This window comes from Vineibacter terrae (genome assembly GCF_008039615.1).
Classification (GTDB): Bacteria; Pseudomonadota; Alphaproteobacteria; order Reyranellales; family Reyranellaceae; genus Vineibacter; species Vineibacter terrae.
The window spans coordinates 1-57377 of record NZ_VDUZ01000044.1 but is presented as its reverse complement, the minus strand read 5'-3'; the positions used below and the strand labels follow the sequence as shown (position 1 = coordinate 57377).

Sequence of the window (57377 nt, the reverse complement as noted above, 5' to 3'; positions counted from 1 at the left end):
ATCCTGCGCCCGCACCACGGCGGCGGCGGCGCCGTCTCCGAACAAGGCCGTGGCGATGATATTGGCCTTGCGACGATCGCCGCTGCGGAAGGTCAGCGTGCAGAGCTCAACCACCAGGAACAGGATGTTCGTGCCCGGCGTGGCGCGCGCGAGCCTGGCGGCCACGCCCAGCCCGGTGACGCCGCCGGCGCATCCCAACCCGAAGATCGGCAACCTGCCGATGTCGTCGCGCAAGGGCAGCCGCTCCATGAGCAGCGCGTCGAGGCTCGGCGTCGCCACGCCGGTGGAGCACACCGTGACGACCTGGTCGATCTCGCCAAGCGTCAGACCGGCGTCAGCCACCGCCTTTTGCGCGGCTTCTTCCAGCAAGGCCGGCGCATGCCGGAGGAACGCATCATTGCGCGTCTTCCAACCGATCGGCCGTTGATACCAATCGAGCGGCTCGCACAGATGCCGGCGATCAATGCCGGCGTGGAGGAACGCCGGCAGCAGGCGTTCCACGTCGACGCCGTTGGCGCCGAAATAATCGCCGGCGGCCGCCATGAGGTCACGCTGCGAGACGGCATGTGGCGGTGTGGCAGTGGCAAGCGACAGAAGGCGGACGATGGCAGCCATGGGTGCACGCGTTCAACGGACGACTGTACGATGCGAACGACAACGTTCGGATGTCACGTTGTCGGGAACGGGCACGTACCCAACGGGTTTCCCTCGTCCCATGTGGTGAACACCGGCGGGCCTCGATTTCTTCCCTGTCAAGGGAAGTGCGCGGTGTTGGCAGCAGCGGTGTACGCCCGGATAATCGAACGGCCGGAAAGGTGTCGATGATGTTGGGAATCCGACTTCTGGGTGAGATGGAAGTGTTGCGCGGCGCCGAGCGCGTGGAGCTGCCGCGCTCAAAAAAGACACGGGCGCTGCTGGCCTACCTCGCGACGACAGGCCGCGCGCACCGGCGCGAACGGCTATGCGAATTGCTGTGGGATGTGCCCGACGACCCGCGCGGCGCGCTGCGCTGGAGCCTAAGCCGCATCCGCGCGTTGACGCAGGACGGGGAAACGCCGCTCATTCATGCCGATCGCTCGGTCATACAATTCAACGTGAGCAGCGCCACGGTCGATCTCGTATCGCTGCGCGACAGTCTCGACAATATCGAGACCACGCCGATCGACCGGCTCAAGGACGCCGCCGCGGCGTTCCGCGGTGTGTTCCTGGAAGGCCTCGAGTTGCCCGAGTACCATGAGTTCCGCTCATGGTACGTCGCCGAGCGCGAGGATGCGCGTGCCCTGCACGTGCGGATCCTGTCGGCGCTCGTCGAACGCATGTCGGGCGAGGCGGCAATGCCGTATGCTCGCATCCTGGTGCAGATTGACCCACAGGACGAGCAGGCGTGGAGCCGCCTCGTCCGGCTGCTGGCGCAAGCCGGCCGGCAGCAGGAGGCACGCGAGCAGTACGAAACGGCCAACCGGGCGCTAAGACCGGTGGGCGGACCCAAGGGCCCGCTGCTCCAGGCCTGGCGCGAAGCCGGCATGGCGTCGCCCGCGCCGCGTCTCACCGAACCTCCGGGCAGTGAGCCGGCGCCGGCCGCACCGCCTGCTGCGCCGGCACGACCGCCTGCGCGCCAGGAGATTCGTTTCTGCATCGCCGACGACGGAGTGCGCATCGCCTACGCGACGGCGGGCCAGGGCACGCCGCTGGTCAAGCCCGCCAACTGGATGACGCATCTCGAATACGACTGGGAAAGTCCGGTCTGGCAGCACTGGATCCGTGAGCTGGTCCGCAATCACCGCCTGGTCCGCTATGACGAGCGCGCCAACGGCCTCTCCGACTGGGATGCACCGAACCTGACGTTCGATACCTTCGTGCGCGACCTGGAAGCGGTGGTCGATGCCGCCGGCCTGGAGCGCTTCGACATGCTGGGCGTATCGCAGGGATGCGCCATCGCGATCGCCTATGCCGTCAAGCACCCACAACGCGTCAGCCGCCTGGTGCTCTACGGCGGCTACACGCAGGGCTGGGCCTTGCGTGCACCCGAGGAGGCGGCACGCCGACGTGCGCTGGGTGTGCTCATGGAGCTGGGCTGGGGGCAGGACAATCCCGCGTTCCGGCAGGTGTTCACGTCGCTCTTCATCCCGGACGGCAGCAATGAGCAGATCCAGTGGTTCAACGATCTGCAGCGCATGACGATATCGCCGCGCAATGCCGTGCGCCTGAACGAGGTGTTCGGCGGCATCGACATCAGGCCGCTGATGGCGCAGGTCCGTGCGCCAACTTTGGTGCTGCATTGCCGGGACGACAACGTTGCGCCGTTCGCCGAGGGCCGGCTGATGGCGACGACCATTCCCGGCGCACGCTTCGTGCCGCTCGAAAGCCGCAACCACATCCTTCTGGAAGGTGAACCGGCATGGCAACGCTTCGTGACCGAGATGCGCGCCTTCCTGCATGACGAGCAGACATGACGACGACAAGCATGGGAATAGCGGGACACCGTGCGGGTTTGTGAACCGCCGGGTGGCCGTTGCGGCCACCTGGGTTCATCCCTGCCCCCATCGCGCGGAGCATCGCGTTGACCACGCCAGGCCGGCGCAAGGCGCGAAGCGGCGTTGACACGATGACATCGCCCTCGGCAGCGGATCCGCCCCGCACCCCGTTCTCCACCTGGAGCGGCTTCGCGGCCATGTGCCTGGGCATGTTCATGGCGATCCTCGACATCCAGGTCGTCGCCACGTCGTTGCCCAACATCCAGTCGGCGCTCTTGATCGCGCCCGACCGGATGAGCTGGATCCAGACCGCCTATCTCATCGCCGAGGTCATCGCGATCCCGCTCACGGGGTGGCTGACGCGCGTGCTCGGCATGCGCGGCCTGTTCGTGATCGCCGTGTCGGTTTTCACCGTGGCGTCCATCGGCTGTGCGACAAGCGGCGACTTCGCCGTGCTGGTCGCGTGGCGGACCGTGCAGGGCTTCGCGGGCGGCACGCTGATACCAGCCGTTTTCGCGGCCGTTTTCCTGCTTTTTCCGGCGCGCGGCCAGGCGCTGGCGACGACCGTCGCCGGCGTGATAGCCGTGCTGGCGCCGACGCTCGGCCCGATTGTCGGCGGCTGGATCACCGAGACCTATTCCTGGCACTGGCTGTTCCTGATCAACGTGGTGCCCGGTCTGATCGCAGCGCTGCTGGGCGCCGGCATGCTGCCTGCGGAACGCATCGATATCGACCATGTGCGCACGCTCGACGGCCCCTCGCTGCTGATGATGGCCTTGGCGCTGGCGGCGCTGGAGATCGCGCTGAAGGAGGCGCCATCCCGCGGCTGGACATCGCCGTGGGTGCTCGGCCTGCTCCTGCTATGCGCCGCCACGGGCGTGTCATTCGTGCGTCGCACCGTTCGTCGGCAGCGACCCGTCGTTGACCTGCGGGCGCTGGCCGACCGTGACTTCGCGATCGGCTGCTGGCTCAGCTTCGTGCTCGGCATGGGGCTCTACGGCTCGGTCTACCTGATGCCGGTCTTTCTCGGCTTCGTGCGCAACCATGGTCCCCTGGCGATCGGCGAGATCATGCTGGTGACCGGCGTCATGCAGCTGCTGACGGCGCCGCTGGCGGTGGCGCTGGAGCGGCGCGTTGACGCCCGCTGGCTGACGGCGGCGGGCTTCGTGCTGTTCGGGCTCGGGTTGGGGTTGAGCGCGTTCCAGACCTGGGAGTCGGATTTCGACGACATGTTCTGGCCGCAGGTGATCCGCGGCGGCGCCATCATGTTCTGCCTGCTGCCCCCGACCCGGCTGGCATTGGGCCACCTGCCGCCGGCGCGCGTGCCGGATGCCAGCGGCCTGTTCAACCTGATGCGCAACCTGGGCGGCGCCATCGGCCTGGCGCTGATCGACACCGCCATCTACGGCCGCGCCGCCGGGCATGCGCAGCATCTCCTGTCGCGCCTGTCAGCCGGCGATGTCGGCGCCGCCAGCTTCATCGGCGTGCCGGCCGAAGCCCTGGCCGGACGTGCGCCGGGTCCTATCGACGCGGCGAGCGAGGCCCTGCTGCGGCCGCTGATCGAGCGGGCCGGTTTCGTGGCCGCCGTGAACGATGCCTGGGCCATGCTGGCCATCATCACTGCCGCCGGCCTCCTTGTCCTGCCGTTCGCCAAACGGCGTCCTCCTGGCACATAAAATACAATACTATATTGTTATATTAATAAATATATCTCGAAAATTTCGGTGAATTGGATAATTTACAGCCCGACAGATGAAAAAGGGCTTTGCCGTGGCCGACCTCGACCCCAGAACCATCCTGCTGCTCGGCGGCCTCGCCATCGGGCTGGCTTTCGGCGCCATTGCGCGGTGGTCGGCGTTCTGCGTGCGCGGCGCGGCCGAGGACCTGGTCTCGACGCCCGATGCGCCCCGGCTGCGCGGCTATCTTCTCGCCGCGGCCGTGGCCCTGCTGGGGACCCAGGCGCTGATCGGCGCTGGCCTGCTGGATGTGGGCAAGACCCTCTACCTGCCGGCGCTGCTGCCGCTGGGCGGCGTGGTCCTGGGCGGCCTTGCCTTCGGAGTCGGCATGGTGCTGACGGGCGGCTGCGGCGCGCGGCTGCTGGTGCTGGCGGCGGGCGGCAACCTGCGCTCGCTGGTGAGCCTGATGGTGCTGGCCATCGCTGCCTACACCACCTTGCGCGGCCTGCTCGCCTTGCCGCGCCAAGCGTTCAGCGGCGCCACCGGGGTCGACCTCAAGGCCTTCGGCCTGGCCGACCAGAGCCTCACGGGGGTCGCCGCCAAGGTCTGGGGCGTCACGTCGACCTCGGCGCAGGCCCTCGTCGTGGCGGCCCTGGTGCTGCCGGCGCTGGCTTACGTCTTCCGCCGCCGCGTCGCGCCGCGGCACCTGATCGGCGGCGCGCTGATCGGCCTGCTGGTGCCCGCCGGGTTTGCCGTCACCGGCATCCTCGCGGCCGACGAGTTCAACCCGCTGCCGCCGGAAAGCATCACGGTCACCGGACCGCTCGCTCAGACCCTGGTGTACGGCCTCACCTACACCGGCGCGACGATGGATTTCGGCATCGCCTGGGTGCTGGGCATCTCCGTCGGCGCCGCCCTGGTCGCGGTGCTGCGCGGCGAGGCCAAGCTCCAGGGCTTCGAGGGCGCCGGCAACACGGCGCGCTACCTGGTGGGCGGCGTGCTGATGGGCGTCGGCGGCGTGCTGTCGATCGGCTGCACCATCGGCCAGGGGCTGACCGGCGTCTCGACGCTGTCGATCGGCTCGCTGCTGGCCATCACCGCGATCTTCGCCGGCGCGATCCTGGCGCTGAAGCGCCGCCAGATCGCCGCCGCCCTGCGGCAGCGGCTGGCCGGCCAGGCCGCCGACGCCGCCATCGGCGCGGCGTCGCGGTCCTGACGGCTTACGCCCTCAGCGCCAGTGACGGCGGATTCTTCAGGGTCTGATAGATGACGCAGTAGCGCTCGGTGAGCTTGTAGAGCGTCGCCAGCTGCTCCGGCGTGGCATCGGTATCGAGGTCGAACGACAGGCGGATGTCGCGGAAACCCACCGGCGCCGCCTTGTCGACCGCGAGCGTGCCGCGGAAATCGAGATCACCCTCGGCGCGCACCGTGCCCTTGCGGATGGCGACGCCCAGCGACGTGGCCACGGCCTTCAGGGTGACGCCAGCACAGGCCACCAGCGCCTCCAGCAGCATGTCGCCGGAGCATGCCTGCGAGCCGTCGCCGCCGGTCGCGGGATGCAGCCCGGCTTCGACCAGAGCGCGGCCCGTGTCGACCTTGCAGGCGATGGAGTCGGAATCGAGATCGCCGGCCGCCCGCAGCGTGATCACGGCGGCGCCCGGCTCCTGGCGATACTTGTCCTTGAGCGGAGCCTGGATGGAACGCAGTTGTTCGAGGTTCATGGCGCGGGACTCCTGGCTTTCGCGCAGCGGCTGATGGTGTGCAATCGCCGCCAGCATGCCGCCCTTTGCGCTACAGTGGAACCATAAAGGAGGAACCATCGATGACTCTGCTCGACTCGCCGATCGCGGGCATCACGCTCAAGACCACCACCGCCAACGGCATCACCATGCGCTACGCCGAAGCCGGCAGCGGGCCGCTGGTGCTGTTCTGCCATGGCTGGCCTGAGAGCTGGTATTCGTGGCGCCACCAGATCACCGCGCTCAGCGCCGCCGGCTTCCGCTGCGTGGCGCCCGACATGCGCGGCTATGGCGGCACTGACGCGCCGCCCGAGATCGAGCACTACACGCTGCTGCACATCGTGGGCGACATGGTCGAGCTGGTGAAGCAGCTGGGCGAGACCCAGGCCGTGATCGTGGGCCACGACTGGGGCGCGCCGGCGGCATGGAACAGCGCGATGCTGCGGCCCGACGTGTTCCGCGCCGTGGTCGGCATGAGCGTGCCGTGGACGCCGTCGGGCCATGTCGATCTGCTGTCGGCGCTGGCCAAGCTCGGCATCCGCAACTTCTACATCCAGTATTTCCAGAAGCCGGGTGTCGCCGAGGCCGAGCTGGAGCGCGACGTGCGCACGGCGCTGCGCCGCATCTACTTCACCGCCAGCGGCGAGATGAAGGAGCGCGGCAAGGGCTTCGCCCAGCTGCCGGAGGGCGGCGGCCTGCTCGACAACACCGTCGACCCGCCGGCGCTGCCGGCCTGGCTGAGCGAAGCCGACCTCGACTACTACACGGCCCAGTTCACGCGCACCGGCTTCCGCGGCGGGCTCAACTGGTATCGCAACCTGACGCGCAGCTGGTCGCTGTTCGGCCCCTGGCGCGGACTGCCGATCCGCCAGCCCTCGATGTTCATCGCCGGCAGCCGCGACGGCGTGCTGCGCTTCCCGGCGTCGCAGGCGCAGCTGGACGCCTATCCGCAGACGCTGCCGGGCCTGCGCGGCAGCCACATCCTCGACGGCGCCGGCCATTGGATCCAGGGCGAGCGGCCGGACGAGGTGAACCGGCTGCTGCTGGCGTTCCTCAAGGGCCTGTAGGCGTCGCGCGCCGGCGGGCGGTTGAATATTCGCACTCATCCGCAACATCCCGATTGCATTTTTTCCTGCGCGCCGGTCCGGAGTCTGCAAGGATCGACGCGCGGCGAAGCGTGCCGCGGCGATCCAGGGGGACTTCCGATGGGCAAGGACGACACGCAAGAACCGCTGCCGGCAGCGACGCGTCGCGACATCTTCCAGCTCTCGACGGCCGCAGCCGGCGTCGTCGCCGCGGTCGGTGCGGTCGGCGCCGTCGCCACCGCGCCGCGACCCGCCATCGCCCAGACGATCGACCCGTCCAAGAGCAAGCTGCAGGAGGTGCTGAAGCGCGGCAAGCTGATCGTCGGCACCGGCAGCACCAACCCGCCGTGGCACTTCGAAGACCGCAGCGGCAAGCTGGTCGGCATGGACATCGACCTGTCGCGGCTGCTGGCCAAGAACCTGTTCGATGACTACGAGAAGGTCGAGTACGTGATCCAGGGCTCGGACGCGCGCATCCCCAGCCTGGTGACCAACAAGGTCGACATCGTCGTGCAGTGGATGACGATCACGCCCGGCCGCGCGCAGCAGGTCGAGTTCACCCACCCCTACTACCGCGAAGGCGTCGGCCTGATGATGATGGCCGGCGGCAAGTACAAGACCTTCCAGGAGGTGAAGGCCGCCGGCAAGTCGGCCAAGGTCGGCGCCATGCAGAACGTCTTCATCGAGGAATGGGTCCACAAGGCGCTGCCCGAAGCCGGCGTCGACCAGTTCGACAGCCCGGATTCGACGTTGCAGGCGCTCAACGCGCGGCGCGTCGATGCCTACCTCGCCGACCAGTCGGCCATCCGCTGGCTGATGCAGCAGTTCCCCAACCGCTACGTCGAGGGCGGCTACGGCTGGATGCCCAACTCGTACGCCTCGGCGGTGCGGCCGGGCGACCCGATCTGGCTGAACTGGGTCAACACCGTCTACAAGGAAGCCATGATGGGCGTCGACTTCGACTACTTCGCGGCCTCCTACAAGAAGTGGTTCGGCATCGAGCTGACGACGCCCAAGGTGGGCTTCCCGCAGGAATTCGCCTGATCCGCCTCCCCAGCTCCGCTGGGGAGGTGCCCCGAAGGGGTGGAGGGGAGACAACGTGATCTTGGCAACTGAGACCACGTGGCGTCCCCCTCCGGCCTTCGGCCACCTCCCCCAACTTCGTTGGGGGAGACCTGCTTGACCTACCAGTTCAACTTCGACGTCATCTTCCGCAGCTTCGACAAGATGCTGGCCGGGTTGTGGCTGGGCCTGTGGCTGGCGGCGCTGTCGCTGGCCATCGGCACCGTCATCGGCCTGCTCGCCGCTTATGGGCGCCAGTCGCGGCTGGCGCCGCTGCGCGCGGTGGTGTGGACCTATGTCGAGATCATCCGCAACTGCCCGATCCTGCTGCTGATCTTCTTCGTCTATTTCGGGCTGCCGGAGCTCGGCATCTTCTTCCTGGGCAAGATCGAGAGCTTCGTGATCACGCTCTCGATCTATGCCGGCGCCTATCTGTGCGAGGTGTTCCGCGCCGGGCTGGCGTCGATGCCGGCGCGCTACGTCGAGGCGGCCAAGGCGATCGGCCTGCGGCCGGTGCAGCGGCAGGTCCATGTCGTGCTGCCGGTGATGTTCCGCATCACCCTGCCGGCGCTGTCGAACAACCTGATCTCGCTGTTCAAGGACACGTCGCTGGCCGCCGCCATCGCCATCCCCGAGCTGACGTTCGTCACGCGCCAGATCAACGCCAACACCTTCAGGGTCATGGAGTCGTGGCTGACGGCCAGCGCGCTCTACCTCGTGACCTGCTACGCCATCGCCTGGCTGCTGCGCCGGGTCGAGCGGCGCTACGCCGTGATCCGGTGAGCCATGTTCGAGCCAGGGTCCTTCCTCTACGAGGCCTGGGCGGCGCGCTACGGCCTGCTGGCCGGGCTGGCCACCACGGCGCGGCTGTCCGGGATCACCATCGTCATCGGCTCGCTGATCGGCATCCTGGGCGGCGTCGCGCTGAGCTACGGGCCATGGCCGGTGCGCCTGCTGCTGCGCGGCTATGTCGATGCCGTGCGCGGCATCCCGGTGCTGGTGCTGATCCTGTTCAGCTACTATGGGCTCGCCCTGCTGGGCATCCAGATCTCGCCCTTCACCGCCGGCGTGGTGGCGCTGGGCGGCTTCTGCGGCGCGCATATGTCCGAGACCGTGCGCGGCGCCATCGAGTCGATCCCGATCGGGCAGACCGAGGCCGGCAAGGCGATCGGGCTCACCTTCTGGCAGCGCCTGCGCTACGTGCTGCTGCCGCAGGCGATCCGCCGCCTGCTGCCGCCCTGGGTCAACACGGCAGTGGAGATGGTGAAGGGCACGACGCTGCTGTCGATCATCGGCGTCGTCGAGCTGCTGCTGGCGACGCAGCAGACGATCGCGCGCAACTATCTCGTGCTGCAGTTCTACTTCGCCGCTGGCATGCTCTACGTGCTGGTCAACTTCGCCATCTCGCAGCTGGGGGCGCTGATCGAGCGCCGCACCGCCCACTTCCGCTACTGACGGTTCCCCATGGCCCAGCCGCTGCTCCGCGCCATCGACGTCCACAAGCGCTTCGGCGCCACCGAGGTGCTGAAGGGCATCGACCTCGAGGTGCAGCAGGGCGAGGTGGTGGCCATCATCGGCGCCTCGGGGTCGGGCAAGACCACGTTCCTGCGCTGCATCAACCTGCTCGAGGAGTTCCACCAGGGCGAGATCCAGGTCGACGGCGAGCGCATCGGATACACCGAAGGCACGCATCGGCGGCTCGGCGAGACGGCCATCAGCGCCCAGCGCGCCAAGATCGGCATGGTGTTCCAGAGCTACAACCTGTTCCCGCACATGACGGCCGAGCAGAACGTGACCCTGGGCCTGATCAAGGTGCAGAAGCGCCCGAAGGCCGAGGCGGTCGAGACCGCACGGCGCTGGCTCGACCGCGTCGGCCTGTCGGAGCGGCGCGGCCACTACCCCTACCAGCTGTCCGGCGGCCAGCAGCAGCGCGTCGCCATCGCCCGCGCGGTGGCCATGGAGCCCAAGCTGGTGCTGTTCGACGAGGTGACCTCGGCGCTCGACCCCGAGCTGGTGGCCGAGGTGCTGGCCGTGATGCAGGACCTGGCGAAGAGCGGCATGACCATGCTGGTGGTCAGCCACGAGATGCTGTTCGTGCGCGAGGTCGCCACCCGGGTCGTCTTCATGGAGGGCGGCCGCATCGCCGAGCAAGGGCCGCCCGACGCCCTGCTGGTCAATCCCAAGTCGGAACGGCTGGCGACCTTCCTCGGCCGCTTCCACGGCGTGTTCCGCTGACGATCACGCGGCGGCCGTCCGCACCAGCGCCAGCGCCGGTGCCTGCGGCGCCGGCCGCTGCACCTCCTTGCGCGCGCGCCATTCGGTGGCCGGGTCGAGGTCGCCGAAGACCTGGACCTCGCCGCCGGCCAGCATCGCGATCGGCACGCCGGCGCGATAGAGCAACCGGTTGCCGGCCAGCGCCGCCAGCCTGGGGCCGGGCGTCAGGATGCCGGCCAGGTTGAGCGGGTCGGCGCCCGACACCGCGATCCAGTCGTCGGCCGCCGCCTGCCGGCGTATCTCGCGCAGCTTGCCGATGGCGTCGGGCAGCGCGAACTGCTCGCCGGTGAAGCCGGCCACGAAACGGCCGCCGCGGATGTCGCCGCGGCTCTCGAGCCGGCGATAGACGCGCAGCAGGTCGCGCCACGGCGGCAGCCACGCCGCCTCGCGCTCCAGCAGCCGCCAGAACACCACGCCGTAGCGGCGCAGCAGCACCTGGGCCACGTGCTCGACCGCCGCCGCATCGCCGCCCGCCTTGGCGGCCGCCGGCGGCGAGCGGCGCACCAGCGCCCAACGGCCGGCATCGTCCATGGTGGCGGCAGCGGCGCGGCGGTGGCGGCGTCCGCCGGCGCGCCGCTCGCTCGACGGCACCAGGAGCGCGCGCAGGCCGCCGAAGCTGTCGGACGTCACGAGACCCAGCGCCACCAGCTCGGCCAGCGCCTCCTCGACCTGCATGCGCAACAGCCCCGTGCCGTCGACCAGCTCGTCGAGGAACGAGGCGCCGTGCTGCCTGATGCAGTCCAGCACCGCCTGCGCCCGCGAGCCGGATGGTGCGACGTCGCCCAGCGGCGACAGCGCCGTCCACAGTGGCGCATGACGGCGCTCCAGCAGCGTGATCGGGGTCGCGCGCACCGGCACCGCGCGCCCCTCGCCGTTGCGCCCGTTGCGCGGCCGCAGGCGCAGCCAGGTCACCTGGCCGGCCAGGCAGCGCTCGTCGAGCCAGCCCGGCCGATAGTCGGCCACGCGCGCGCGCAGGATGTCGCTCTCCCAGGCGACGGCCGCCGCCTCGAAGCCTTCGAGCTGGGCCACGACCGGATCGAGCGCCTTGGCGCCCTGCATGCGCGCGTCGGGCGCCACGCGCTGCCAGGCGAACAGGAAGCGCAGGAAATCGCGCGCCGCCACCGGCTCGATCTCGGCGCGCAGCCGCTTGATGGTGTAGCGATGGATGCGCGACAGCAGCCGGCGCTCGCACCACTGCTCGGCGTTGACGCCGGGTGTGAAGCGGCCGCGCATGGCGAACCCTTCCGCCTCCAGGGCCAGCAGCGGCGCCGCCACGGCGGCCGGCTCCAGGCCCAGTGGCGATGCCAGCGCCTCCACAGCCACCGGCCCCAGCCCTTCCAGCCGGCCGCGCATGATCTCGACCAGGGCGGCGTCCGACGACAACGGGCCGTCGGCGCTGCGCGCCGGCGCCGCGATCTTCGGTTCCGTCTTCAGGCCGGGCCACAGCGCCTGGAACTGCGCCAGGCGTTCGGCCGCGATCCACAGCACCGAACCTGCGACGTCCAGGCGCGCCACGCGCTTCTGGCCGGCGAGAAGCTGCAGCCAGCCCTGCCAGCCGGGGCCTGCCATCACCTCGGCTTCGGTCAGGAAGCCCAGCCACACCAGCGCGTCGTGCAGCTCGTCGGCGTTGGCCGCCTCGGGCCACGCCTCGCCGCGCACGCGCGCGATCGCGTCCGGATCGAGGCGCCCGAGGCTGGACGCGTCCTCCGGCGACAGCCAGCGGCGCGCCATCACCGCCTGCGTGCGCCGCTCCTCCAGCGGGGCATCGTCGAGGAAGGCATAGGGCCGCGCCGACAGCACCTCCAGCGCCAGCGGCGAGGGATGCGTCAGATCGCATGCCACCACGCGCACGGCGCCTGACTCGATGCTCGCCAGCAGGCGCTCCAGCCCGTCGATATCCATCGCCTCGGTCAGGCAGTCGCCGATCGCCTGCTGCACCAGCGGATGATCGGGGATCTCGCGCTCGCCGGGCAGGTTCTCGGCGCAGGCGATCTGGTCGGGAAAGACCGCGCCCATGAGATCCTCGGCCGCCATGCGCGCCAGCTGCGGCGGCACTTTCTTGCCGCCGCGGAAGCGCGGCAGCGCCAGCGACACGCCGATGACCCAGCGCCAGCGGGTGGCGAACATCGGCGAGTCGAGGAGCGCCTCGGTCAGCACCGTCCTGACCGAGGCCGAATGCAGGTAGCGGGCGACCTCGTCGAGCGCGAAGCTGTGCGCCTCGGTGAGCGAGATCACGATGTTGTCCTCGGTCGCGGCCGCCTGGATCTCGAAATTGAACGTGCGGCAGAAGCGCTTGCGCAGCGCCAGCCCCCAGGCGCGGTTGATGTGGCTGCCGTAGGGCGTGTGCACCACCAGCTGCATGCCGCCGGCTTCGTCGAAGAAGCGTTCCAGCACGATGGTGTCGCGCGTCGGCAGGCAGCCCAGGGCCAGCAGGCCTGCGTTGAGATACTCGACGAGCTGCTCGGCGGCCGCCGTGATCATGACGCAGTCGTTCGTCAGCCAGCGCAGCGCGCCGTCGCCCGTCGGGTCGCGGCGCAGATGGCGGGCGATGTCGGCGCGCAGCCGTGACACCGCCTCGGAAAGCTCGTCGCTGCGGCCCGGCGCCTCGCCGAGCCAGAACGGGATGTTGGGCGCCTGGCCGTGCGCATCCTCGACACGCACGGTGCCGCGCTCGACACGCTGGATGCGGTAGCTCTTGTTGCCGAGCTGGAAGATGTCGCCGGCCATGCTCTCGACGGCGAAATCCTCGTTCACGCTGCCGATGATGTGGCTCTCCGGCTCCAGCAGCACCTGGTAGTCGGCATTGTCGGGAATGGTGCCGCCGGCGGTCAGCGCCGTCAGCCGCGCGCCGCGCCGGCCGCGCAGCAGATGATTGACGGCGTCGTGGTGGATCAGCGCGCCGCGCCGGCCGTTGCGGGTGCTGAAGCCGTCGGCCAGCATGTGCACGGTGGTCGTGAAATCGTCGCGCGCCAGGTCGCGATAGGGCCAGGCTTGGCGCAGCACGGCATAGAGGTCGTCCTCGCCCCAGTCGCGGGCCGCGACCTCGGCCACGATCTGCTGCGCCAGCACGTCCATCGGCCGCTCGGGGATCGTCAGCCGATCGAGCTCGCCGCGGCGCACGGCCTCGAGCAGGGCGGCGCACTCCACCAGCTCGTCGCGCGAGAGCGGGAACAGCCGGCCCTTGGGCGTGCCGTCGATGGCGTGGCCGGAGCGGCCGACGCGCTGCAGGAAGCTGGCGATCGAGCGCGGCGAACCGATCTGGCAGACGAGGTCGACCTCGCCGATATCGATGCCCAGCTCCAGCGAGGCGGTGGCGACCAGCGCCTTCAGCTTGCCGTGCTTGAGCCGCTGCTCGGCATCGAAGCGCTGCTCCTTGGCGAGGCTGCCGTGATGGGCCGTGACATGCGCCTCGCCGATCAGGTCGGACAGGTGGCGCGTCACCCGCTCCGCCAGGCGGCGCGTGTTCACGAAGATCAGCGTCGTGCGATGCTGCCCGATCAGCGCCGCCAGGCGACGGTAGACCTGCTCCCACACCTCCATCGACATCACCGCGTCGAGCGGCGAGTCGGGCACCTCCAGCGCCAGGTCGCGGTCGCGGCGATGGCCCGAATCGATGATCTCGCAGGCGCGGTCCGTGCCGATGCCCATCAGGAAGCGCGCCACCGCCTCGATGGGCTTCTGCGTCGCCGACAGGCCGATGCGCAGCAGCCGGCGGCCGCACAAGGCATTGAGGCGCTCCAGCGACAGCGCCAGGTGGGTGCCGCGCTTGTTGGGCGCCACGGCGTGGATCTCGTCGACGATCACGCTGCGGGTGGTGGCCAGCATCCGTCGGCCGGATTCCGAGCCCAGCAGGATGTAGAGCGACTCGGGCGTGGTCACCACGATGTGCGGCGGGCGGCGGCCCATGCGCTGGCGCTCGCCGGCGGGCGTGTCGCCGGTGCGCACCCAGGTCCGGATCTCGACCTCCGGCAGGCCGCGCACCTGCAGCGCCTGGCGGATGCCGGCCAGCGGCGCTTCCAGGTTGGCGCGGATGTCGTTCGACAACGCCTTGAGCGGCGACACGTAGACGACCTGGGTCGTGTCCGGCAGCCCGCCATCGAGCCCCTGGCGCACCAGGTCGTCGATCGCGGCCATGAAGGCGGCCAGCGTCTTGCCCGAGCCGGTGGGCGCCGCGATCAGCACATCGCGGCCTGATTTGATCGCCGGCCACGCCTGGGCCTGGGCGGCCGTCGGCGCGCTGAAGCGGTCAGCGAACCAGGCAGCGACCGCGGGATGGAACAACGACGTGGCGCTCACGGGATCGACACCAGGACCGAAGGACGAAAGTGAGAGGCTCATGCCCCGAGGGATTACTCCCACGGCCGGGCATTCGCGTCCATTTTCTCGATTTGTTCCATCAAATGGGCCTCCTCGACGCCACGATCAACCTGCCCCTGGGCGCCTCGTGTTCCGGTGCCGCCACGCGAACCGGCCTGCGCGGTTTCTGCAATTGGCTGGGAGAGAAAACGTTCAATTATTACAGTGGCTTAGACATCATAATTTGCGGCGCCGCAAAGTTGCGGAGTTTGCGCTGAAATTCACCGTCCCCGCACCTCGCCGAGACTCCCATCCGTCACGCTGAAGCATATACTGTTCTTACTTAAAGAACAAGGATAATCCGGTAGAGGCACGACTGTCATCCCGAACGCATCGAGGGATCCAGGCGCCATCCCTAGATCCCTCGATGCGCTCGGGATGACAGCTGCATCAGCCCCGCGATTCCGGGTGCTAGCCGCCGATGTGGTTCTTGAAGCTGATCAGCACGCTCTTCCAGATGTTGAAATTGCTCTCGAAGCCCTGCGCCAGGTCGGACCCGTCGGGGTCGACATCCATCTTCAGCCGCACCTCGCCCTTGCCGTCGGTCGATGCGAAGGCCCAGCGCTTCTTGTCGTTCCACTCGTTGATCTTCTCCAAGGGCACCGGCTGCCTGAACGTGAAGGTCGTAAAGAACTGGTAGTCGCGGCAATTGGCCTGGGCGTTCTTGCAGCCGTAGAAATAGATCTCGTAGTTGAGGCCCTCGATCTTGCCCGCGATGCGCGGGTAGCTGGGATCGCTCTTGAGGTCGCCGGGATAGCCCCAGCCCTTGAGCAGGCGAAGCACATCCTGCGGCGAGAACCCTGAATTGTCGACCAGGCCGAGGTTCTGAGCCGCGACGGGGGCTCCCAGCATCGGCACGCAGGCCATGACGCTCATGCCGATCACGGACGCGCGCAACGCGCGCCGCCCCGCTGCCATCACCTCGAAGACGGCCATCTTGCTGTCCTTCATCGCTGCCCCCGGCTGCCACGATCGCGGCCTGATGATGATCCACGGAAGCTGACGTCAATCATTCGGCAGATCGTCGTCGCCCATCTGCCGATGTCTACGCAAGCAGGTGAGCCGGTCCTCGACGCACCGGCCATCCCGAGCACAGCGAGGATGACCGTAGCCGGCACGAGAGCCCTGCGCTCAGTCTTCGACCTCGATCCCGTTATCGGCACACCATTCGCGCAGCGCCCTTTCCTGAGCCTTGGACTCAAAGTCGTGCCAGCGGTCGAGCATCCGCTCACGTGCCAGGAAGTTCTTGAACTGGCCATAGGCGCCGCGCCGGCTGAAGATGCTCCGGACGTGGTCATAGTCGTCGGGCATGAACGCGCGCACGAACTCGAACACCAGCGGCGTGCCCAGATCGAGATCTCTCTTGGTGGGAATGGCGATGTACTTCGTGGTGTCGCCGATATCGTCGGGCAATGCCTCCTCGGGATTGTCCAACTCGGAGTCGCTATAGTGGATTTTGCCTGTCTGGCGGCACAGGAAGGCCTCGCTCCCGCCCATGCTGCCATCAGAGCTGGCGATTTCCAGAGCCATATCCAAGTCGATGAATTTGACTACCATGGATGTTGACCGGGCAGGTCTGCCTGCCCGACTCCCATACCTATCAGCCCGCCCTTGACTTACGCGATGCTCGTCCAGGCAAACTTGTACGCGTCGCCTGACCCTTGAAGTCGGGCGGCAACTCGTCACCAGGCATCGGCGGGTTGTCTACACCAGCACGCGCCAAGATCTTCAGGGCTTTAGCAGTGCTGCCGCGCGACGCCCGCTCACGAAAGAAAGCTGCTGTACGCAGGGCAGCCACCTTTTCGGCGACGGCCACATTGATGAGCTGGTTCAATGCCACGCCTTCCTCGACTGCTGCCCGTCGGGCTTCATCGAGGAGCCCCGGCTGAAGACGCAGGGCAAAATTGCTTCGACGCATGACCTACCTCCAGCTGCCCACTACGTCGCCCGGCCTGCAAATACGGATGCCGAAACGTTCGGCAGGCGCAAAGTGACGGATGTTGAACGTCACCAAGCGATCAGCTCGACCATTGACCGCCGCTTCCAGCACAAGCTCGTCGCCGGCATCAATCAACTGCGGACGCCACCTATACACCACCTCGACCGGCACCACGACGTTAGCGAGACCGTCAAGGATGTCATCGACCTCCGCCACCGACATGCCTACGGCGCGCAAGTGCTGAGGGCGTCTCAGAACCGCCTCGTATTCAAGGAACAAGGCCGTCGTCGCGAGAAGCGTGACGCGTTCGCGCAAAACACCCACAAGCAGTTTTCTCGACGCCCCCAGCTCGCTGCGCACCGCCGCCACAAGCACATCGGTGTCAAGCACAAGCCGCATCACGTATTTTGCGATATTGCGAGCAATATTGCAAGAAGGCCCTCAACCATGGGCGGACATGTTTCGGGGGAATTGCGGAGACGCAACATATGGGCAGTGCCACCGCACCGCCCATATGCCTACGTCGTCAGCCGTCCGCTGGCGCCGCCGGCAGGTAGATCTCGCTGCCGGCCTCGCGGAACTTCGCCGACATGTCGCCCATGCCCTTGGCGGCGTACTCCCGCACTTCCTGCGTGATCTTCATCGAGCAGAATTTCGGGCCGCACATGGAGCAGAAATGCGCCGTCTTGGCGCCTTCGGCCGGCAGGGTCTGGTCGTGGAACTGCTCGGCCGTCGCCGGATCGAGCGACAGGTTGAACTGGTCGCGCCAGCGGAACTCGAAGCGGGCGCGGCTCAGCGCATCGTCGCGGATGCGCGCCGCCGGATGGCCCTTGGCGAGGTCGGCGGCGTGGGCGGCGATCTTGTAGGTGACGACGCCGACCTTCACGTCGTCGCGGTCGGGCAGGCCCAGATGCTCCTTGGGCGTGACGTAGCAGAGCATCGCCGTGCCGAACCAGCCGATCATGGCCGCGCCGATGCCCGACGTGATGTGGTCGTAGCCGGGCGCGATGTCGGTGACCAGCGGGCCCAGCGTGTAGAACGGCGCCTCGCCGCAGGCCTCGAGCTGCTTCTCCATGTTGACCTTGATCTTGTGCATGGGCACGTGGCCCGGGCCCTCGATCATCACCTGCACGTTGTGCCTCCAGGCGATCCGAGTGAGCTCGCCCAGGGTCTCCAGCTCGGCGAACTGCGCGGCATCGTTGGCGTCGGCGGTGGAGCCCGGCCGCAGCCCGTCGCCCAGCGAGAAGCTGACGTCGTAGGCGCGCATGATCTCGCAGATCTCCTCGAAGCGCTCGTAGAGGAAGCTCTCGCGATGATGCGCCAGGCACCACTTGGCCATGATCGAGCCGCCGCGGCTGACGATGCCGGTGACGCGCCGGGCCGTGAGCGGGATGTAGGGCAGCCGCACGCCGGCATGGATGGTGAAGTAGTCGACCCCCTGCTCGGCCTGCTCGATCAAGGTGTCGCGGAAGATCTCCCAGGTGAGATCCTCGGCCTTGCCGTCGACCTTCTCCAGCGCCTGATAGATCGGCACGGTGCCGATCGGCACGGGTGCGTTGCGGATGATCCATTCACGCGTGGTGTGGATGTCGCGGCCGGTCGACAGGTCCATCACCGTGTCGGCGCCCCAGCGGATCGCCCACACCATCTTCTCGACCTCCTCGCCGATCGATGAGGCCACAGCCGAGTTGCCGATATTGGCGTTGATCTTCACCAGGAAGTTGCGGCCGATGATCATCGGCTCCGACTCCGGATGGTTGATGTTGGCCGGGATGATGGCGCGGCCGCGCGCCACCTCGTCGCGCACGAACTCGGGCGTCACGTGCTCGGGGATCGCCGCCCCGAAGCCTTCGCCGTCGGCGACATTGCGCCGCGCCTCCTCGAGCGCCCGCGCCCGGCCGAGATTCTCGCGGATGGCAATGAACTCCATCTCCGGCGTGACGATGCCGCGCCGCGCATACTCGAGCTGCGTCACCGCCTGTCCCGATTTGGCCCGCAGCGGCCGGCGCGCCAACCCGGGGAACGCATCGCGAGACGGCGTCTCGCCGCGGCGCCGGCCGTCATCTTCCGGCTTCCAGGTGCGGCCGTCATATTCCTCGACGTCGCCGCGGGCCAGCACCCAGGGCCGGCGCAACGGCGCCAGCCCAGTGCTGATGTCGATGCGCGCCGCCGGGTCGGTATAGGGGCCGGAGCTGTCGTAGACGCGCACCGGCGGCTCGCCGGCGCCCGGCGTCAGGTCGACCTCGCGCAACGGCACGCGAAGATCGGGATGGTGGACGCCCGCGACATGGATCTTGCGCGACGCGGGCAACGGGCCGGTCGAGACGGTGGTCGTCGATTGAGGGGAAAGCGAGTCGGGCATGCTGGTCTCCTGCACGGCGCCGGTGGTGATCCAGGTCGCGAAGTGCGGGAGACGGGGCGGTGCGCCACGAGATCCATCCCTTCGCCGGCATGATCCGGATCAGGTTCGAAGGGTCACCGCGCTGCATCGCCCTGTGACGGACAATGCCAGCGGTCTCTCAGCCCCTTGTCGGGACTCCCCTTGGAATCGGGCGCACCGTCGTCCGATGAAGCAAAACTGTCAAGGGCTACGGCCATGATGCGCGCGCACCCTGGAGTGGCGGTGGCCCGCGCACCGTGGTACGACTGATCATTCACCTATAATGAAGAATGGCGTAGGCAGCTGCGAAAGGCCACGCGATGACGGGGTGCATGGTGCAGACCAGAGGGGTCCTATTGTTCGGTCCTTTCAGCCTGGTTGTGAGCGAGAGGTTCCTCACCAGGGACGGTATGCTCGTGCCATCGATTGGGTGGGACGACAGTCCTCTCGCCCAGGCTCGGTAGGGCCGACGTGCAGTACAGGTTTGAAGACTACCTGCTCGACCCCGACCGGCGGGAGCTTACCCAAGGTTCCGAGGCGATTGCCGTTGGACCTAAAGTCTTCGACCTGCTGCTCTATCTGGTGCAGCACCGTGACCGCGTCGTCAGCAGGGATGACCTGCTGCAAGCCGTGTGGGATGGGCGGATCGTCTCTGAATCGACCCTGACCAGCCACATCAACGCGCTACGCAGGGCGATCGGTGACAACGGCGAGACCCAGCGCCTGATCCGGACCGCCGCGCGCAAGGGGTTCCGGTTTGTTGGCGACGTTTGGGAAGAGGCCCGGGCAGCGGATCGCGTCAGCTCAGTCGAGACCGGAACCGCCGGACCGGATGAAGCGTCCACGCCGGTTCTGTCTCTTCCCGACAAGCCGTCAATCGCCGTGTTGGCGTTCGAGAACCTGAGTGGCGATCCGCAGCAGGAGTACTTCGCCGACGGCGTGGTGGAGGACATCATCACGGCGCTGTCGCGCATCGGCTGGCTGTTCGTCATCGCCCGCAATTCGAGCTTCACCTACAAAGGCCGGGCGGTCGACGTGAAGCAGGTGGGCCGCGAGCTCGGTGTGCGCTACGTGCTGGAAGGCAGCATGCGCAAGGCAGCCAACCGCGTGCGCATCACGGGGCAGCTCATCGATGCGACGACCGGGGCGCATATCTGGGCGGACCGCTTCGAAAGCGCCCTCGACGACATCTTCGAGGTGCAGGACCGGATGGCCGAGGGAGTCGTTGGCGTCATCGCGCCACAGGTGGAACGGGCGGAGATCGAGCGCGCAATGCGCAAGCCGACCGGAAGCCTCGACGCCTACGATTGCTATCTCCGGGCGCTGCCGCATTTCTACACCCTGACCCGCAAGGGCGTGGATCAAGCGCTCGCGCTCCTCGATCGGGCGATCGCCATCGACCCGCACTTTGCGCTGGCGAAGGCGCTGGCGGCGCGCTGCTACGCGTGGCGGAATCCCCACGGCTGGGCCGCCGCACCGGAAGCCGAAAAGGCGAACGCGGTCCGGCTTGGCCAGGAGGCGCTGCGGGATGGCGCGGACGACCCGACAGTGCTGTGGATGGTGGGCTTTGCGCTGTGGCAGCTTCGTGTCGATCCCGAGCGGGCGCTTGCGCTGTATGAACGGGCGCTTGCCCTGAACCCGAACTGCGCGCAGGCGCTCGCCCTTCACGGCTGGGCGCTGGCAACCGCCGGGAGGCCCGACGAAGCGGTCCCGCCGCTCCTCAAGGCTATCCGACTAAGCCCATATGATTCCGAATCATTCTTTACCATGACCGCGCTGGGGTGCACCTACCTCATGGCCGGACGCTTCGATGAGGCCATCACATGGACGTCCCGCGCGCTCAGGGAGCGGCCCTCCTTTGCGCCGGCGCTTCGCTTCCATGCGGCATGCCTGGCCGAGCTCGGTCGCGTGGCGGAGGCACGCGATACGGTCTCACATCTGCTGCAACAGGAGCCCACATTGACCGTTTCAGCCTTGCGCCAGCGGGCGCCCATTTTTGATGCGAAGCTGATGGATGCTTATCTGGACGGCCTGCGTAAGGCAGGGTTGCCTGAATAAGGCCGGCGAGACTGGTTCATTGCTTGCTGAATCAGCCGCAGCCGTCGTCCTGAGCGCAGCGAAGGACCTTGCGGTGGTTCGCTCAGTCGTCATCCCGAGCGCTTGTGGATTTATCCTTCTCCCGGAGTGCAGCAGGGCATTCGCATATGCCCCTACCGTCATCCCGAGCGTAGCGAGGGATCTCCCGCGAATTGCGCACCGTGCGCCTTGCCGCAGGAGATCCCTCTCCTGAGCCTGTCGAAGGGGGCGCTCGGGATGACAGCGAGGTCATATGCGAATGCCCTGCCGGAGTGCAGGGCCATCGCATATAGGCGGGATCTTCGACTACCTATGAAACAAGGCTCCGAGGTGGTGGGCAAGCATCGTCGCCGCAACGCTTCATGGTGAGCTTGTCGAACCATGAAGCGTCTCGCACCAGCCGCCGTGAGAGGCCTTCATGGTTCGACAAGCTCACCATGAAGGCTTTGGCGCTGAAGCTCTCCTTTTTCCCCGGACGGCCCTGCTGCAGGCGGGGAAGGTACAAGAGACGCAGGAAGGTCATCCTCGTCCTGGACCAGATCAGCGACAGCTGCGCCGGCTGCGGCGATGCCGACCACACCGCCCAGCAGGACTTCGCGACGGAGCAGACCTGACGATGGGCGTGATTGGTCCTTCATTGCTCTGATCCTTTCGCGAGAGTGGTGAGGGGCGTCGGCGTCCTACTGGGCGGTCCAAGCCCCATCGACGGCGATGGAGGTGCCGGTGATCTGATCAGCTGCGGGCGAGCACAGGAACGCCACCGTCCCACCCAGCTGCTCCGGCGTGACGAAGGTCTGCGACGGCTGCTTCTCGCCGAGAAGCTCCATTGTCGCATCGCGGCGGCTGATCTTCTTGCGGGCCGCGATGTCGGCGATCTGCTTCTCGACCAGCGGCGTCAGCACCCAGCCGGGGCAGACGGCGTTGGCCGTGATGCCGGTGCCTGCCGTTTCCAGCCCGACCACCTTGGTCAACCCAACGAGCCCGTGCTTGGCGGCCACATAGGCGGCCTTGTGGACCGAACCGACCAGCCCGTGCGCCGAGGCGATATTGATGATCCGGCCCCAGCCTTGCTTCTTCATCGGCGGCACCGACGCGGCAATGCCGTGGAACGCGGCCGACAGATTGATCGCCAGGATCGCGTCCCACTTGGCGGCCGAGAACTCCTCGACCGGCGCCGTGAACTGGATGCCGGCGTTGTTCACCAGGATGTCGATGCGGCCCAGCTTCTCGACAGTGGCCGCGACCAGGCCCCGCACGGCGTCACCTTTCGACATGTCGGCACCGTCGTGGACGGCACGCACGCCATGCGCGCGCTCGAGGTCGCTGCGGATCGCTTCGATCTCGCCGGCGTCGCCGAAGCCATTCAGGACGATATCGGCGCCCTGGCCTGCCAGCACCCTGGCGATGCCGAGGCCAATGCCGCTCGTGGACCCGGTGACGATCGCAACTTTGCCTTTCAACATGACTGTATTCCCTTGTGATGTGACCTAAACTCATAGAGTCCCTCTTTGCCTTCATGGTGAGCTTGTCGAACCATGAAGGCCCCGCACGGACAGCGGTGCGGCGCTTCATGGTTCGACAAGCTCACCATGAAGCGAATCCACTACGAGACGCGGGTCTCGCGATGCACGTCATGGGTGATCATGCCCTGCTCTGGCGCAGGGCGGTGCAGGCGGCGCGGATCGGACAGGGTGCGGCGGATGTCGTCCAGGCCGCTCTGCCAGTGTTCGCGCATCGCATGCAGCCCGAACTCGTAGTCCTTGGAATGACCTTCGAAGGCCTTGGACTGGTAGATCAGATGCACAATGTTGTGGGCCTGATGGCGGGCCAGATCGGCGATAGCCATGACGTCCTGGTCGTTCTTCGCTGCCTCCGGCAGCTTCGCCATCAGTTGCTGCAGCGCCTGGCGCATCTTCTGCATCTGCAGCATGTGATTGGTGATGGCGCGGGTCCGGCTGGAATACTGGATGTCCTTCTGCCGGCTCCACACCTCCAGGAGGTCGCTGGGCAGCCGGCCCTTGGCCGACCACAGATCGACCTGGAAGGTGAGCGTATCGCGCCGTGGCTCGCTCGAGAGGATGCGGGAGAGCGGCGTGTTCGAAACCACGCCACCATCCCAGTAGTACTCGCCGTCGATTTCGATGGCGGGGAAGCCCGGCGGCAGGGCGCCCGATGCCATGAAGTGCTCGGCCCTCAATTGGCGATCCGCTGTGTCGAAGTAGACGATATTGCCGTTGCGGACATTGACTGCCGCGACGCTGACCCTGGTGTCGCCCGCGTTCAGCAGATCGAAATCGACCAGGCGATTGAGCGTGTCGCGCAGCGGCGTGGTGTCGTAGAAGCTGGTGCCTGCGTCGCCGGGAAACAGCGACATGAAGGGTGGCGGGAAGCGCGGCTTGAAGAAACCGGTCTGCCCCGTCAGCAGGGCCCGCATCGCCGCAGCCGTATTGCGCGCCGAGCGCAGGTCGAAGGTGAAGGGCAAGGCGCCGGCCAGGCCTTCATGCGCCGGCCATTCCACCGGCGCAGCGCAGATGGTCTCCCAGAACTCGCGCAAGCGCCCCACGCGGTGGGATTCGGGCGAACCAGCGATCACGGCGGCATTGAGCGCGCCGATCGAGATGCCGGCCAGCCAGGTCGGCCGGATTCCGGCCTCGTGCAGGCCTTCGTAGACTCCGGCCTGGTAGGCCCCGAGCGCGCCGCCGCCCTGCAGCACCAGAGCCACGACGTCATAGTGTGGCATCTCGATCTGCGTTGAGGCGTCGCTATCGCTGAGCTGCTTACGGTTCACGTACATTTTTGTTCTCCTGGAATCGGTGGATCTGGATCAGATCGACATCGCGTGGCGTGGCAGGCGTGCTGGCTCGGCGGCGAGGTAGTCATGCACGACGGTGCCGAGGCCGAGCGTCAGGTCGGCGACCAAGTGCTTGGCCGACAGCACTTCCAGCACCGGCAATTCGGCGATGGGCGCCAGCGCGTGCGGGCACAGGTGCAAGGAGGCCGGGCCCGTCCAGGCGCCCTTCACGGTCACATCCTCGAGATGGTAGCGGACGAGCTCGCAGATGCGCGCCGTGCCATCGACATGGGGAATGATCTTGATCAGGAAGTTGGGCGCCGTGAGCTTCCTGGCTTCGACGGCGGCGTCCAGCGTGCGGTGCTTGTAGCCCATGGTCGCGGTGGCGATGCGGACCGAGCCGTAGTTCAAGGTGCCGACCAGCGTGTCGGTCTCGACCGCCAGGGTCGGCTGCGCCAGCTTCTTGGGAAAGCCCCACAGCTCGCGCCCGCCCGCGATGGGTGGATGATCATTGAGGAACATCTGGTGGGTGAAGCCGCCGACCTGACCCTGGTACGACACCGGGATGACCTGGCCGCTTTCGGTATAGTCGCCGAAGCCCGTTGAATCCGGCATACGGATGAACTCGTAGTTCACCACCGGCTCGAGCAGCGTGAGCGGTTCCGGCACCACGCGGCGCAGCGCCTCGGGATCCGTGCGATACTGAATGATGAAATACTCGCGGTTGACGAAGCGGTACGGGCCGGACGGAAAAGCCGGATTCGTCAGCGGCATGGCGAACGCTTTCGTGCGAACGGTCTCTCGGTTCATTGTGGTGAGCTCCAGGCAGGTCTTTGCCGAGCGGCCTGCGCGCCGCCGAGGGCGCGCAACCCACGTCTCGTGCGGGCCTTACAGGTCGGTGACACGCTCCGGATCGGCCGACGCCAGCGCGGCAGCACGCTCCGCGCGCGGCGGATAGATCCACACCGTGTTGATCTCCTGCTTGGTCTTCTTGGCCTCGGCGCCGACCATCTCCACCTTGCGGTCCCAGCCGCGCGTGAAGAGCGCGCCGAACGCACCGAGGTCGAGACAGGTGACATAGGCCTTCTGGTGATACGGCTTGAGCGGCTCGCCCAGCAGCTCGGCGGCGGCGTTGTGGCCGGCAAAGGCGCCCATCCGCGTGGCATGCTGGCACGACATCAGCGCGTAGTTGCCGACATCGTCGCAGGCGGCCTTGGCCGCGTCGCCGGTCGCGAGAACGCCGGGCACCGACGGCACGCGCAACGCCCGGTCGACCAGCAGCCGGCCGAAATTGTCGCGCTCGGCCGGGATCTGTGCGGTCAACGGTGCAGCACGCATGCCTGCCGACCAGATCACGGTCGCGCTCTCGATGCGCACGCCGTTGGCCAGCGTGACACCGCCTTCGTCCAGCGCTGCGACGCCGGTACCGAGCCGGGTCTCAACACCCAGCTCACGCAGTGCGCCCATAATGACCGGCCGGGGGCCAACGCCCATATCGGGCGCGACCCCCTCATTGCGCTCGACGATGACGACGCGCGGCCTGGCATTCTTGCCGAGGATCGCACGCAGCCGCGCCGGCATCTCCGTCGCCACCTCGATGCCGGTAAAGCCACCGCCGGCGACGACGACCGTGTCACGCGCCGGCGACGCCGGCCGATCCGCCAGGCTATGCAGGTGCCGGTCGAGGGCGACCGCATCGTCGAGCTGGTCGACGCTGAAGGCGTGCTCGGCGAGGCCGGGGATGTCCGGGCGGAACAGCCGGCTGCCGGTGGCCACGACCAGCCGATCGTATTGCAGCGTGTCGCGCGCACCCTTGGCGGTCGCGATTTCCACTGCACGGGATTTGGTGTCGATCGTCTCGGCGCGGCCCTGCACGTAGATGACGTCGATGGCCTTGAGGACATCCTGAAGCGGCGCGGTCAGGGTTTCCGGCTTCGGCTCATAGAGACGCGGGCGGACCACCAGGGTCGGCTCCGGTGCGACCAGCGCGATCTCAAGCTCCTGAGGCGAGACGCCCTTCATGTCGCGAAGGCGGGCAGCGGAGAGCGCAGCGTACATACCGGCGAAGCCGGCACCGATGATGACGATGCGCTGGGTAGATGGATTCTTCGGCATGGGACCCTCTGTTGGATATCGATCACGTCCATCGCGATCGATGTGAGCGGAGGATGCCCGCAAACCGGCCGGAAAACCTTGCAACGCCCTTGAATTGCCGTTGCCGTTCTCTTGGTTATTCGTCCAAGTTGGCCACCGTCATTCAGCGCACACAATTTGAAGATCGCCCGACGACAACCGCATCGGCTGGATGCGCATCATCTGTGCACGGGATCAGGAGCGCCGAGGCGCAATGCATCATCGGCGATGACGCGCTCGATCCCGGCCGGCGCACGAGCAAGCCAGTACCGCGCGGGCGCGAGATGATCTCGCCACAAAAATTCGCCGGCTTAGGCTGCCGAAGCCTAAGCCGGCGAAGGTGTGGGCAATGTCGTATGAGGCAGCGATCGACCCGTTGCTCAAACGCATGCGGTCGTCGCGTTCGGCCTTGAGCGGTCAGTACTCCCAATAGGCCGGTACAAAACGAAAGGCGTCGCCGGCGACCGCGACCCGGCCGAGGGACGGGAACGGTAGATGGCAGGCCACCAGCGGCTCGCGGGTCGCCGCCAGCTCCTGCAAAAGACCGATCCGGACGCGAGCAGCGTCCTCGGGGTCGTGCTCGAAGGCATTGTGCCAGTCGGGGTGGTCGAAACCGGCTGGCAGCACGGCATCGCCGAGGAACGTCAGCCGGTCGCCTCCGGACGCCAGGCGGACCACGCTGTGCCCGACGGTGTGGCCGCCGGTACGACGGACGAGCACCCCTGGCGCCACCTCATACTCCGCCTCGAACAACCGCAGCTGGCTACCGTACTCGGTCAAAAACCTGGCGGCGGCCGACCGAGCCGCGTCCGGAAACCACGCTGGCATGGAGGCGTTAGTGGAGAAATCGGGCGATGCCCAGAACTTGGCCTCGGCGGCAGCGGTGTGGATCGGCACGTCCGGACGCAGCCGCTCCCTCACCCCGTCGACGAGCAGCCCGCCAACGTGGTCGAAGTGCATGTGGGTAAGCACCACGTCGGTCACGGACGCTAGATCGATGCCTGCAGCCTGCAGGCGCTGGGCCCACCGCCCGGCCCGCCTGAAGTCCGGCTGCTGCTCCCCGAGCCCAGAATCGATCAGGATGGTCCGGCCGCCACTACGCACCACGACCACGTTCACCGGCCACACCATCTCGTCTGGCGGCAGGAACGTGTGGTCCAGCCAGGCCGCCACCTCGGACGGGTCGGCATTGGTGGCCAAGTTCGGGGTTTTCAGCGACAGCAGCCCATCACTGACCACCAGCACGTCAATCTCGCCGACCCGCAGCGCGTAGCGCGACGGAACCAGTTCGTCGGTCTTCGGTCTCTCGAGATGTAAGGCGTTGTCGAACATGTCAGTCTCCTCCTGCGCTCGTGTGTTGCTCTGCTAGTGTGTTGCTCCGCTAGTGGCGAGACCATGATCGCTGACGTGCCGAGCCCTCGATACCGTGCAGCCTGCTAGGTTCTGCTACCCAAGAAGTAGATGGACCTACACCTTGGGATAGGTTGAGGCAGGCCGCGAGCGCCCGACCGCTGGCGCCGGCTTCGGCGCGGCCGGCGTGAGCGGACCGGGCGGTGCCGTGCGCATCAGGCTGACCAGCAGGATGCCGGCGATCGCGGCCCAGAAGGTCACCTCGAAACCATCGATGAAGGACAGAACGTCGGCCTGGCGCCGCACCAGCGACGCCAAGGTGCTGGTGGCGCGTGCCACGGCTGTCTCGGCGGCGGCGCTGTGCTCGATGAATCGCGCTTTCAGGTGATCCAGGGCCTGCACGACTTCGCTGTCGCCCACCGACACATGCAGGCCGATCAGATTTGAATGAACCTGCTCGCGCACGCGCAGCCAGGTGCTCATGACAGTGGTGGTGATCTCGATGATGTCCAGGCGCATCACCTGGATGTAGGCAACGAGCGCGACTGTCCGCGCGGGGTTCGCGTTCGACACCACGAAGACCAGCAGGCCGGTGAAGGTGAGGCCCTGGCCAAGCGACTGCATGAGCGCCATGGGCACGAAGTCATCGGGCGACCACTCGGGCGTGATGCCGGTCCCCATCCAGCCGGCAACGGCGAAGCATGTCAGCCCGCCGAGAATCACCAACCGTGCGTCGAACCGGCGCAGCAGCAAGACCGCGGCGGTCACCACGCCGACCAACGGCAAGGCCGTGCAGTTGAGGAGCACGTCGCCGACCTGCTCGGGCCGGAGGTGGCCGACGACGGTCAGGAAGGTCGGGACCAGCATCATGTTGGACAGGCTCGTGACCATGTAGGCCATGAGCGCCAACATCGCGAGGCCGATGTTTCGCGACATCAGGACCGATGGGTGCGCCCATGGCTCCCGCACGACCGCCTCGTTGATCAGGAAGCCGACGACCAGCACACCGCCGCCCACAAGCAGGCTGGTGACGATCCCGGACTCGAACCAATCGAGCCGATTGCCCTGGTCGAGGCCGGCGTAGATCAGGGCAAGGCCGCCGCCCAGCATCAGCATGCCGCCCCAATCGGCACTGGCGAGGAGCCGGCGATTGACGCCCTCGCGCGGCGTGCCCAGCCACGTCAGCAATATCATGAGCACGGCGACGATGGCGTTCTGCCAATAAATCCACTCCCAGCCCAGGTGCTGCACATGGAAACCCACCAGCGACACGCCTGAATTGCCCGTGAAGGACAGCCGGAAGGAGTACATCGCGAGACCGACAATCCACCACCGCATGGGCAGGTTGTGCAGAACGATCATGATCGTTACCGGGATGAAGATGCCCAGCAGCAGGCCATGAACGAAGTGCAGGGTCAGGAGCACCTGGTAGTCGCTGACGAAGGGAATGGCCAGCGACAGGGCGATGTAGACCAAACCGGGCACAACGAGCACGCGGCGCACGCCAAGCACGGTCGCGAGCCAGGGAATGGCGGGTGCGACGAGGAGCTGCGGCGCCAGCGCGATCGTAGCGAGCCAGGTGCCCTCGTCGAACGTCAATCCGAAGGCGCCTCTGAGGTCCGGCAGGCCTATGGCGAACAGCCGCTGGTCGAAGCTCACCAGGAAGGCTCCGACCAGCACCGCGGCCGCCCCGAGCACAGGGTTGTGGCTGGAGCGGCCCGTCGAGGCGGCACCAGCACCGATCGGCTCAGTTGCCATGGCCGCCCCCTTGCGCAGGTCTCTTGGCGTCACCCGTCACATTGATCCGTGTCACCACCGACATCCCGGGCCGCAACTGCTCGATCAAAGGCTGCCCGGCGTCGAATGCGATGCGGACGGGGATCCGCTGCACCACCTTGGTGAAATTTCCGGTGGCATTATCGGGCGGCAGCAAGGCGAAGCTCGATCCGCTTGCCGGCGAGAGACGCTCCACGCGGCCATGCAGGACCGTGCCCGGAAACATGTCGACGGTAACCTCGACCGGCTGGCCCGGCACCACGTGCGTGAGCTGCGTCTCCTTGTAGTTGGCGACGGCGTAGAGATTCGGCAGTGGCACCACGACAATCAGCATGGTGCCGACATTGACGTAGTCACCTTCCTGCACACGACGCTCGCCGACGACGCCGTCTACCGGCGCCACGATCCGTGTATAGCCCAGGCGCAATCGGGCCATCGTCAACGCCGCCTCGGCGGCGCGGACATTGGCACTCAGCAATGCCTGCTGGCCGTTCAAGACATCGAGCTGGCGGCGCTGGGCTTCGACCGTCGCGTCGCTGGCGGCCAGGGCGGCCTTGGCCGCGTCGTGATTGGCCGTCGCCTGCTCTACCCGCTGGCGGGTGCCCGCGAGACTGCCGCGCAGGAGCGCTTCCTGCCGTGCCAGCTCCTCGCGCATTTGAACCGTACGGGCGAGCGCAGACAGATGCTGCGCCTCCGCCTGGGCAATGGCTGCCTGCTGGAATGCCTTCTGATTCTCGAGGTTGTCGAGCTGGGCCCGCGCAGCGGCGACGCTTGCCTCGGCTTGCGCCACGACGGCGTCGTAGTCATGCGGCTCGATTTCCATCAGCACATCACCTGCCTTGACGTGCTGGAAATCCTCGACCGCAACGCGCCTGATATTGCCGCTCACGCGCGCGCTAAGCCGCGTCACGTCGGCGCGCACCGTTGCGTTGTCCGTCGTCTGCACGGCTGCCGCTGCCAGCCACGCCTCCCAGCGAACCGACGCCATCATCACGAACACGCCGACGATGCCGACGGCCAGCATCGGTATGATCAGCCGTCGCAGGCTGCGCGATGGCGCGGGCGGCGCGGCCGCGTCGGGGTTGCCGTGGCCAGCGTTGTCCGGCGTTGCGGGACGCGGCGTGGCGTTGCCCCCGCCAGGTACCTTCAACGCGACACTGGCGGTTTTGCCCGACATGGGCGGTACACGTGCCGCTTCGATGAGTTCCGGCGGTAGCTTGGGTGCGCTGGCACCTTCCTTCCGGTGTTGGAGCTCCTCGTCGGCCGCCCTGCCTTGCCGAAGCACTTCGCCCCGCAGATCCTTTTGCTCGCGTTCGATGGTATCGTGGAGGCCACCGGCCATCTGAAGCGAACCGCTGGCGTCGTTCGTCGTCATATGTTCCTCCAGCTGATGTTGTGCTCGAGTGGGCGGCAGATGCCGGATCGCCGACCATGGATGCAGTCATCCAACGGTCCGTCGCGAAGCTCGATGGGCATCGATTCCCAAGTGCGTACAAGCTGTCCGACGGACGCCGCCTGCATCTTCCGCATGACGTTGCCGCGGTGGAGCTTGACGGTGACCTCGCTGATTCCCAGGTCGAAAGCGATCTGCTTGTTGATCCGCCCGTAGGCCAGCGCATGCAGAACCTGGCGCTCACGCGGGGTCAGCGTGGCAAACCGTTCGACATGCAGCTTGACGATGCGATCCTCGGCCCGCTGCGCGATGTCCCTTGCAATTCCGGCGGACACGGCGTCGAGCAACCCCTGTTCAGGCACCGGCTTCGTGAGGAAGTCGACGGCACCGGCTTTCATGGCCTTGACCGTCATCGCGACGTCGGCATGGCCGGAGAGGAAGATGATCGGCTTCCTGTTGCCGCTCGATGCGAGATGCTGCTGGAAATCCAGGCCGCTCAATCCCGGCATGCGGATGTCGAGGATCAGGCAGCCAGGCCTTGCCGGAAGCCGGGCGCCCAGCAACTCGCGCGTCGATGCGAAGCAGGTCGCGTCGAGACCCACCGAGAGAAGGAGCTCCTGAAGCGCGGTCCGGACCGCCTCATCGTCGTCGACAATCAACACGAGGGGGCACTCCGGTTCGCCACCGCTCGCCGGCAAGCCAGACTGATGGCGCGGCAGGAGCCTGGAAGCGTCGTTTGTCATGTCATTGGGCTCCATGACTGGCACGCAGCGCCTCGGCATCGCTGGCGTGATCCGGCAGCGTGAAGACGAACGTCGTCCCGCCCGGCTTGTTGGGCGCTGCCCAGAGCCGGCCATCATGGGACTCGATGATTGAACGGCAGATCGCGAGCCCCATGCCCATGCCGTGCTTCTTGGTGGTGAAGAACGGCTCGAAGATCTGCTCGAACTCGTTCAGGCCGATCCCGTTGTCCCGGACCTCCACGCGGATCGTGCCGGCCTCGTCGCGCAATGAGCGGATCCGTAACGATCTTGCGTTGTCAGCGCCTGTATCGAGCGCATCGAGCGCGTTGCGGATGAGGTTGACGAGGACCTGCTGGATCTGGATCCGGTCGGCGCGTGCAGGCGGAAGGTCGCGGTCGAGCTCGATCACGACGCGGACATTCTTCGTCGCGATCTCATCGGCCATCGACTGCCAGACCGCATTGATCACCTGGTTGATATCGACTGATGTTCGTGCCCGGGCGCCGCCCCGGCTGAAGAGCCCACCGATGCGGCTGATGAGCTCGGCGGCCGCGTTGGCGTCGCGGATGATCCGCTCCAGCGTCGTCCTGCCCCGGTCGAGATTCGGGGGATCGGCGGACAGCCAGCGTCGGCACGCATGTGAGTTGGCCACGATCGCGGCCAGGGGCTGGTTGACCTCGTGCGCAATCGAGGCAGCCATGAAGATGCCGACATTGTTGGACTGCGAAGCGCCGCTGACGATGGCCAGGTTCTGCTGAGGGCTCATGAGGTGCCTCCGGCCTGTGTCGTGTTCGAGCGGCTGGAGGATGCCGGACCGCCGGCCGGAAGACCTTGCGTCGCCGTTTGATTGTGATTGAATTTCCCTTGCTTATTCGTCCAAGCGACCCGCCGGTCCGGCAGTCCGATGCCTGCGTGGGCGATCAGGGAGGGCTGGCGTGCAGTATGCGTTCGAGGACTATGTGCTCGACCCCGAGCGACGGGAGCTCACGCGCGGGGCCGCGACGGTCGCCGTCGGGCCCAAGGTCTTCGACCTGCTGGTCTACCTGGTGCAGCACCGCGACCGCGTCGTCAGCAAGGACGACCTGCTGGACGCGGTGTGGGATGGGCGGATCGTCTCCGAATCGACGCTGACCAGCCATATCAATGCGGTGCGCCGGGCGATCGGTGACAGCGGCGAGGCGCAGCGCCTGATCCGGACAGTCGCCCGCAAAGGGTTCCGGTTTGTTGGCGATATCAGGGACCTCCCGGCCCAAGATGGCGGCAGCTCCCTCGCGACCGAGCCCGCCGGATCGACCGAAATATCGGCACCTGTGCTGGCTCTTCCCGACAAGCCGTCAATCGCCGTGCTGGCGTTCCAGAACCTGAGCGGCGATCCCGAGCAGGAGTACTTCGCCGACGGCGTGGTGGAGGACATCGTTACCGCGCTGTCACGCCATCGCTGGCTGTTCGTGATCGCGCGCAACTCGAGCTTCGTCTACAAGGGCCGGGCGGTAGACCTGAAGGAGGTCGGCCGCGAGCTGGGCGTGCGCTATGTGCTGGAAGGCAGCGTGCGCAAGGCAGCGAACCGGGTTCGCATCACCGGACAGCTCGTCAGCGCGGCGACCGGGACAAATCTCTGGACGGACCGTTTCGAAAGCGCGCTGGACGACATCTTCGAGCTGCAGGATCAGCTGGCCCAGAGTGTCGTCGCCGCCATCGCGCCACGCGTGGAACGAGCCGAAATCCAGCGCGCGCTGCGCAAGCCGACCGACAATCTCGGTGCCTATGACTACTATCTGCGCGGCATGGCGAGCTTCCACCAGGCAACCAGCGAGGGTATCAGCGCCGCACTGGCGTTGTTCTACAGGGCGATAGAGCTCGATCCCGCTTTCGCGTCGGCCTATGGCATGGCGGCGTGGTGCCTTTACTGGCGCAAGATGAATGGCTGGATCCGCGACCGCGTGCGGGACTATGCCGAGGGCGCGCGGCTGGCCAACCGCGCGATCGAGCTGGGCGCCAGCGATGCGGTTGCCCTCACGCGCGGCGGGCATGCGCTGGCCCATTTCGGCGGCGATCTCGACAAAGGCATCGCCGCGGTCGACCGCGCCCTGGTGCTCAATCCCAACCTGACGATCGCCTGGTATCTCAGCGGTTTCCAGCGGATCTCGTGCGGCGAGCCTGACGACGCGGTTGAGCGCTTTGCGCGCGCCATGCGCTTGAGCCCGCTGGATCCCGAGACATTCCAGATGCAGACCGGCACGGCGATGGCACACATGTTCGCCGGACGCTTCGACATGGCGTCGGCGTGGGCGGAAAAGGCATCCAGGGAGCTGCCCGACGTCCTGCGGGTGTTCGCCTTCGGCGCCGCGAGCCACGCCCTTGCCGGCCGGATGGACGATGCGCGCCGAGCGATGCAGCATGTGCGCCGTCTCGCCCCTGCGTTGCGGCTCGCGGACGTCGAGGATTGGGTCGTGCTCCGGCGACCGGAGGATCTCGACACGTTCGTCGAAGGCCTGCGAAGAGCGGGGCTGCCAGCGTGAGGGCCGGGGCTGGCCGGCTGGGTGCGAGATCGTCGATCACCGAGCGTCCTCTGCGATCCCGCCAGCAACGGGCCTCAGGGCGTTTTGTTCACAAATGGGCCCGATAAACGTTCGACCGGCGTTAAACCGCATCCGACCCGCCGGCGCGGACGGTCAGAGCGCCCCTGTTGGCGAGGCTGACGGACGCAAGAGTTCGCCGTCGCGGGGCCGCGGAGAGCGAAAGGCGCTCGACCATCGCGAGGCAGGCCGTTCGTGCTAGGTGAAATATCGTCTGGATTGCCCTCAGGAGGGCGCGCACGCCCCGCCCTTGTTGACGACGCGGGGCCGTGCCGGCCTGGATCTGCAGGGCGCGCCCGGACAGGCTCAAAACCGCGGCCGAGCCAACCGTGGCCGAACCAGAAGCCTGCTGGTCGATCTCGTGGAGAGTGGCGCGCATCAAGGCCTCGCGGACCGTCACGTCGGTGAAGGCAGGCGTCGACTCCGCGCACACAGATGAAAAGCTGCCGCGCTTGTCATGGACGAGCGTCACTCCCGACCTGCCGCCAGCGGCGTCAGGGGCGGGTGCCGCGCTGATGCAAACAGCCGCCAACACTGCTGCGCAGATACCAAGGTTCGTCGACACGGCCACGGCCTCATGGCCTTCTTGACGAAGCCTGTTGACGAGGATCTTCATGTTCATTCTCCGCGTCGTGCCGTGTTTCGAGCGGGCGGAGGATGGCGGATCTTCGGCCGGAAGACCTTGCAGCCGTCTTCGATCGCGATTGGAATTCCCTTGATTCTTCGTCTAAGCGACATGCCGACTTGGCGCGGTCGTGCTGCTCGGCAGGGCGACGTCCGCGGGGTCGAGCAGCGGAGACCGCCCGTCGCTTCGGCGTGGCAGTCGTCGACCGCTTGCAGTCCCGACATTGATCATTATATAAGTAATGATATCATTATCGAGGTTGCCATGGCGAACGTGGTCACCATCAACCGGCCTGAGGTCGTCGCCCTCATCGAGGACGCGGCGCGAAAGTTGACCGGCGGCAACAAGACCGAGGCGGTAGCCCTGGCCATGCGGCAGCTGCTCGAGCAGAACGCCCGCGCCGGCTCCCTGTTCGGCGCTCATCGCGAATCGGTGCGGGTTCGCGAAGGCGTGGATCTTCTTGCACCGGTGCTGGATGTCGAACCCGATGCCGAGACTGGCCGAGAGATCGACCGGTGAAAAATGCCCTTCTGCTCGACACACACATCGCCCTTTGGCTCGACAGCGGCGATAGCCGCCTGCGCCGTTCGACGCAGGCGCTGATCGACGGTTGCTGGCATGGCGGTGGAACCATCATCCTGAGCGCCGTCACAACGTGGGAGATTGCGCTGCTTGTCGACACGGGGCGAATCGATCTCGACAGTCCGGTCGATGCCTGGGTGAAGCGCTTCACGGACGTCCCCGGGATCGAAGCCGCGCCGCTGACCCACACAGCGGCCTGCCGTGCCTATCAGCTTCATCACCTGGAGCACCGTGACCTGGCTGACCGGCTTCTGATCGCCACGGCGATCGAGTTCGACTGCCCGCTGGTCACCTACGATGAGCGGATCCTGCGTTTCGGAAAGAAGCACGGCCGCCAGTATCGCTTCGCGATCGGCACCGGCTGAGCACGGCTTCGGCTTCGCGCCGATCGGCGCGCGGCCGGCGTTGTGGATCGAGGGAACGAATCTCAGACGCCATCGCGACACCGAGAAGATGCGGGCATATTCGCAACCGTCGTGCTGTCATGTCGTTCCAGACGGTCGAGCAGCTCGGCTGCCTCCTGTTGCGCCTGGCGGACGATCGTCAAATACTCATCCGTGCGACGGGCTCCGGCCGCAAAGGGACCGCGCCCCCCGTATCGATGATCGCGCGGCGCTCCGATGCCCCGGTGAACGGCCCGGGCTCACGCTCAATGGAGGAAATCGATGTCATTCTACCGAGGCATGACCTGCGAGAACGTGACCATCAACGGCGACAAAGGAACCCCGATCACCGCCTACGTGGCCAAGCCGTCTGGTCCGGGCGCCTTCCCGGGCGTCGTGCTCGTCCACCATCTCCCGGGCTGGAGCGAGTTCTACATCGAGACGACGCGCCGGTTCGCGCATCACGGCTATCTCGCGATCTGCGCCAATCTTTATGAGCGCGAGGGCGGCCAGGCCAACCCCGACGACGTCGCCGCCAAGGTGCGCGCCGGGGGCGGCATTGCCGATGCCCAGATGGTCGGCGACACGGAGGCCGCCGTGAAGTGGATGCGGGCGCAGTCCAATCACAACGGCAAGGTCGGCCTTTTCGGCTCCTGTTCCGGTGGCCGGCACGCCTTCATCTATGCTTGCCAGCGCCAGGACGTCGATGCCTGCGCCGAATTGTGGGGCGGCCGCGTGGTGATGGGCCAGGAGGAGCTCAACGCCAAGACACCCGTCGCACCGATCGAGATGACGAAGGACCTGTGCTGCCCGCTGCTCGGCCTCTTCGGCAACGACGACCGCGCGCCGAGCCCCGAGCAGGTGAACCAGCACGAGGCCGAGCTCAAGAAGCACGGCAAGGCACACGAATTCTACCGCTACGACGGTGCCGGCCACGGCATCTTCTATTGGCACCGGCCCCTCTACCGGCCCGAGCAGGCCATGGATGGCTGGGGCAAGGTGTTCGCCTTCTTCGGCAAGCATCTGGCGACGTAGGAGGCTCGGACATGTGCACGGCTATTGTCGAGATCGCCCGCGCGCAGGGCATGGCAAAGCGCGGAAACGAATGGTTCCCGCTATCGCAGGCGGTGGTTGCCTATGACCATGCGCGACATGCGCCGCTGGGCGACGTCATCACGCTCGACTTCATCAACACGGATCTCGACCCCGGGGCGCGGGCCGGTGTCGAGCTGACGCTGGAGACGGCCAAGGCGCTGCGCGCCGCGCTCGATCGCGCCATTGCCGCCGCCGAGCTCGAAGAGGCGGAAGTGCGGGGCAAAGGCGCCGCGCTCAGCCTCGTTCGCACGGCGTGAGAGGCGACGGCTTCGGGTCGAAGACCGAAACTGAGGGTGGGAACCGGCGCCGGCCGAGATGACTCGCCGGCCGGGGCGCGCTACCGCATTCAGAGCGATTTCGGGGCTTGCCCCGCGTTACCGCGCTGCGCTCGGGATGACAGCGGATCAATCGACACTGCGGTTCCATTCGACCGAAACGCGCTCCGGTCTGGATGCGCATCGTCGGCCTTGTGGATTAGGGGGACGAATTTCGGCCGGGATTGAGCGCTTGGCCTTGCCTTGATACCCGTTGCCCGGGTCAGCGAGAAGAGAGCGCAATGCCATGTCATCCATCACCACTGAACTCGCCGCCGTGCTGCGCACTGTCCGGCGGCCCGGAGATTTCTTCGCTTCCGGAACGGTCGACAGCCCGCCACCGCGCCTGGACGTCGACGGCGTCGGCACCATTGCCTTCCCGCTTCTGCCGATCCAGGCCGAGCAGCTCATCGCCGTCGCCGAGCGCGCGCCCTATGGCCGCGGCGAGGAAACCCTCGTCGACACCACGGTCCGCCGCACCTGGCAAATCGCCCCGGACCGGGTGCGGCTTGGCGGCAAGCACTGGGCAGGCACATTGGAGGCGATCCTGGCCCGTGTCGCGGACGGGCTTGGAACGGGCGATGGCATCGCCGCCGAATTCTACAAGCTTCTGGTTTATGACCAGGGCAGCTTCTTCGTGAGTCATCGCGACACCGAGAAGGTGCCCGGCATGTTCGCGACCCTCGTGGTCGCGCTGCCATCCGAGTCGACAGGTGGCGAACTCGTCGTTCGACACAAGGACCGCGAAGTCCGGCTCGACCTGCGCTGCGAAGACCTTTCGGAGGCGGCGTTCGCCGCTTTCTATGCCGACTGCGTCCATGAGGTGCTCCCCATCACGACGGGATCCCGGCTGGTGCTGGTCTACAGCCTTGTGCGTCGGGGCAAGGGACCGAAGCTCGAGCCTCCCAGCTACGAGAGCGAGCAGGCTCACGTTGCGGCGCTGTTGCGGGCATGGGGCGCCGGCAAACGATCTCAGGACGATCACACACCCGAAAAGGTGATCTATCCCCTGGATCATGCCTACACACCGGCAGAGCTGGCGTTCGACACCTTGAAGGGAGCGGACGCCGCCGTGGCGCGCGTGCTCGTTGCCGCGGCGTCGCAGGCCGGTTGCGACCTGTACACGGCGCTTGTGTCGATCGAGGAAAGCGGCACCGCCGAATACGTCGACAATGGCGGGTACAGGGGTCGCTGGCGCGAGCCGGATCTGGCGGCTGGTGAAGTCGACAATCGATACGCGACCCTGTCGGAATGGCGGCGGCCGGACGGCAGCCGGCCAACGCTGGCCGCGCTCCCGATCGAAGACGAGGAGCTCTCTCCGCCGGATGCCTTCGACGACATGGAGCCCGACGACGAGGATTTCACCGAGGCGACCGGCAACGAAGGTGCCACCTTCGAACGGACCTACAGTCGGGCAGCGCTGGTCATGTGGCCCAGCGAGCGGACCTTCGCTGTTCTGAACCAGGCTGGGCTAGCGGTCACTCTGCCGTATCTGGCCGACCTGGCCGACCTGGCCGAACGCTGGGCCACCGATGGTGCGGATCGGCAAGCGCCACTGTGGGATCAGGCGCATGAGCTCGCCGGACACATGCTGTCCACATGGCCGTCACGCCACTGGTATCCGCGGCAAAACAAGGCGCCGAGCGAAATCGCTCAAATGCTGGCCGTGCTGACCCGTCTCCATGACGGGGCGCATGTCGAGGCATTCCTGTCGGGTATCGTCGTCCATGGTTTCGACAAGAGCGACAACGATGCGGTCCTCGGTGCGCTCGGCCTGCTCTCGCCGGATCGAATCGCGGCCTTGACCGAGCGCATCATCGCCGGGGCCGCGAGGTTGTCGCTCGATGCCTGTGCCGCGTTGCTGGCGCGCGTCGTCGCAATACTGTCTCCGGGCCGTTCTGCCTACTCTGGCGCGGCCGCTGCGCTGATCGACGCGCTGCCGGGTGGTGACCTGCCCCCGAAAGCAGAAAGCGATGATGATGAGGAGGAGGAGGAGGAGGAGGAGGATGGCTGGCTGGAGAATGACTGGAGGCCGGATAGCTGGCCAGGCGGTCGCACGGTGCAGCCCCAGCTCATCGTCGATCTTTTTGCGGGCGTCGTGCCCGTTGGCGATGCCCTGGCGGCACGCGCAGCAGACCACATCCTGAACTGGCGCAGCACCTACAGCCTTGATGCCATCCTGGTCCCCGCGTTCCGAAAGCTGATCGACATGCCCGAGATCAATGGATCGGCGGCCGTTCAGCAGCTGCACGCGATCTGCGTCGAGCACCTGCGCACGCGCATCGCGAAGCCGCTGGAGGCTCCGAAGGACTGGAGCCGGGACGGCACGATCGGCTGCAAATGCCGCAACTGCGCCGAGGTGAATCGCTTTCTCGTTCATCCCATGGAGAGGACGTGGATCCTCAGGGCTGCCGAACCTGACCGCCGCCATGTCGAAGATGCCATTCGCCACGCAAGGTGCGACCTGGACGTGAAAACCGAACGACGCGGCCGGCCCTACAGCCTCATTTGCACAAAGAACCAGGCCGCCTACGACCGACGGGTGAAGCAGCGTCGCGAAGACCTCGCGGATCTCGAAAGGCTGGCAGGATGACGCCACGACCGCTTCGCGACGCGATGGGGTGTCCGCAGGGGATGACTTGCCACACGCGGCACGCTACCGTCGCGGCTTCCAAGGAACACCGGCAATGGAGCATCCGATGCCCAACCCGCATCTCAACACATCGATCCGCCTGCGCGACGGCAAGATGGGCGGCTATCTCGCCAAGCCCAAGAGCGGCAGCGGGCCGGGCGTGCTGGTGATCCAGGAGATCTTCGGCGTCAACAAGGTGATGCGCGACATCTGTGATTCGTGGGCGGCGCAAGGCTACGTGGCGCTGTCGCCGGACATCTTCTGGCGCCAGGAGGAAGGCGTCGACATCACCGACCAGAGCCAGGACGAATGGAACCAGGCCTTCGCGCTCTACAAGGGCTTCGATCAGGCCAAGGGCATCGACGACCTCAAGGTGTCGCTCGCCTTCCTGCGCGCCACGGCCGGCTGCACCGGCAAGGTCGGCGTCACCGGCTACTGCCTGGGCGGCTTCCTCACCTACATGATGATGTGCCATTCCGACGCCGAGGCGGGCGCGGCGTATTACGGCGTCGGCATCGACGGCAAGCTCGACGACGCCAAGGGCCTGCAGAACCCGACTATCCTGCATATCGCCGAGAAGGATGGCTTCGTGCCGCCGGACACGCAGAAGAAGATCCGCGACGGGCTGAAGGACAACCCGCACGTCACGGTCCACGGCTATGCCAACGACGACCATGCCTTCTGCCGCGTCGGCGGCCAGCACTACAACGAAGCCAGCTGCAAGCTCGCCAACGGCCGCACGCTGGACCTGTTCAAGAAGGCATTGGCGTAAGGGCGCCTGGTCCCACGCGACAGCGATATCCGCGCGGCCCCCTTCCCGTCATCCCGAGCGCAGCGAGGGATCTCCCGCGCATGGCGCACCGTGCGCCTTGCCGCAGGAGATCCCTCGCTGCGCTCGGGATGACAGCAGGGCCATATGCGATCGCCCTGCCGAGCGGGGTGCGCCCACGGCTATCCGCAGACCACAGGCCCATGAGGGGTCGTGCGCGTGCCGCTTAAGCCGGGAAGCGTCCTGTCGTTATGCGTCCTTGCGCTCGGCATCCTTGCCGGCGGCGCACGAACCGGGCACGCGGCGCCGACGGCGCCGGTCCTTGCGCGCGAGCTTTGCGCCGCACTGGCAACTTCAGTCGACGCGACGGCCACCGGCGCTGGGCCCCTGTTCATCGCAAGCTACCAACCGGGTCCAAAGGAACGCGAGGTGCCGCTGGCGTTGCGCAGCACCGCGTTCACCTACGATAACGCGCTGGCGATCATTGCGCTCGTCGCGTGCGGCGATACGGACCGCGCCCGGCGCATCGGCGCGGCGTTCGTTCATGCGCTCGACAATGATCGCAGCTTCCGTGACGGACGCGTGCGCAACGCCTATCGGGCTGGCGCGGTGCGAACCAACGAGGCGGCCTTGCTGCCGGGCTGGTGGGATGCCGCGGCCGCCCGGTGGGCGGAAGACCCATACCAGGACGGCAGCGCGACAGGGAACGTCGCCTGGGTGGCGCTGGCGTCTCTGACGCTCCATCAGGCGACCGGGAACACCGACGATCTTGCCGTCGCGCGGCGGGCGTTGGGCTGGATCGAGTCGCACACACGTGCCGCCGGCGGGGTCGGATTCACAGGCGGCCTGTATGGCTACGATCCCGCGCAGGTGCGCCTCGGCTGGGCTTCGACCGAGCACAACGTGGATATCGCCGCCGCTGCCGGCTGGCATGCGCGCATCAGCGGCGACGCGCGCATGGCCGACATGGCGAAGGCGGCGCGCGGCTTCCTTGACGCCGCGCTGGCAGGCGACATCGGCTGCTTCGTTCTTGGCACGGTGCCGGCATTCCCGGGCGCCGACCTGGCCGCCGGCCCACTGCCCCTGGGACCGATGGCCGATGCGGGACACCTGGCGCTCGACACGCAGCTCTGGCCCCACCTGCTGCTCGACGCCGCGCCGGCCTGGTCGCCGACCTTGGGCTGCGTCGAACGGCGCTTCGCGGTCCCGGGCGGGTATGACTTCGACAACGATCGCGATGGATTGTGGGTCGAAGGCACGGCGCAGGCCGCGCTGACGTTGCAGGCGACAGGGCACCCGGCGCGGGCCGCGGAATTGCTTGCCGGCCTGCGTGCGCATCGCGCCGCGGGCGGCTGGCTCCTCGCCACGCCAGCAGCGCGTCTCACGACGGGCCTCACCATCGGGCCCGACAGCCGGACGCCCGATTTCTTCTATTTCAATCGCCCGCACCTGGGGGCCACGGCGTGGACCGCCCTCGCCGCCCTGGGCTGGAATCCGTTCACCGGACGGCACGCAAGATGACGGCCGCGGCAGCGGGACACGGGGCCCGCGGTGGCATGGGGCCTTGACGCTGGCCCGGAATGGGCGTTGAAGGCCGACGGCCCCCATGACCCGCGCTCCGACCACCGCCCGCAGCCTCGCCGACCTCGTCGAGGCCGGCACCTTGCCCCGCACCGCCCTCGCCGACCCGGCGCTGGCGCAGGTTGCGCTTGACTATGCCATCGCGGTGACGCCTGACGTGCTCGACCTGATCGAGGGCACGCCGGCCGACGACCCGATCGCCCGGCAGTTCATCCCCACGGCGCAGGAGGCGACGACCACGCCCGAGGAGCGGGACGATCCCATCGGCGATCACGCCTATGCGCCGGTCAAGGGCATCGTGCATCGCTATCCCGATCGGGTGCTGCTGAAGCCACTGCATACGTGCCCGGTGTATTGCCGCTTCTGCTTCCGCCGCGAGCAGGTTGGCCCCGGCGGCGCGGCGCTGAATGAGGCCGAATTCGAGGCGGCCCTGGCCTACATCGCCGCCCGGCCGCAGATCTGGGAGGTGATCATCACCGGCGGCGATCCGTTCATGCTCTCGCCGCGGCGCATCGCACGCATCGTCGAGGCCTTGGACGCGATCGCGCATGTCGCGGTGATCCGCTTTCATACCCGCGTGCCGGTGGTCGACCCGGCGCGGGTCGACACCGCCGTGGTCGACGCGCTGAAGGCCAGGCGCGCTGCCGTCTATGTCGGGGTGCATTGCAATCACGCCCGCGAGCTGACGCCGGCGGCCCGCGCCTGCCTGGCCCGCCTGGCCGACGCCGGCATCGTGCTGCTGTCGCAGAGCGTGCTGCTGCGCGGCGTCAACGATTCGGTCGAGGCGCTCGAGGCGCTGTTCCGCGCCCTGGTCGCCGCGCGCGTGCGGCCCTACTACCTGCATCATCCCGACCTGGCGCGCGGCACCAGCCACTTCCGCCTGCCGATCGACGAAGGCCAGGCCTTGATGCGCGCCTTGCGCGGCCGCCTCTCGGGCCTCTGCCAGCCGACCTATGTGCTGGACATCCCCGGCGGCCACGGCAAGAGCCCGATCGGCCCGAGCTATGTGAGCGACGCCGACAGCGACGGCCGCCGCGCGGTTACCGATTTCCGCGGCGAGCGGCACGACTACCCGGACGGCTAGAGCGTATCGCGTCAGGTGGAAGCGTCGTTCTCACGGTGTCCTTCTGAGCGAAGCCTGACGCTCTTCGCAGCCATGCCAGAATCGTCATCCCGAGCGCAGCGAGGGATCTCCCGCGAATAGCGCACGGTGCGCCCTGCCGCAGGAGATCCCTCGCTGCGCTCGGGATGACAGGGGACATATGCGACAGCCATGCCCACACGGACAAGGCCGCAAGTTCGCCAGCGCATTGCGCGCCCCTTGTCAGGTATGGACAGCTCGTGTTTCAATATAAGAGCGAAGATTTCATATATTGAAACACGGGTTGTCATGTGGAAATTGGCCTCGGCGCTCTGCGCCGCCTTGATGATGACGGCAGCCATGCCGGCGCAGGCGCAGGACTATCCGGCAAGGCCGCTGCGTCTTGTCGTCGGATACGCCGCGGGCGGCAGCACCGATGTGCTCGCGCGCCTGACGGCGTCCAAGCTGTCGGAGCTCATCGGCCAGCAGGTCGTCGTCGAGAACAAGCCCGGCGCAAACGGCAACATCGCCGGCGAGTCGGTGGCACGCGCCCGTCCCGACGGCTACACGCTGTTCATCGGCGGCGCCGCATCGGCCATCAATGCCAGCCTCTACCGGCGCCTGTCGTTCTCCTTCGCGAAGGACTTCGCACCCGTCGGCATGATCGGCAGCACGCCCAGCGTCATGGTCGTGCCCATGACGCTGCCGATGAAGACCCCCGGGGAGTTCGTCGCCTACGCGAAGGCGAACCCCGGCAAGGTGAATTTCGCGTCTTCCGGCACAGGCGCCACGACGCATCTGTCGGGCGAACTGTTCAAGCTGCAGACCGGAATCGAGATGACGCATGTGCCCTACAAGGGGAGCGCGCCGGCGCTCGCGGATCTCGTCGCCGGCCGTGTCGAGGTCATGTTCGACAACCTGATCTCGGCGACACCGTACATCCAGTCCGGGCAATTGCGGCCGCTGGGCCTGACCGGCCCGGTCCGCCGCCCGTCGATGCCCGACGTGCCGACACTGAAGGAGCAGGGTTTCGATGTCGTCGTCCTGTCCTGGGCGGGCATCTACGTACCTGCCGAAACCCCGCCGGAGATCATCGCGTACCTCAACGCGCAGATGCGCAAGGTTGCGGCCATGCCGGACTACCGTGAAAAGCTGTCGTCACTGGGCGTCGAGCCGCAGGTCATGGGCGTGGACGAGATGAAGGCCTACACGCGCGCGGAGATCGCAAAGTTCGCCCGCGTCGTCGAAGCGTCCGGCGCCCGGGCGGACTGAAAGGGAGCCGCGATCATGAAAGCGCTGCGCGACATCGATATCGCTGCCGAGGATCTCACCTTCGACCGGATCCTGGCCCGGGCGGCGGCCCGAAACGGCGACAAGCCCTACCTGCTGTTCGAGGACAAGTCGTATTCCTACGCCGATCTCGACAGCCGCACCAACCGCATCGCCAACGCCTTGCTGGCGTTCGGCATCAGGACCGGCGATCACGTCGCCATCCTGATGGGGAACTGTCCCGAAACGCTGTTCCTGACCTACGCCCTGGGCAAGATCGGCGCCGTGGTCGTGCCGGTCAACACCGCCACGAAAGGCGACCTGCTCCTGTACTTCCTGGACCAGTCGGATTCGACGGCGATCATGGTCGGCAGCGAATCCCTGGCGCGATACCTCGAGGTCGCTGAGCGCGCACCCCGGGTGGCACGTGTCGTCATCATCGACGAGCCGGGGGTGCCGCCAGCCGAACCGCCGAAGCTGCCGGGCGTATCGATCCTGGCCTATCCCGAGCTCGAGGGCGGCGCCGACCGACCGCCGGGCGTGGCCGTGGACATACATGAGCCGCACGGCATCTTCTACACGTCGGGCACGACCGGCCCCTCCAAGGGCGTCGTGCGATCCAATGCCGGAAGCTGGGCTTTCTCGATCGGCCGGGCGCAGTATATCGGCTACCAGAAGGACGACGTGATCTACACCTGCCTGCCGTTGTTCCACGGCAATGCCATGGGTGCCGCGTCGATGCCGGCGCTTGCGGCGGACGCGACGCTGGCATTGTCGCGCCGCTTCTCGGCGCGCGCCTACTGGGACGAGATCCGCCGCCATGGCGTGACCCAGTTCAACCTGCTGAGCTCGATGACCAATATCCTGTGGGGCCAGCCCGCCAGCCCTGGCGATCGCGATCACAAGGTCCATCGCGTCAACATGGTGCCGGTCGCCGAGTTCGCGCCGCAATTCGCCGAGCGCTTCGGCGTCGAGATCGTCTCATCGTATTCACTGACCGACTTCGGACAGGGCACGTTCCTTCAGCCAGGCTATCCGGCCTCGAAGTACCGGTCGGCGGGCAAGCCGCGGCCCGATGTCGAGCTCGTCATCATGGACGACGACGACCGTATCGTCGGCCCCGGGGTTGCCGGCGAGATCTGCATGCGCAGCGACAATCCCGTGCTTGGCGGTCGCGGCTACTACAAGATGCCGGAAGCGAATGCCGATGCGAACCGGGGCGGCTGGTTCCACACCGGGGACCGCGGCATGCTCGACGAGGATGGCTATCTCTTCTTTGTCGACCGCAAGAAGGACGCGATCCGCCGTCGCGGCGAGAACATCTCGTCCTGGGAGGTGGAGCAGGTCATCGGCCGGCATCCGGCCGTGATGGAAGTCGCGGTCTATCCCGTGCGCTCCGAGATGTCGGAGGACGAGGTGATGGCGAGCGTGGTGTGCCGTCCGGGCCAGACGCTCGATCCGGTCGAGCTTGTGCGCTTCTGCGAAGCGAACATGTCCTACTTCATGGTTCCCCGCTTCCTGGAATTCCTGCCCGCCCTGCCCAAGACAATGACGGAGAAGGTGCAGAAGAGCGTGCTGAAGCAATCGGCCGAGGAACGGCTCGGCCAGGTCTGGGACCGCGAGAAAGCCGGCGTCACGGTGAAACGTTGATTTCTGCGCCCCGATAAATCCGTCATCGTCGATATTTAGTACCGAGTATCGGTGGAAGGTAAGGCGTGACCGTCATCCCGAGCGCAGCGAGGGATCTCCCGCGAATGGTGCACGGTGCGTCCCTCGCGGGAGATCCCTCGCTGCGCTCGGGATGACGGGTGTATCAGCGGCCAGCGATTCCAGGTACTACTCGCGGATGGGGCGGCCCACGGCGCGTTCAAGCTCGCGGCGCACATCGCGCAACATGATGCCAAGCTCCTCGAGCAGGTCGGCCGACAGCAGCTTGGCCGGCCCCCCCGCGCTCATCGACAGGACCAATCCGTCGTCGTCGACAACGATGGGAACGGCGACACCGCTGATGCTCGGTGTCCATTCACCCAGCACGACGCAGTAGCCCTTCCTCTCGATCGTCCTGATGTCGCGCTGGATGCGTGGACCGATCGTCGCCCAATCACCGGCATAGTGGTCCCGCAGCTCAGCCATCAGCTGCTCGCGCGCGTCGGGCTTGAGGCCGGCAAGATAGGCGTGACCGATGGCGGTCCGCGCGATCGGCGCGCGGCCCCCGAACAGGCCGGCATGCGGGACCACGGATTCGGCGACGACCGATTCAATCGCCGTCATCCTCAGCTCGTGGCGCGTCGCCAGCGAGACGGTCACGCCGGGCTGGATCGCCAGCTTCTGCATGTAGGGACGCGCGACGCGCCGAATATCGAGACGCGACAGGAACGTGTAGGCCGGCGCCAGCACGCCGGCAGCCAGCGCATAGGCGCCGCTGCGGGCATCCTGAGACAGGAAGCCGAGCTGCGTCAGGGTGTATGTCAGGCGGGAGACGGTCGCCTTCGCCAAGCCCGTCCGCTCGGCCAGCTCCTTGTTGCCCAGGGGCTGCTCGTCGTGAGCGTGAAAGGCGCGCAGCACGCGCAGGCCGCGGGCCAGCGTGGTCACGATCCGGGGGTCGCTGCCTTCGAGATCCAGGTCGCGCCGCGGATGGCGAGGCATCTTTCGCGACTTCTTCGACAGATTCGATTTCGCCGGCGTGCGCGCCATATCGGTGATGTCCCCCAAACAAGTTGCCACGTGTAGCCTGACGGCCTAGGATCTATTATTCGAAAGGTCGTTCCATATAATGGAACGACGTTCAGGGAAACGCAAGACGTGTTTGCAACCGGCCGCACGGCACGCACGCATCATGCCAGCTCGAGGCATCATCGATGAGCAGTCAGCTCCTTGCCTCCACGATCATCAACGGCGTCCTGAACGGCGGTCTCTACGGCCTTCTCGGTCTGGCCATCGTCCTGGTGTTCCGCACGACCGCCGTCGCGAATTTCGCGCAGGGCGAGCTGGGCATGTTCGCCGGCTTCATCCTCCTCATGGGGGTGCTGCCGCTGGACCTGCCATTGTGGCTGTCCTGGCTGATCACCGTTGCGGTGTCGGGCGTGATCGGCGGCGCCGTCTACCTCATCATGCTGCGCCCCCGGCCGAATGCCGGCCATCTCAACATGACGGTGCGGACGCTGGGCTTCTACACGCTGATCTATGCCGTCTCCGTCTATGCCTGGGGCGCCCTGGAACCCTACCGCGTGCCGACGGTGTTCGGTCCCGAAACGGTGCCCGTGCTCGGCTTCTCTATCAGCTACGACCAGCTCGGCACGGTCGGCGTCACAATCATCATGGCCGCGGCGTTCCTGCTGTTCTTCCGCTACACCCAGCTGGGCCTCGCGATGCGGGCCGTGGCGATCAACCCGGAAGTCGCTTCGCTGCAAGGCATCAACGTCCGCCGGATTGCGCTCTCCGTCTGGCTGATCGCGGGCGCCATCGGCGCGATCGTCGGATTGCTGGTCGCGCCGATCTCCTTCCTCGAGACCAGCCTGATGCGCCCCTACATCCTCAAGGCATTCACCGCGGCCATCATGGGTGGGCTCTACAGCTTCGCCGGCGTCCTCGTCGGCGGCGTGATACTCGGTGTCGCCGAATCCTTCGCGGCAGTGGCGATCTCCATCCACATGCGCGAGCCGTTCGTCTTCATGGTCCTGCTGCTCGTGCTGCTGCTGCGGCCGGCCGGCATCCTCGGCAAGGTGCAGCGGGGGCGCGTCTGATGCCCGGCAAAACCTCAGGCTGGGCATTCGCCCTGATCGCCGTCGCGGCGCTTGCCATCGCACCGCTGTGGCTGGGCACCTATCCCCGTTACGTCATCAGCGTATGGCTCATCTTCGCCCTGTCCGCCGTCGGGCTGAACATCCCGATCGGGCTGGCCTCGATCTATTCGTTCGGTCATGGCGGCTTCATGCTGATCGGCGCCTACGCCACCGGGGTCGCGACGATCAGCTGGGGCTGGCCACTGTTGCCGGCCATGCTGCTGGCCGTGGTCATAGCGATCGCTGTCGGCGCTCTGATCGGATTGCCGTCGCTGCGTCTGACCGGCTTTTCGCTGGCGATCGTCACCTTCGCCTTCGGCTACATGCTCTTTCATGTTGTGAAGGCGTTCGACCTCACCGGCGGGCCGCAGGGCCTGTTCATGCCGGAGACCGCGCTGGCGCGCGCCTGGGGCGGCCGGCCGCTGTACTACATGGTGCTGGCGATCTTCGTGGTCGGCGTGTTCTGGGCCCACAGCATCGCCACCGGCAAGACAGGCCGCGCGCTGCGCACCCTGGGCACCAACGAGATCGTCGCGCAGAGCCTCGGCATCAACCTGCTGCGCGCCAAGATGCTGTCATTCATGCTGAGCGGCGTCTATGGCGCGGTCGCCGGCAGTCTGCTGGCGCTGGTAACGACCTATGTCGCACCCGAAACCTACACGCCCGAGCTGTCGATCAACATGTTCGCGGCCGTGATGATCGGCGGCTCCGGCACGCTGGTCGGGCCGATCCTCGGCGCTCTGTTCATCGTGCTGATCCCCGAGCTGACGCAGTCGGCGCAGAATCTCAGTGAGATCATCTACGCCCTCATCTTCTGCCTTGTCGCGACGCTGTTTCCGTCCGGGCTGCTGGGCATGGCCAAGAGCGCGATCCGCCGGTTGCGGCCGCAGCCGGTGCCGGCGGCGGTGCGGGAATGACCGACCATCTCCTGGAAATCCAAGGCCTCTCTGTCCAGTTCGGAGGCGTGACCGCGCTCAGCGGGGTGGATCTGCTCGTCCGGCCCCAGTCCGTGCACGGATTGATCGGACCCAACGGCGCCGGCAAGACAACGTTGCTCAACTGCATCACGCGCCTGGTCCGGCCGACGGCCGGCAGCATCCGGCTTGCGGGGGCCGATCTGCTGGCAGCACCGCCCCATGCCATCGCCGGCATGGGGATTGCCCGCACGTTCCAGAATTTCGGCCTCATCGGCGAGCTCTCCGTCCTTGAGAACGTCATGGCGGGAATGCATGCCCGCCATCCCGGTGGCCTGCTCGAGGAGATGCTTCTGCTCGGCCGGCGTAATCGGCACGAGCGCCAGGCGCGCGCGCGGGCGCTGGAATCGCTGGCGTTCACCGGCCTGTCGGACGTTGCCGACAGGCTCGTCGCGAGCCTGCCGTACGGCATGCGCAAGGCAGTCGAGCTGGCGCGTGCGATCGCGATCGACCCAAGATTGCTGCTGCTCGACGAACCGACGGCCGGGCTCAACGAAGCGGAAATGGAGCGGCTGCGCCGGACGCTGCGCGAGCTGCAGCGCAGCACGGACGTCACGATCCTCCTGATCACGCACCATGTCGAGTTTCTCCTGGGCATCGCCGACGCGGTCACCGTGCTTGACCTCGGCCGCAGGATTGCCTTTGGCGACCCATCCCTGGTGAAGACCGATCCGCAGGTCGTGGCCGCATATATCGGCACGGAGGCCTGATCGATGCTGCTTCAAGCCGAGGGCCTGCGGGTCGGCTATGGCGAGATGATGGCCTTGCACGGCATCTCGCTGCAAGCCGGCGCCGGCGAGATCGTCGCCGTTCTCGGCGCCAATGGCGCCGGCAAGACGACGTTGCTGCGGACACTCTCGGGCCTGCTGTCCGCGCGCGCCGGACGCATCAGCTTCGACGGCCACGATGTCTCCCGCCGCCCGGCACATCAGCTGGTGCGGCTAGGCATCTCGCATGTGCCGGAAGGGCGCGGCGTGCTGGCGGAATTGACCGTCATCGAGAACCTGCAGCTCGGTGCCTATGCGCGCGGCGGCGTGAGGAAAAGCGGTGGCCTGGATCGCGTTTTCGAGCTCTTTCCCGTCCTGGCCGAGCGGCGCGACCAGCCCGCCGGGATGCTCTCCGGCGGCGAGCAGCAGATGCTGGCGATCGGCCGCAGCCTGCTGGCGCGCCCCAAGCTGCTGATGATCGACGAGCTGTCGCTCGGCCTGGCGCCGCGCATCGTGCATCAGCTGATGGACCTGATGCACACCATCAAGACCGAAGGACTGAGCGTGCTGCTGGTCGAGCAGAACGTGCATCAGACGCTCAAGGTCGCCGATCGCGTCTATCTCCTGGTCAATGGCCACATCGCGTTCCAGGGCACACCGGACGCGCTGCGTGCCGAAGGCGATCTGATGCGCACCTATCTCGGCACCGATTGAGGAGGGCGGGATCGCCATGGAAGCAGATCCCGGTCGGCCGCATGGGCAAGGTCGGCGACATCGCCGCCGCTTGCCTCTATCTCGCCTCCGACGCCGGCTCGTTCGTCACCGGCCAGACATTGCACGTCAACGGCGGCCAGTTCATGTTCTGAGGTTCTGCGCCGCCTCGAACTGCGGCAGCACCACGCCGGGCGAGATCTCCTGGAAGGTCAGCGTGACCGGCATCCCAACCTGCACCCGCTCCGCTGGACAGCTCAGGATGTTGCTGACGACGCGCGGCCCTTCTTCCAGGGTCACCAGCGCCACGAGGTAGGGTACCTTCCGCGCGACCGCAACATGCGCGGCGTGGTGCACGACCGTGAAGCTGTAGACGGTGCCGCGCCCGCTGGCGGGACGCCATTCGTAGTTCTTGGCCTGGCACGCCGGGCAGATGGGCGTCGGCGGATGCCAGGCAAGGCCGCAGCTGCGGCAGTTCTGCAGCAGCAGCTTGCCGTCCTTCACACCCTGCCAGTAGGGCTCAGTCAGCGCGTCCGCCTTCGGCACGATCAGCATGCGGCATCACCTTCCAAAAATCGCCGAGCTGGATCCATGGCACCCGACCAGCGCGACCTCGGCACCGGGCACCTGGTTCGCGGCGATGCCGCGCAGCTGCCGGACCGCCTCCGTCAGGTGGTTGAGGCCATGGATGTAGCCTTCCGACAGATGTCCGCCATGCGTGTTGACGGGCACAGGGCTGTCCGGCCCGATGCCCTTGTCCAGCACGTGCTTCCAGGCCGTCAGGTGGCCGGCGAAGCCGTACGTCTCCAGGCAGGTCATGCCGGCGAAGGACGTGGCGTCGTAGAACTCGGCCACCGAGATGTCCTGCGGCCTGACACGCGCGTCGGCGTAGAGCTTGTCGATGTTTCCGGGGCCGGAGAATGTCGTCAGGTCGGCGGCGTAGACCGTGATCGGCTCCGAATGGCGGTAGAGGCTCTGCTGCGCCGCCAGCACGTAGACCGGATCCGGCCGCAGCGCGCGGGCACGCTCGGCGGAGGTGATGATCATGGCCGCCGCACCGTCGGACTCGAGGCAGTAGTCGTAGAGCCGCAGCGGCGCCGAGATCATGCGGCCGGCCAGATACGCGTCGCGGTCGAGCGGCCGGTCGCGCATCATGGCCGCCGGATTGGTATTGGCGTAGTTGCGTTGCTGGACCGCCACCGCGCCGAGCGCTTCCGTCAGCTGCTCGACAGTGATGCCGGCCTCGTACGCATAGCGCCGGGCCCACAGCGCCATGACTTGGCCCGGCACATGCAAGCCATAGGGGCCGGAGAACTGCCCCGCCGGCGACCTGTCGGTTGCCGCATGGACGAATTCGCCGTCCGACGGAATATTGCGCTCGGCGCGGCCGTAGCGCACGCCGGATCGTTCGTTCAGGGACCGGTATACGACGACCGTCGTTGCAATGCCGGCGGCGATGGCCGCCGATGCCTGGGCGACGACACCGCATTGGGCGATGCCGCCGAACGGGATTTCGCCATACCAGCGGATGTCCCTGGATCCGAGCGTGCGGGCCAGCATTGCCTGGGTGACGTTGTCGTAGGCATAGCGCACGATGCCGTCGATCTCGGATGGCTCGATGCCGGCGTCGGCGGCCGCGGCGAGGATCGCCTCGAGCGCGAGCTCCCATTCGGTACGCCCGGAATCCCGTGAGAACTCGGTCTGGCCGATGCCGACGACCGCAGTCTTTCTATACATGTCCGTCACCGCCTGTCGCCGCTGCTCACCGGGTGACCACGAGCGGCTCGCCCAGGATCTTGAACTGACCGTTCTGCACGCCGATCGGGTAGACCGAATCGATGCCCATGCGGCGGTTCGGCGCGAAGCTCACCTTGCCACTGATGCCGGTATCATACTCCTTGATGCTCTCAAGGGCGCTGATCAGCTTCTCCCGCGTCAGGTCGGGACCGGCCCGCCTGAGGCCTTCGACCAGGACGCGGGCCACCAGGCAGCCGAACATGGTGAAGTGGCTCGGCGCGATGTCCTTGTTGTAGGCGGCGAGCTCCTCGACGCAGCTCTTGGACTGCGCTGCCGTCGGCGGCAGGACGACGCCCGGCGCGATCAGCTGGCCTTCCGCAAGCTTGGCGGCGGCGCGCAGAAAGGATTCGTCGGTCAACGTCGAGATCCCGGTCACCATCTTCGGCTTCCAGTTCTGCCGCTCCAGCTCGATGAAGAGGCGCGCGCCGCCCGGCGCCGTATCCGACAGCACCAGAAGGTCGGGATTCTTGTCCTTGACCTTCAGCACATAAGCCGCCCGCTCGGGCGACGTGACCTCCATCAGCTCGTCGAGGACGACCTCGACTCCCGCCTTTGCCAGGATCGCCTTGACCGCGGCACGGATCTCGTCGGCGCCCGCGATGTTGTTCGACAGCAGCGCCGCCGTCTTGGGCTTGGACTGCGCGATGACGTATGGCAGCAGGGTCGTGTACTGCGACGGGTAGAGGGGCAGCAGGCCGAAGATGTGCTTCTTCGGCGGATCGACCAGCTTGTCGAGACCGGCATAGGGGAACAGATAGGGCACATCGCCGCGTTCGACGATCGACAGGACGCCCGCGGCCGTCGCCGTGCCGCAGCCGCCGAAGATCGCGAAGACCTGCTCCTGCTGTATCAGGCGCCGCGTGTTGCCGATGGCGCGTTGCGCCGAATAGGCATCGTCGAGCAGCTCGTAGCGGATCTTGCGGCCGTTGATGCCGCCCTGCTCGTTGACTTTCTTGAAATGCGCCAGCGAGCCGTGCGAGACGCCGTAGCAGACGGCCGCGACCGCGCCGGTCAGGGCGTTGGTGCCGCCCAGCACGATCTCATCCTTGGTGACGCCCGCCTCGGCGTTTGCCGGCCCGGCCGGCATCCAAAGACACGCCAGCGCAGCTGCGCATGTCGCGAGACGACGGATGGTCATGAACGGTCTCCCATCTGTACCTTGTGTTCCATTATATGGAATGATCTTCCATTATTCGGTCATACTGTAGGTCCGACACCTGGCGCTGGCAACAGCAACTTCAAAGCCGCGGCAGGGTCACGGCATATGTTTCGAATATTGAAACCCGGTATTTTATATTGAAACAGCTACAGCCTTATGCATCATGGCCCGGGATGGAGCCCCACACACGGACGGCTGCCTGCCTTCGTGATTGCACCGGGCGGATGCCGCCGTCCGGAACCCGCGGGCCCGGATAGAGGGAAAGGGAGCGCATCCATGACGAGCTTGCGCGAGCTTGAGCCGATCCCGGTCCGCGACCGGACGATGGGCAGAATCCTGGCACGACAGGCGGCGCGCAATGGCGACAAGACATATCTGCTCTTCGAAGGTCGCCGGTATTCCTATCGCGAGGTCGATGCGATCACGACGCGCGTCGCCAACGGGCTTCAGGCGCTCGGCATCCGCAAGGGCGATCACGTCGCCCTCGTGCTGGACAACCGGCCCGAGATCCTGTGGCTCTACTTCGCGCTGGGCAAGCTCGGCGGCGTGTCCATTCCGATCAACACCGCTGCCAAGGGCGAGCTGCTGGCCTACTTCCTGAACCAGTCCGACGCCGTCGCGATCGTGCTGGAAGCAGGCTATGTCGACCGCTTCCTTGCAGTGCAGGCACAATGCCCCGCGGTCAGGCGCGCCGTGGTGCTCGACGAGAACGGTCCCGTCGCCGCGGCGCTGGCATCGCGTTTCGCCGTTCCCGTCACCGATTACGCGGAACTCGAATCGGGCGCCGACACGCCGATCACGACGGAGGTGCGCTTCAACGATCGCTTCTGCCTGTTCTACACCTCCGGAACAACGGGCCCGTCCAAGGGCAATGTCTTCACCCACTGCAACGCGCTCAGCGCGCCGATCGCGCGCGTGGGCTTCTTCGGCTATCAGCGCGAGGACATCCTCTACGTCTGCCTGCCCCTGTTTCACGGCAACGCCTTGCTCGGCGGCTGCCTGCCCGGGCTGGTGGCGGACGCGACGGTGGCGCTGTCGCGGCGCTTCTCGGCGAGCAACTTCTGGAAGGAGGTGCGCGCAGCCGGCGCGACCAAGTTCAACCTGCTGAGCGCCATGGTCAACATCCTCTGGGCGCAGCCAGAACGTCCCGACGACAACGACGGCATCCTGCGCCAGACCACGATGGTGCCCATCCCCGAGTTCGGGCTGCAGTTCGCGAAGCGCTTCAACCTGCAGCTCACCTCGGTCTACTCGCTGACGGACTACGGCAACGCGACCGTCCTGCCGCCCGATCATCCGCCGGAGAAGTCCCGTTCCGCCGGGAAGCCGCGACCGGAGATGCAGGTCGCCATCCTGGATGACGACGATTTCCCGCTGCCGGCGGGCGAGGCCGGCGAGATCTGCCTGCGCGCCAACGCGCCGTGGATCGCCGCGCAGGGCTACTACAACATGCCGCAGGAGACGCTCAAGGCGTACCGCAACCTGTGGTTCCACACCGGCGACCGCGGCTACTTCGACCCGGACGGCTATCTCTACTTCGTCGATCGCAAGAAGGACGCGATGCGGCGACGCGGCGAGAACATCTCGGCGTGGGAGGTCGAGCAGATCATCTCGCGCCACCCGGCGGTCGGGGAGGTCGCGGTCTTTCCGGTGCGCGCCGAGATGGCGGAAGACGAGGTGATGGCGACGATCGTCCTGCGGCCGGAGATGACGGTCGAGCCGGCCGAGCTCATCCGCTTCTGCCAGGACAACATGGCCTATTTCATGGTGCCGCGCTTCCTCGAGCTCGTCGCGGAGATGCCCAAGACCATGACCCAGAAGGTGCAGAAGTTCAGGCTCCAGGAGGCGGCGCAGCAGCGGCTGTCCGAAATCTGGGACCGGGAAAAGGCCGGCATCAAGGTCACGCGCTGACGCCGGGCGTGGCGGCCACGCCACCGGGAAGCACGAACGAAACGGTGAGGGAACGGCAAATGTCGAGAGCGGTGCTGGCCGGCGTGATGTCGGCGTTGTTGACGCTGTGCGCCAGCCTCGCGGCAGCCGAGCAGTTCCCCGACAGGCCGGTGCGGCTGGTGGTGCCCTATCCGCCGGGCGGCGTGACCGATGTCACCGCGCGCGTGGTCGCGGAGGCCATGTCGCAGACCCTCGGCCAGCGCGTCATCGTCGACAACCGGCCGGGTGCGGCCGGCAATGTCGGCAGCGACCTGGTCGCGAAGTCCAAGCCGGACGGCTACACCATCCTGATGTCGCTGATCGGGAACACCATCAGCACGTCGCTGTTCAAGGACATGCCCTACGACTTCGAACGCGATTTCGTGCCCGTGGCGCAGGTCACGACATCCTCGAACGTGCTGGTCGTGCATCCCAGCGTGCCGGCCAGGACGCCGCAGGAGCTGATCGCGCTGGCCAAGGCCAGGCCGGGCACGCTGAACTACGCCTCCACCGGAAACGGCACTTCGACCCATCTCTCGGGCGAGCTGTTCAAGCTCGCCACCGGCACCAGCATCGTCCACGTGCCCTACAGGGGCGGCGCGCCGGCACAGCAGGACCTGCTGAGCGGACAGGTGCAGATGATGTTCGACAACATCCCGGTGTCGATCCGCCACATCCAGCTGGGCGCTCTGCGCGCGCTGGCCACGACCGGCCCGGAACGATCCCGCGGCCTGCCCGACGTTCCGACGCTGGCCGAAGCCGGCGTGCCCGATGTCGTGGTCGAGGGCTGGATGGGCATCGTCGCGCCCGCCGGAACGCCGCGGCCCGTCATCGACAAGCTCAACGCGGCGCTGAACCAGGCGCTGCAGGTCCCTCATGTCCGCAAGACGCTGGAGGACACCGGCGCGACGCTGGTCGGCGGCACGCCGGAGGCCTTCGGTGCGTTCATCGCCGATGAGACCAGGAAGTGGGCCCGCGTCGTCAAGGAAGCGCGGATTTCGGTGGACTAGCGGATGCGGCGCTCCCTTGTCGGGAAGGAAACCCCATGACGGTCATCAGGGAAATCACATCGGGCCTTCGCTTTCCGGAAGGCCCGATCTGGATGCCGGACGGCTCGGTGATCCTGGTCGAGATCGAGCGCGGCACGCTCACCCGCGTGCGGCCGGACGGGCGGCAGGAAATCGTCGCGAGGACCGGCGGTGGTCCCAACGGCGCGGCGATCGGACCCGACGGCAAGTGCTATGTCTGCAACAACGGCGGCTTCAAATGGCACGAGGAAGGCGGCCTGCTGCGGCCCGTCCTGCAGGCGGACGACTATGGCGGCGGCCGCATCGAACGCGTCGATCTCCAGACCGGCGCCGTTGAAACGCTCTACACCGGCGTCGGTGACATCAAGCTGCGCGGCCCCAACGATATCGTGTTCGACAGGCATGGCGGGTTCTGGTTCACCGATCTCGGCAAGGTCCGCCAACGCGATCAGGATCGTGGTGGCGTCTTCTATGCCAAGGCCGACGGATCGCTCCTGAAGGAGGTCATCCACCCGATGATCCATCCCAACGGCATCGGCTTGTCGCCCGAAGGCGACCGCCTCTATGTCGTGGAAAGCCCCACCGGCCGGCTGTGGGCCTTCGAGATAACGGGGCCGGGCGAGATCAAGAGGCAGCCGTGGCCGTCGCCCAATGGCGGCAAGCTCATCGCCGGCCTGCCCGGCTATCAGCTCTTCGATTCCCTGGCGGTCGAGGCCAGCGGCAACGTGTGCGTCGCAACCCTGTTCAAGGGCTGCATCTCGGTCATCTCGCCGGACGGCGATCTCGTCGAACAGGTCTCGATGCCCGACCTCTACACCACGAACATCTGCTTCGGCGGACCGGACATGGGGACGGCTTTCATCACACTGTCCAACAGCGGCCGCCTGGTTGCCGTCGACTGGAAGCGTCCCGGCCTGGCGCTGGCACACTGACCACACGGCGAAACAAGCCGCATCGTCTGAGCGATCACTGGTCAGTACCGGCTATCGATGGAAAGTGAGTCGCTGCCGTCATCCCGAGCGCAGCGAGGACCTCCTACCGGTTATCAAGGGGAAAATGGAGGGCAATAAGGGGCGCTTGTGGTTTGATGGCGGTCCCTTGCCGTGTGAGCGTAGCGCCGTGCTCGGCGCTGTCCA

51 protein-coding genes and 1 riboswitch (1 of these 52 running past the window's edge) are annotated in these 57377 nt (G+C 66.9%); of the genes, 29 read left to right on the top strand and 22 right to left on the bottom strand.

What is annotated here, in order from left to right:
• Positions 1-615, bottom strand: the 5' portion of a protein-coding gene (locus FHP25_RS30460) for a type III polyketide synthase (protein ID WP_147850757.1). 441 nt of this gene lie to the left of the window's left edge; the window shows 615 of its 1056 coding nt (coding positions 1-615); its start codon is at positions 613-615; its stop codon lies off the left edge, out of view.
• A 2-nt stretch (positions 616-617) separates the two neighbouring features.
• Here FHP25_RS30460 and FHP25_RS30455 point away from each other — a divergent pair, with 2 nt between their 5' ends.
• The 3 genes from FHP25_RS30455 (at position 618) to FHP25_RS30445 (ending at position 5366) form a co-directional block, all read left to right on the top strand.
• Positions 618-2453 carry an alpha/beta fold hydrolase gene (locus FHP25_RS30455; RefSeq protein ID WP_147850756.1) on the top strand — a complete coding sequence of 612 codons (1836 nt, stop codon included), beginning with the start codon at positions 618-620 and terminating at the stop codon, positions 2451-2453.
• A gap of 152 nt (positions 2454-2605) precedes the next feature.
• Entirely contained in the window at positions 2606-4150 is a 1545-nt protein-coding gene (locus tag FHP25_RS30450; protein WP_147850755.1) for a DHA2 family efflux MFS transporter permease subunit, read from the top strand.
• Positions 4151-4226: 76 nt separating this feature from the next.
• The gene (locus tag FHP25_RS30445; RefSeq protein ID WP_147850754.1) at positions 4227-5366 is read left to right on the top strand and encodes a YeeE/YedE family protein; all 1140 of its coding nucleotides are present in this window, start codon (positions 4227-4229) and stop codon (positions 5364-5366) included.
• A 4-nt stretch (positions 5367-5370) separates the two neighbouring features.
• Here FHP25_RS30445 and FHP25_RS30440 read toward each other — a convergent pair whose 3' ends face one another.
• On the bottom strand, positions 5371-5871 hold the full coding sequence (locus FHP25_RS30440; RefSeq protein ID WP_147850753.1) for an OsmC family protein: 501 nt from the start codon (positions 5869-5871) through the stop codon (positions 5371-5373).
• 101 nt (positions 5872-5972) lie between these two features.
• Here FHP25_RS30440 and FHP25_RS30435 point away from each other — a divergent pair, with 101 nt between their 5' ends.
• The 5 genes from FHP25_RS30435 to FHP25_RS30415 all read left to right on the top strand — a co-directional run bounded on the left by FHP25_RS30435 (position 5973) and on the right by FHP25_RS30415 (position 10271).
• Complete coding sequence (locus FHP25_RS30435) at positions 5973-6956, top strand: alpha/beta fold hydrolase (protein ID WP_147850752.1); 984 nt, start codon at positions 5973-5975, stop codon at positions 6954-6956.
• A gap of 138 nt (positions 6957-7094) precedes the next feature.
• On the top strand, positions 7095-8018 hold the full coding sequence (locus FHP25_RS30430) for a transporter substrate-binding domain-containing protein (protein ID WP_147850751.1): 924 nt from the start codon (positions 7095-7097) through the stop codon (positions 8016-8018).
• A gap of 135 nt (positions 8019-8153) precedes the next feature.
• The gene (locus tag FHP25_RS30425) at positions 8154-8819 is read left to right on the top strand and encodes an amino acid ABC transporter permease (protein WP_231712533.1); all 666 of its coding nucleotides are present in this window, start codon (positions 8154-8156) and stop codon (positions 8817-8819) included.
• A gap of 3 nt (positions 8820-8822) precedes the next feature.
• On the top strand, positions 8823-9491 hold the full coding sequence (locus FHP25_RS30420; RefSeq protein WP_147850750.1) for an amino acid ABC transporter permease: 669 nt from the start codon (positions 8823-8825) through the stop codon (positions 9489-9491).
• 9 nt (positions 9492-9500) lie between these two features.
• Positions 9501-10271: an amino acid ABC transporter ATP-binding protein gene (locus FHP25_RS30415; protein WP_147850749.1), complete on the top strand. Its 771-nt coding sequence runs from the start codon at positions 9501-9503 to the stop codon at positions 10269-10271.
• 3 nt (positions 10272-10274) lie between these two features.
• Here the strand turns inward: FHP25_RS30415 and FHP25_RS30410 are convergent, their stop codons facing one another.
• The 6 genes from FHP25_RS30410 to thiC all read right to left on the bottom strand — a co-directional run bounded on the left by FHP25_RS30410 (position 10275) and on the right by thiC (position 18967).
• Positions 10275-14648 (bottom strand): DEAD/DEAH box helicase, encoded by a 4374-nt coding sequence (locus FHP25_RS30410; RefSeq protein WP_147850748.1) that lies wholly within the window; start codon positions 14646-14648, stop codon positions 10275-10277.
• A 429-nt stretch (positions 14649-15077) separates the two neighbouring features.
• The gene (locus tag FHP25_RS30405) at positions 15078-15617 is read right to left on the bottom strand and encodes a YbjN domain-containing protein (RefSeq protein WP_147850747.1); all 540 of its coding nucleotides are present in this window, start codon (positions 15615-15617) and stop codon (positions 15078-15080) included.
• 180 nt (positions 15618-15797) lie between these two features.
• On the bottom strand, positions 15798-16223 hold the full coding sequence (locus FHP25_RS30400) for a hypothetical protein (protein WP_147850746.1): 426 nt from the start codon (positions 16221-16223) through the stop codon (positions 15798-15800).
• Positions 16224-16266: 43 nt separating this feature from the next.
• Positions 16267-16584, bottom strand: coding sequence for a hypothetical protein (locus tag FHP25_RS30395; protein WP_218578716.1), 318 nt, complete (start codon positions 16582-16584; stop codon positions 16267-16269).
• A gap of 3 nt (positions 16585-16587) precedes the next feature.
• Positions 16588-17004: a putative toxin-antitoxin system toxin component, PIN family gene (locus FHP25_RS30390; RefSeq protein ID WP_147850745.1), complete on the bottom strand. Its 417-nt coding sequence runs from the start codon at positions 17002-17004 to the stop codon at positions 16588-16590.
• A 127-nt stretch (positions 17005-17131) separates the two neighbouring features.
• Positions 17132-18967 (bottom strand): phosphomethylpyrimidine synthase ThiC, encoded by a 1836-nt coding sequence (gene thiC / locus FHP25_RS30385; protein WP_147850744.1) that lies wholly within the window; start codon positions 18965-18967, stop codon positions 17132-17134.
• A gap of 59 nt (positions 18968-19026) precedes the next feature.
• A riboswitch (TPP riboswitch) is annotated at positions 19027-19158 on the bottom strand.
• Between the two features lie 298 nt (positions 19159-19456).
• Between thiC and FHP25_RS30380 the strand changes: the two genes are divergently transcribed.
• The gene (locus tag FHP25_RS30380; protein WP_147850743.1) at positions 19457-21043 is read left to right on the top strand and encodes a winged helix-turn-helix domain-containing tetratricopeptide repeat protein; all 1587 of its coding nucleotides are present in this window, start codon (positions 19457-19459) and stop codon (positions 21041-21043) included.
• A 455-nt stretch (positions 21044-21498) separates the two neighbouring features.
• Positions 21499-21675 (top strand): hypothetical protein, encoded by a 177-nt coding sequence (locus FHP25_RS41005; RefSeq protein WP_178133896.1) that lies wholly within the window; start codon positions 21499-21501, stop codon positions 21673-21675.
• 66 nt (positions 21676-21741) lie between these two features.
• On the opposite strand, the gene FHP25_RS30375 is transcribed toward FHP25_RS41005, so the two are convergent.
• The 9 genes from FHP25_RS30375 to FHP25_RS30335 form a co-directional block, all read right to left on the bottom strand.
• Positions 21742-22524, bottom strand: coding sequence for a 3-hydroxybutyrate dehydrogenase (locus FHP25_RS30375; RefSeq protein WP_147850742.1), 783 nt, complete (start codon positions 22522-22524; stop codon positions 21742-21744).
• Between the two features lie 140 nt (positions 22525-22664).
• Positions 22665-23855, bottom strand: a complete 1191-nt coding sequence (locus tag FHP25_RS30370; protein WP_218578715.1) for a DUF3734 domain-containing protein — start codon at positions 23853-23855, stop codon at positions 22665-22667.
• Between the two features lie 30 nt (positions 23856-23885).
• Complete coding sequence (locus FHP25_RS30365) at positions 23886-24662, bottom strand: acetoacetate decarboxylase (RefSeq protein WP_147850741.1); 777 nt, start codon at positions 24660-24662, stop codon at positions 23886-23888.
• Between the two features lie 78 nt (positions 24663-24740).
• Positions 24741-25967 carry an NAD(P)/FAD-dependent oxidoreductase gene (locus FHP25_RS30360; RefSeq protein WP_147850740.1) on the bottom strand — a complete coding sequence of 409 codons (1227 nt, stop codon included), beginning with the start codon at positions 25965-25967 and terminating at the stop codon, positions 24741-24743.
• 435 nt (positions 25968-26402) lie between these two features.
• A complete protein-coding gene (locus FHP25_RS30355) occupies positions 26403-27317 on the bottom strand; it encodes an MBL fold metallo-hydrolase (protein WP_147850739.1) in 915 nt (304 codons plus the stop codon).
• Positions 27318-27452: 135 nt separating this feature from the next.
• Positions 27453-29093: an MFS transporter gene (locus FHP25_RS30350; RefSeq protein WP_147850738.1), complete on the bottom strand. Its 1641-nt coding sequence runs from the start codon at positions 29091-29093 to the stop codon at positions 27453-27455.
• Positions 29083-30486, bottom strand: coding sequence for an HlyD family secretion protein (locus FHP25_RS30345; protein ID WP_331461709.1), 1404 nt, complete (start codon positions 30484-30486; stop codon positions 29083-29085). Before FHP25_RS30345 ends, FHP25_RS30350 begins: the two co-directional genes overlap by 11 nt.
• Complete coding sequence (locus FHP25_RS30340; RefSeq protein ID WP_147850737.1) at positions 30483-31247, bottom strand: response regulator transcription factor; 765 nt, start codon at positions 31245-31247, stop codon at positions 30483-30485. The genes FHP25_RS30345 and FHP25_RS30340 overlap by 4 nt, the downstream gene beginning before the upstream one ends.
• Before the next feature lies 1 nt (position 31248).
• The gene (locus tag FHP25_RS30335) at positions 31249-32013 is read right to left on the bottom strand and encodes a sensor histidine kinase (protein WP_147850736.1); all 765 of its coding nucleotides are present in this window, start codon (positions 32011-32013) and stop codon (positions 31249-31251) included.
• A 169-nt stretch (positions 32014-32182) separates the two neighbouring features.
• Here FHP25_RS30335 and FHP25_RS30330 point away from each other — a divergent pair, with 169 nt between their 5' ends.
• Positions 32183-33766: a winged helix-turn-helix domain-containing tetratricopeptide repeat protein gene (locus FHP25_RS30330; RefSeq protein ID WP_147850735.1), complete on the top strand. Its 1584-nt coding sequence runs from the start codon at positions 32183-32185 to the stop codon at positions 33764-33766.
• Between the two features lie 121 nt (positions 33767-33887).
• Here FHP25_RS30330 and FHP25_RS30325 read toward each other — a convergent pair whose 3' ends face one another.
• Positions 33888-34439, bottom strand: coding sequence for a hypothetical protein (locus tag FHP25_RS30325; protein WP_147850734.1), 552 nt, complete (start codon positions 34437-34439; stop codon positions 33888-33890).
• A gap of 273 nt (positions 34440-34712) precedes the next feature.
• Between FHP25_RS30325 and FHP25_RS30320 the strand changes: the two genes are divergently transcribed.
• The 10 genes from FHP25_RS30320 to FHP25_RS30275 all read left to right on the top strand — a co-directional run bounded on the left by FHP25_RS30320 (position 34713) and on the right by FHP25_RS30275 (position 45804).
• Positions 34713-34967 (top strand): hypothetical protein, encoded by a 255-nt coding sequence (locus FHP25_RS30320; RefSeq protein ID WP_147850733.1) that lies wholly within the window; start codon positions 34713-34715, stop codon positions 34965-34967.
• Positions 34964-35395: a type II toxin-antitoxin system VapC family toxin gene (locus FHP25_RS30315; RefSeq protein WP_147850732.1), complete on the top strand. Its 432-nt coding sequence runs from the start codon at positions 34964-34966 to the stop codon at positions 35393-35395. The genes FHP25_RS30320 and FHP25_RS30315 overlap by 4 nt, the downstream gene beginning before the upstream one ends.
• A gap of 300 nt (positions 35396-35695) precedes the next feature.
• Positions 35696-36448: a dienelactone hydrolase family protein gene (locus FHP25_RS30310; RefSeq protein WP_147850731.1), complete on the top strand. Its 753-nt coding sequence runs from the start codon at positions 35696-35698 to the stop codon at positions 36446-36448.
• 11 nt (positions 36449-36459) lie between these two features.
• Entirely contained in the window at positions 36460-36765 is a 306-nt protein-coding gene (locus FHP25_RS30305; RefSeq protein ID WP_147850730.1) for a DUF6295 family protein, read from the top strand.
• A 304-nt stretch (positions 36766-37069) separates the two neighbouring features.
• A complete protein-coding gene (locus FHP25_RS30300; RefSeq protein WP_147850729.1) occupies positions 37070-39415 on the top strand; it encodes a 2OG-Fe(II) oxygenase in 2346 nt (781 codons plus the stop codon).
• A 106-nt stretch (positions 39416-39521) separates the two neighbouring features.
• Positions 39522-40226, top strand: a complete 705-nt coding sequence (locus FHP25_RS30295; protein WP_231712532.1) for a dienelactone hydrolase family protein — start codon at positions 39522-39524, stop codon at positions 40224-40226.
• Positions 40227-40493: 267 nt separating this feature from the next.
• Entirely contained in the window at positions 40494-41744 is a 1251-nt protein-coding gene (locus FHP25_RS30290) for a hypothetical protein (protein WP_147850771.1), read from the top strand.
• Between the two features lie 85 nt (positions 41745-41829).
• The gene (locus FHP25_RS30285; RefSeq protein WP_147850728.1) at positions 41830-42888 is read left to right on the top strand and encodes a lysine-2,3-aminomutase-like protein; all 1059 of its coding nucleotides are present in this window, start codon (positions 41830-41832) and stop codon (positions 42886-42888) included.
• A 306-nt stretch (positions 42889-43194) separates the two neighbouring features.
• On the top strand, positions 43195-44157 hold the full coding sequence (locus tag FHP25_RS30280) for a Bug family tripartite tricarboxylate transporter substrate binding protein (protein WP_147850727.1): 963 nt from the start codon (positions 43195-43197) through the stop codon (positions 44155-44157).
• Between the two features lie 15 nt (positions 44158-44172).
• Positions 44173-45804, top strand: a complete 1632-nt coding sequence (locus FHP25_RS30275) for an AMP-binding protein (protein WP_147850726.1) — start codon at positions 44173-44175, stop codon at positions 45802-45804.
• Between the two features lie 186 nt (positions 45805-45990).
• Here the strand turns inward: FHP25_RS30275 and FHP25_RS30270 are convergent, their stop codons facing one another.
• A complete protein-coding gene (locus FHP25_RS30270) occupies positions 45991-46800 on the bottom strand; it encodes an IclR family transcriptional regulator (protein WP_178133895.1) in 810 nt (269 codons plus the stop codon).
• A 212-nt stretch (positions 46801-47012) separates the two neighbouring features.
• Here FHP25_RS30270 and FHP25_RS30265 point away from each other — a divergent pair, with 212 nt between their 5' ends.
• Genes FHP25_RS30265 through FHP25_RS30245 form a run of 5 tightly spaced genes read left to right on the top strand, consistent with a single transcriptional unit; the run spans position 47013 to position 50483 of the window.
• Positions 47013-47897, top strand: coding sequence for a branched-chain amino acid ABC transporter permease (locus FHP25_RS30265; RefSeq protein ID WP_147850724.1), 885 nt, complete (start codon positions 47013-47015; stop codon positions 47895-47897).
• Positions 47897-48853, top strand: coding sequence for a branched-chain amino acid ABC transporter permease (locus FHP25_RS30260; RefSeq protein ID WP_147850723.1), 957 nt, complete (start codon positions 47897-47899; stop codon positions 48851-48853). Before FHP25_RS30265 ends, FHP25_RS30260 begins: the two co-directional genes overlap by 1 nt.
• Positions 48850-49620 carry an ABC transporter ATP-binding protein gene (locus FHP25_RS30255; protein WP_147850722.1) on the top strand — a complete coding sequence of 257 codons (771 nt, stop codon included), beginning with the start codon at positions 48850-48852 and terminating at the stop codon, positions 49618-49620. Before FHP25_RS30260 ends, FHP25_RS30255 begins: the two co-directional genes overlap by 4 nt.
• Before the next feature lie 6 nt (positions 49621-49626).
• Complete coding sequence (locus FHP25_RS30250) at positions 49627-50331, top strand: ABC transporter ATP-binding protein (RefSeq protein WP_218578717.1); 705 nt, start codon at positions 49627-49629, stop codon at positions 50329-50331.
• Entirely contained in the window at positions 50328-50483 is a 156-nt protein-coding gene (locus FHP25_RS30245) for an SDR family oxidoreductase (RefSeq protein WP_331461708.1), read from the top strand. The genes FHP25_RS30250 and FHP25_RS30245 overlap by 4 nt, the downstream gene beginning before the upstream one ends.
• On the opposite strand, the gene FHP25_RS30240 is transcribed toward FHP25_RS30245, so the two are convergent.
• Genes FHP25_RS30240 through FHP25_RS30230 form a run of 3 tightly spaced genes read right to left on the bottom strand, consistent with a single transcriptional unit; the run spans position 50473 to position 53263 of the window.
• Positions 50473-50883, bottom strand: a complete 411-nt coding sequence (locus FHP25_RS30240; RefSeq protein WP_147850719.1) for a Zn-ribbon domain-containing OB-fold protein — start codon at positions 50881-50883, stop codon at positions 50473-50475. The two genes, FHP25_RS30245 and FHP25_RS30240, sit on opposite strands and share 11 nt — an antisense overlap.
• 6 nt (positions 50884-50889) lie before the next feature.
• The gene (locus FHP25_RS30235) at positions 50890-52065 is read right to left on the bottom strand and encodes a thiolase C-terminal domain-containing protein (RefSeq protein ID WP_147850718.1); all 1176 of its coding nucleotides are present in this window, start codon (positions 52063-52065) and stop codon (positions 50890-50892) included.
• Between the two features lie 25 nt (positions 52066-52090).
• The gene (locus FHP25_RS30230; protein ID WP_147850717.1) at positions 52091-53263 is read right to left on the bottom strand and encodes an ABC transporter substrate-binding protein; all 1173 of its coding nucleotides are present in this window, start codon (positions 53261-53263) and stop codon (positions 52091-52093) included.
• 297 nt (positions 53264-53560) lie between these two features.
• On the opposite strand from FHP25_RS30230, the gene FHP25_RS30225 reads away from it, so the two are divergent.
• The 3 genes from FHP25_RS30225 to FHP25_RS30215 are packed head-to-tail and all read left to right on the top strand — an operon-like array spanning position 53561 to position 57173.
• Complete coding sequence (locus FHP25_RS30225; RefSeq protein WP_147850716.1) at positions 53561-55195, top strand: AMP-binding protein; 1635 nt, start codon at positions 53561-53563, stop codon at positions 55193-55195.
• Between the two features lie 59 nt (positions 55196-55254).
• On the top strand, positions 55255-56223 hold the full coding sequence (locus tag FHP25_RS30220) for a Bug family tripartite tricarboxylate transporter substrate binding protein (protein WP_147850715.1): 969 nt from the start codon (positions 55255-55257) through the stop codon (positions 56221-56223).
• 35 nt (positions 56224-56258) lie between these two features.
• Positions 56259-57173 carry an SMP-30/gluconolactonase/LRE family protein gene (locus FHP25_RS30215; RefSeq protein WP_147850714.1) on the top strand — a complete coding sequence of 305 codons (915 nt, stop codon included), beginning with the start codon at positions 56259-56261 and terminating at the stop codon, positions 57171-57173.
• The last annotated feature ends 204 nt before the right edge of the window (positions 57174-57377 follow it).

Excerpts from the sequence above, each read along its gene's own strand:
- FHP25_RS30450 (WP_147850755.1), top strand. The coding sequence starts at position 2,606 with ATGACATCGCCCTCGGCAGCGGATCCGCCCCGCACCCCGTTCTCCACC.
- FHP25_RS30445 (WP_147850754.1), top strand. The coding sequence starts at position 4,227 with ATGAAAAAGGGCTTTGCCGTGGCCGACCTCGACCCCAGAACCATCCTG.
- FHP25_RS30440 (WP_147850753.1), bottom strand. The coding sequence starts at position 5,871 with ATGAACCTCGAACAACTGCGTTCCATCCAGGCTCCGCTCAAGGACAAG.
- FHP25_RS30435 (WP_147850752.1), top strand. The coding sequence starts at position 5,973 with ATGACTCTGCTCGACTCGCCGATCGCGGGCATCACGCTCAAGACCACC.
- FHP25_RS30430 (WP_147850751.1), top strand. The coding sequence starts at position 7,095 with ATGGGCAAGGACGACACGCAAGAACCGCTGCCGGCAGCGACGCGTCGC.
- FHP25_RS30420 (WP_147850750.1), top strand. The coding sequence starts at position 8,823 with ATGTTCGAGCCAGGGTCCTTCCTCTACGAGGCCTGGGCGGCGCGCTAC.
- FHP25_RS30415 (WP_147850749.1), top strand. The coding sequence starts at position 9,501 with ATGGCCCAGCCGCTGCTCCGCGCCATCGACGTCCACAAGCGCTTCGGC.
- FHP25_RS30410 (WP_147850748.1), bottom strand. The coding sequence starts at position 14,648 with ATGAGCCTCTCACTTTCGTCCTTCGGTCCTGGTGTCGATCCCGTGAGC.
- FHP25_RS30405 (WP_147850747.1), bottom strand. The coding sequence starts at position 15,617 with ATGAAGGACAGCAAGATGGCCGTCTTCGAGGTGATGGCAGCGGGGCGG.
- FHP25_RS30400 (WP_147850746.1), bottom strand. The coding sequence starts at position 16,223 with ATGGTAGTCAAATTCATCGACTTGGATATGGCTCTGGAAATCGCCAGC.
- FHP25_RS30395 (WP_218578716.1), bottom strand. The coding sequence starts at position 16,584 with ATGCGTCGAAGCAATTTTGCCCTGCGTCTTCAGCCGGGGCTCCTCGAT.
- FHP25_RS30390 (WP_147850745.1), bottom strand. The coding sequence starts at position 17,004 with ATGCGGCTTGTGCTTGACACCGATGTGCTTGTGGCGGCGGTGCGCAGC.
- thiC (WP_147850744.1), bottom strand. The coding sequence starts at position 18,967 with ATGCCCGACTCGCTTTCCCCTCAATCGACGACCACCGTCTCGACCGGC.
- FHP25_RS41005 (WP_178133896.1), top strand. The coding sequence starts at position 21,499 with ATGAAGGCTTTGGCGCTGAAGCTCTCCTTTTTCCCCGGACGGCCCTGC.
- FHP25_RS30375 (WP_147850742.1), bottom strand. The coding sequence starts at position 22,524 with ATGTTGAAAGGCAAAGTTGCGATCGTCACCGGGTCCACGAGCGGCATT.
- FHP25_RS30370 (WP_218578715.1), bottom strand. The coding sequence starts at position 23,855 with ATGTACGTGAACCGTAAGCAGCTCAGCGATAGCGACGCCTCAACGCAG.
- FHP25_RS30365 (WP_147850741.1), bottom strand. The coding sequence starts at position 24,662 with ATGAACCGAGAGACCGTTCGCACGAAAGCGTTCGCCATGCCGCTGACG.
- FHP25_RS30360 (WP_147850740.1), bottom strand. The coding sequence starts at position 25,967 with ATGCCGAAGAATCCATCTACCCAGCGCATCGTCATCATCGGTGCCGGC.
- FHP25_RS30355 (WP_147850739.1), bottom strand. The coding sequence starts at position 27,317 with ATGTTCGACAACGCCTTACATCTCGAGAGACCGAAGACCGACGAACTG.
- FHP25_RS30350 (WP_147850738.1), bottom strand. The coding sequence starts at position 29,093 with ATGGCAACTGAGCCGATCGGTGCTGGTGCCGCCTCGACGGGCCGCTCC.
- FHP25_RS30345 (WP_331461709.1), bottom strand. The coding sequence starts at position 30,486 with ATGACGACGAACGACGCCAGCGGTTCGCTTCAGATGGCCGGTGGCCTC.
- FHP25_RS30340 (WP_147850737.1), bottom strand. The coding sequence starts at position 31,247 with ATGACAAACGACGCTTCCAGGCTCCTGCCGCGCCATCAGTCTGGCTTG.
- FHP25_RS30335 (WP_147850736.1), bottom strand. The coding sequence starts at position 32,013 with ATGAGCCCTCAGCAGAACCTGGCCATCGTCAGCGGCGCTTCGCAGTCC.
- FHP25_RS30325 (WP_147850734.1), bottom strand. The coding sequence starts at position 34,439 with ATGAAGATCCTCGTCAACAGGCTTCGTCAAGAAGGCCATGAGGCCGTG.
- FHP25_RS30320 (WP_147850733.1), top strand. The coding sequence starts at position 34,713 with ATGGCGAACGTGGTCACCATCAACCGGCCTGAGGTCGTCGCCCTCATC.
- FHP25_RS30310 (WP_147850731.1), top strand. The coding sequence starts at position 35,696 with ATGTCATTCTACCGAGGCATGACCTGCGAGAACGTGACCATCAACGGC.
- FHP25_RS30305 (WP_147850730.1), top strand. The coding sequence starts at position 36,460 with ATGTGCACGGCTATTGTCGAGATCGCCCGCGCGCAGGGCATGGCAAAG.
- FHP25_RS30300 (WP_147850729.1), top strand. The coding sequence starts at position 37,070 with ATGTCATCCATCACCACTGAACTCGCCGCCGTGCTGCGCACTGTCCGG.
- FHP25_RS30295 (WP_231712532.1), top strand. The coding sequence starts at position 39,522 with ATGCCCAACCCGCATCTCAACACATCGATCCGCCTGCGCGACGGCAAG.
- FHP25_RS30285 (WP_147850728.1), top strand. The coding sequence starts at position 41,830 with ATGACCCGCGCTCCGACCACCGCCCGCAGCCTCGCCGACCTCGTCGAG.
- FHP25_RS30280 (WP_147850727.1), top strand. The coding sequence starts at position 43,195 with ATGTGGAAATTGGCCTCGGCGCTCTGCGCCGCCTTGATGATGACGGCA.
- FHP25_RS30275 (WP_147850726.1), top strand. The coding sequence starts at position 44,173 with ATGAAAGCGCTGCGCGACATCGATATCGCTGCCGAGGATCTCACCTTC.
- FHP25_RS30270 (WP_178133895.1), bottom strand. The coding sequence starts at position 46,800 with ATGCCTCGCCATCCGCGGCGCGACCTGGATCTCGAAGGCAGCGACCCC.
- FHP25_RS30265 (WP_147850724.1), top strand. The coding sequence starts at position 47,013 with ATGAGCAGTCAGCTCCTTGCCTCCACGATCATCAACGGCGTCCTGAAC.
- FHP25_RS30260 (WP_147850723.1), top strand. The coding sequence starts at position 47,897 with ATGCCCGGCAAAACCTCAGGCTGGGCATTCGCCCTGATCGCCGTCGCG.
- FHP25_RS30255 (WP_147850722.1), top strand. The coding sequence starts at position 48,850 with ATGACCGACCATCTCCTGGAAATCCAAGGCCTCTCTGTCCAGTTCGGA.
- FHP25_RS30240 (WP_147850719.1), bottom strand. The coding sequence starts at position 50,883 with ATGCTGATCGTGCCGAAGGCGGACGCGCTGACTGAGCCCTACTGGCAG.
- FHP25_RS30235 (WP_147850718.1), bottom strand. The coding sequence starts at position 52,065 with ATGTATAGAAAGACTGCGGTCGTCGGCATCGGCCAGACCGAGTTCTCA.
- FHP25_RS30230 (WP_147850717.1), bottom strand. The coding sequence starts at position 53,263 with ATGACCATCCGTCGTCTCGCGACATGCGCAGCTGCGCTGGCGTGTCTT.
- FHP25_RS30225 (WP_147850716.1), top strand. The coding sequence starts at position 53,561 with ATGACGAGCTTGCGCGAGCTTGAGCCGATCCCGGTCCGCGACCGGACG.
- FHP25_RS30220 (WP_147850715.1), top strand. The coding sequence starts at position 55,255 with ATGTCGAGAGCGGTGCTGGCCGGCGTGATGTCGGCGTTGTTGACGCTG.
- FHP25_RS30215 (WP_147850714.1), top strand. The coding sequence starts at position 56,259 with ATGACGGTCATCAGGGAAATCACATCGGGCCTTCGCTTTCCGGAAGGC.